Here is a 57,671-nt window from a genome sequence, read left to right as displayed (position 1 = left end):
ATCGCATACGGCAAGCATGCGGCGAATGCGCGTCTCTCCAGTGTAGGCATGCACGGCGACCTCGCAGAAATGCCCTGCGTAGGTGCCGACGTCGTAGCCTTGTTTGAAGTCGCCGAAGGCAATGCCGTCCTCCGCCGACAGTGTCCCCGCCTCCGCCAGCTTGATGGTCCGCCCATCCGCCTGGATGCGGCCATCGGCGAAGTTTGCGGTGTCGCCGTTGAAGCCCATTTTCTCGCCCACCTTGCGGCGCAGGCTGACGCACGCCGCGTACACGCCTGCGGTGGAGCTTGCCGCGCCCCACTGGCCGCCGGAACCGGCGGAGGCGGGATGACGAGAGTCGCCGAGGGTCACCTGGACCCGGTCCAGCGGCACGCCCATGGTCTCGGCTGCCGTCTGCGCGATGATCGTGTAGGAGCCCGTGCCGATGTCGGTCATGTCGGTTTCCACGATCACGCCGCCTTGGCCGTCGAGCCGCACCCGCGCCGCCGACTTCATCGTCGGTGCGCCGCGATACCCCGCGGACACGCCCATGCCGACCAGCCAGTGCCCTTCCCTTACCTGCGCCGGCCTGGCATTGCGCTTGTTCCAGTTGAAGCGCTTGGCGCCTTCGCGCAGGCAGCGCACCAGGTTGCGGTCGGAGAACTTCTTGGACGGGTCGCCGGGTACGACCTCCGGCTCGTTGAGGATGCGGAACGCGATCGGGTCGAGGCCCAGCTTCTCGGCCATCTCGTCCATCGCCACTTCCAGCGCCATGTGGCCTGGCGCTTCGCCCGGCGCGCGCATTGCATTGCCTTCGGGCATGTCGAGCGTGGCGATGTAGTTGGCCACCAGGCGGTTGGCGCCCGCATAGAGCTTGGGCGTCTGCAGGGTGCCGTTCTCGCCGTCCTCGCCGTTGATGTTGCCCGACCAGTTCTCATGGGCGATGGCGGAGATCCTGCCGTCTTTCGCGCAACCGATCCGGACGCGTTGAATGGTTGCGTGCCGGTGGGTGGTGTTGTTGGCCATCAAAGGCCGTTGCAGCGCGATCTTCACCGGTCGCCCGACCTGCTTGGCCGCCAACGCGGCCAGCACCGCGTCGGCACGGATGAACAGCTTGCCGCCGAAGCCGCCGCCGATATAGGGCGAGTCCACGCGCACCTTGGCAGGATCGATGCCGAGGATCGCCGCCATGCCCTGCCTGGCCCAGTCGATCATCTGGTTCGCCGTCCACAGCGTGAGCGTGTCGCCCTCCCAGGCGGCGATGGTGGCGTGCGGCTCCATCATCGAATGACTTTCGTCGGAGGTGTGGTAGGTCTCGTCGAGTTTGACCGCGGCGCTCGCGTAGGCGGTGTCGAAATCGCCCAGCGCCTGCCGGTCGGGCTTGCCATCGCGCCCCTTTGCTAGCGGCGCGGACGGCGCCAGTGCGGGAAAATCGAAGCGGCCCTTGCCGCGCTCATAGCGGGTGCGGATCAATGCCGCGGCGGCGCGGGCCTGCTCGAAGGTCTCTGCCACCACGCAGGCGATGGCCTGGTGGTAGTGGGCCACGTCGGGGCCGCCGAACAGCGGTGCATTGTTCCAGTTCGATTTGCCGACCGGCTTGGTCTCCGGTGCGGTGATGACCGCCAGCACGCCCGGGGCGGCGCGTGCGCGGGAGGCATCCATAGAAATGATGCGCCCCTTGCCGATGCCCGCGCCGACGATATAGCCGTAGGCCTGGTTCGGTGCCACGTCATGGCGCTCATACGCATAGGGGGCGGTGCCGGTGGTCTTGCGTGGGCCGTCGATGCGCGGCGTCGACTTGCCGACGACCTTAGCCTTGTCGAACAGGTTGTCACCGGCGGGGGCGTTGAATTCAAGGGGCATCAGTGCTCTCCTTCCACCAGCACGGCTGCGAGGGTGCGCTCGGCAAGAGCGATCTTGAACGCGTTCTCCCGCGTCGGACGGGCGCCGGCGAACACCTGCCGGGCCGCGGCCTTTACGCCGTCGCGCAGCAGGGGTTCGGCTGCCTCGATGCGCCACGGCTTCGGCGCAACTCCACCGAAGGCGAACCGCGCCGAGCCGTCTTGCTGCACGACCGCGGCGACCGACACCAGTGCGAACGCATAGGACGCGCGGTCACGTACCTTGTGGTACACGTGCCGACCGCCCAGGGGTTCCGGCAGCGTGACGTGGGTGATCAGCTCACCGCGCTGCAGCACGTTGTCCTGCTGCGGCCTGTCGCCGGGGGAACGATGGAAATCGGCGATCGGGATGCTGCGCGTACTACCGTCACCCCTGACGGTCTGGATCGAGGCGTCCAGCACCCGCAGGGCCACCGCCATGTCGCCCGGATAGGTCGCGATGCAGCTGTCCGAGGTGCCGATCACGCCCATCTGCCGGGAGAACCCTTCGAGCGCGCCGCAGCCTGATCCGGGCAGGCGCTTGTTGCAGGGAAGATGGGGGTCGTAGAAGTACGGGCAGCGCGTGCGCTGCAGCAGATTTCCGCCGGTGGTGGCTTTGTTGCGCAGCTGCCCGGAGGCGCCTGCCACGATCGCGCGGGTCAGCACCGCGTAGTCGCGGCGCACGCGTTCATGCGAGGCCAGTGCGGTATTGGTGACCAGCGTGCCGATGCGCAGGCCGCCCTCGTCGGTGGGTTCGATCCTGTCCAGGCCGATGTCCTGCACGTCGACCAGGTGCGTTGGCGTCTCGACCTCCAGCTTCATCAGGTCGAGCAGGTTGGTCCCTCCGGCCAGGAACTTCGCACCCTCGGTACCGGCCACGGCTTTGGCGGCCTCGGCCGGGGACTTCGCGCGTTCGTAACTGAAGGCCCTCATGAGCGCCTCCCTGCAGAGGTCACGCCAGCGACCTCTTGCATTGCCTCGGCAATGTTGGAATAGGCGCCGCATCGGCAGAGGTTGCCACTCATGCGTTCGCGCATTTCCATGCTGGTGGCCTGGGGCAGTGCGCTGACGTCCGCCTGCACATGGCTGGGGACACCCCGCTTGATCTCGTCCAGTACCGCTACCGCCGAACAGATCTGCCCCGGCGTGCAATACCCGCACTGGTAACCGTCATGCTTGATGAAGGCGGCCTGCATCGGATGCAGGTCATCGGGGGTTCCGAGGCCTTCGATGGTGGTGATGGCATCGCCCTGGTGCTGCACCGCCAGGCTGAGGCAGGCATTGATGCGCTCACCGTTGACCAGCACGGTACAGGCACCGCATTGACCGTGGTCGCAGCCCTTTTTGGTCCCGGTCAGCTCCAGATGTTCGCGCAGGGCATCGAGCAGCGTGGTCCGCGTGTCGAGCTCAAGCTCCCGGCGCGCGCCGTTGACGGTCAACGCCACCGTGCTGATGACCGGCGGCCTGGGCGGCGGGGATGCCGCCAGCTCGGCGGCGAGCGATGACGCCCCCGGTGCGGCGGACATCGCCACGGTCGTGGCGCCGCCGGCGATCACCTGGCGACGCGTCAACTTCATTCCTTCATCCCAACTTGGCACAGTGACCTCCTGGCGTTCGGGGAAACCCCGTGGCTGGATGGACGCGCTCACACTACTCAGAGGGCACTATGCCCGTCTTCGGGGTACAGATTTGTGAAGCCGGTCGGAGGCATGCCGGCATCAACGGCCGAGCGTACTGGCCGGTCATCTTCAATGCCGTCTCTGGCAAGCGTGCGCCACAGACACTGATCTGCGCCACTGATCTGCCCCATCAGCGGAAGCCACGAGGGGATACTGAATCCCGATTGGAGATTCGTTTACGCCCGTCAACACCCGCCGCAGCTGGGTTGAGCTCAAACAGGGATTGAAACGTGGAGTCGCCTCGACGCTGCTCGGATCTGATGCATCCGAGTCTTAACGCGCCAACCTGCTGTGGATAGTCCAGATGCGGAATGGACTGCATCTGCCATGCGTAGGGCGGAAGTTTCAGTATTCGTCCTTGCAGTGGAGGAAATGTCTTCAGCTGCCGGCTTGAACCGGGACGGCTCTAGTTTGGCCATGGAGATCGTGGCGCCGCGGTAGAGCTACGGTTCGATGAATCAGTGCCTCAGCTTTCCGCCAGATCTCTGCAACGAACACGATCACTCGGAAACTCCACCGTCAGGCCCATTTCGGCAGACAGCTGCTCTATCGCGTGCGCGGAAACTGACCTGCAGCGGCACTTCGCAGATGCGAAGCAAGAACTGGGTGGGCACCGTCAGGGGCCAGCACCACATTGCTGCCGTGGGCTGGCAACGGCTTTGCCCCCAGGGGGTGTGCCCCGTTCGGGCATCCTTCCTGGCTATCCACCTCGACCGCCAGCCGGAGACGATTGACGTGAAGGGGATCTCACATCAAAGAGCGGACACTGCAATCTCGCGGCTCTTCTCCGGTGCACAATCCTTTGCTCCCGTGTCCAGCCCCCCAAATGGCACGACCATGCACCCTCCCAACGCCTTCAGGGTCCATTCGATCCTGCCCCAGCTTGCACTCGATGGCGCAATCATCCGACTGGATCAGGTGCGTTCAACCTGTAGAAGCTGTGGGCTGAGGTCGTCAATGACCAGGGGCGCAGGCTTTGAAACAGATCAGAAGGGAACCACCCTCACCTGCCCTGCATGCGGGGCCACAGGTCTGATGGACGAAATGGAGATCTGGCACCACTGGCTCGAGCAGTGCCGTCGTCAACAACTCTTGGCGCGCTCCAAGCAGATGATCCATTCGATATCGAGGACTAGAAGCGAGTGATGGACATGCCCGAAGGGCTGGATTGCCTCCGCCGCCGCGAAGGCTCCACTGAGGTCTGTCGCGGCTGCCTGAAAGTGATCGCGTGTAGGGCGCAAGGCTGTTGCTGCCGATCGCGCGCGGGCAGATACCCGAGGCATGGATTCAGCTGCTGCCTGATTTCGCCGGATGTTCCGTCATTGCGCATGACCACGTTTGGGCCCGGAGGCATCGGCACCGCGCCGCGTCCAGCGTACGCAAAGTCTTTCGGCCGGCTGGGCTGGCCCTACGCCATGATCTCAGAGCGGCGGCGAACCCACCGGGAGATTGATCCTCCAGTCCCGGAAACGGCGCGCCTCAGCCGTCGGCTGGATGTCTCCCGGCCAAACTTCCCATCGTAAAGGCGAATCCCGCCTCTTCCAGAAGCGCCCTCATGCGCAGTTCCACGCGACGAGGTGAGCGCAGCCCATTGGGCGCGTAAAGGGCATACACGTAGCCAGCACCGTCAATGATCTCGCGGCGTACTGCGCACTCAGTCGATTCACTGGCTTCGCACCAGACAGACATCAGCCTGGCGGGGCTGATCGACTGTCCGTTCCGAAGACGGAAGAACAACCAGCGCACGCCTGGCGGTTGGGCTCGATCTACTCTAGCCATTGCGAGCCCCGGATCCGCCTCGACAGATCGCTGAGAACTTCAGGATCCAGGCGAGGGCGGTCATCTCTCGATGAGCGTGGCAGATCTATGCGCTCACCACCTCTCACCAGAGCGGGGAGATCGGACTGAAGGTCAATCCACCACCCGGCAGGAAGGCCGAGCCCCGTACCCGTTCGGTCGTAGATGCATATCGGGAAGTTCATAGCGTTGCTCCTGGATTTATCGAGCATACGCTTGCGCAATGTCAGGTCCGAATGCGACTACTCCAAGGCTGACGCATCGACTCTCTTTGCACAGATGAACACGCGTGCCTCGTCTCGCTGAACTTTCAGGAACGACTCAAGCCAGCAAAGAGCAGCGCCTCGATTGGCAATCACTCTTCCCAACTCTTCAGTCAAACACCGCGCACATTCCATTCCACCAGGACTCTCGCCATGGCAAGCCCGGCACTGAGCCATCGTCGTCGTGCTGACCGGGCGCGATTGGCACATGATCTGAGACATCAAGGTCACAGCCTGATTGTGAGACGACATTCCAGCCTTCCTGTCGATGCCGAAGCAGCCGCGCTGGGCGCGGCCACCTCTGGGGCATCAACGCTGACTGTCGCGATCAACACCCGCCTTTGGGTTCTGGCCAGAGCTTGGCTGTCCAGTCTCTGTTTCGCTTGGCTGCTGCTGTTGCTGCCCTTGCTGTCCGGCCAGATCCTCACCGCCGAGATCCTTGCCGTCCGCGTGGCCCTGCTGGCCGGGCTTCTTCTCGACACTCGAGTTGCGGCCATCATTCTGGTTCTGGGAAGTGTTGTTCATGTCTTGCTCCGATGCAGCCATCTGCTGCGACCCCACAGTGGGCTTCAGCGCGTTACGCAGCCGTGCCCGATTGGATCGAGTATGAACAAGCGCCATGAACAGGCCGCTGTCCTGAAGGGTGTACAGTGCATGTCCAACAGGAGCAAACCATGGAACGCACGAGGAACAAGGATTTCGTTGACGTCGAGCGTGAGCTCACCCATTGGGGGTTGGCATTCAACTCTGGCGCCCTGCCTGCTGTCAGCTTTCGCCATGAAGTTGACCCCGTCATCCGGCTCGCGTGTGACATCTACATCAGAGATCCGCGAGGAATGCGCGAGGCATGGCTGGGCGCCCTCCAAGTCAGGCTTGCGGCTCGATCCAGTCTCCGCGGGCACCCCGGCGCAGCGGAGATCGCGACCCTATGCTGGTCACGACTCTCCTGCCCTTAGCAACGCCCCTCCTGCCCAGCTGCATCATTCCCTTCCCGCATCAGCTGATCATTCAGCACGTGGACGATGGACATGACAGCATCTGCAAGCGCCCGAGAGTCGCTGATCGAACCGTAGAAGTAGATCTTCGAGCCTTCAACCCGGACTTGCGCAAGCGAAAGCTGAGTCGCCAGCGCCTCACACTTCATCAGGAACAGTTCAATCCAGCGAGCACCGGGGGCAAGGTCCAGCAATGCAATGATGGCCTCGTCGGTAGATGAGTCGACATGCTCCTGTAGCCGTGGCACGTCGAAACCTATGATTCTTGGAAGCATGGAGGCGCTCAACGATCTGTCCTCTCGCTCAGGGGCAATCTCAGTATTGCCCACGGTACACAGATCTACAATCAAGCGTTCGAGAAGGAACTTTCCGACCAACCCCAGCAAGGAGGCACGATCCACGCTGGATGCGCGAGAGCTTCCGTTGACAGAGCTATTGTCCGGCCAACAGGTGCCTGACGGTCTGCCTTCGCCCTCGCGCAGCGCACGAAGTGCTACGACGTGAGCTACCACAGCTTGCTTGAGCGAAAGTCCACCGCGGCCTACCTCCTGGATAGTGCATGCCGCGGCATCAAGCAGGGCCAGCCCCGGCGCTCAGGCAACATCCGCGCTTGGCATCCGGAACGTGAACACTGTTCCGGCACTTTCACTTGACACCACATCGAGTATCCCGCCATGAGACTTGGCAATCTCCGATGCGATGTAGATGCCCAGACCAAGACCTGGCCTGGGAAGCTCGCCCTTCTCACGCGAGAACGGGTTGAAAATGGTGCTGAGCCTGTCGGGCGCAATGCAGCCTGCGTTGTGCACATCCAGCGTGAGGCGATTGGATGCAGCGTGCACCCTCAGCGTGACAGGAAGCGACCGCTCGCCATGCTGCACTGCGTTCGTCAGCAGGTTGGCCAGCAGCTGCGACAGCCTGCCGGGATCGCAGACCACGCTGCCCTCGATCCGCATCTGCACATCGATGTCCTCGCGACCGGTGGCGATCGCCACTTCCGCTGCAACTCGTTCAAGGTCAGCTTGCAGCGTATCGCTTTCCCGGAGCGAGATCGGGATGCCTCCACCCAATCGGCCCCTGGCAAAATCAAGTACATCGTTTATGAGCCCATCCATCCGGTTCACGCCAGATGCGATGTGCGCAAGCATCTGCTGCTGACGCGCGGACGTCGCCTCATCCTCAAGTGCATCTGCTGCTACGCTGATTGCCTGGAGGGGGCTGCGAAGATCATGGCCCAGTACCGCGATGAACTGATCGCGCAAGTCGGAATCCCGCTGCGCGTCCGAAAGCGCCGTCTCCGCTTCCTGTAGGCGGTCCTCCTTGTCCAGATAGTTGCCGACGAGCTCGGCAAGCAGCTCCATGGACCGTCGGACATGGGCTTCATCGAAGTTGCCCGGCGAAGAATCGATGGCGCACAGGGTGCCGAAGAATCTGCCGTCCGGCCGATGAATCGGAACCGACGCGTAACTCTCAAGCCCGTAGATCCGAGGCGTGTGGTGCTTGGAGTACAGCGGGTGGGTACTGGCGCGTGCGAAAACCACGGAGGTTGATGACTGCCTGATCTCGTCACAGATGGTGGTTTCCAGGACCAGCTGCCCGCCTGGAACAAGCCCGAACCCGAGCGTGTCCAGGGTGGCGCAGGCCGTCCAGGTCGTCTCTGTAACCCTGGCAATCGCCGTGAATCTCGAGCCCGTGATATGGGCTACGGTTTCGAGGATGCGCGGCACTGCCTCGATACGACCGATCTCAGCGACGTCATTGAGAAGGTGGGGATCAGTCAGCGTATGCATATGTTGGCAGGCGGGCACAGTGATGCATCATCCCATGAAACCGCCATCGCAAGCCGGCTCCGTTCAGAAGGGGGCGTCCAAAGCGGGCAAACGGGCGATGAGCCCGCAGCCGCGAGCATGCGCCTGCTTCATTGACAAGTGAATGGCCGCAATCCCTAATCGGGCGGCAGATCGCCGTCCGCCTATCGACCCCTTCATCATGTCCAGAGTATCCACCACTGATTTCGCAGCGCACGCGAGCGTCGACAGCCTTCACCAGGCAGTTGTAGCCGTTACTGCCGCTTCGGTGGCGCGGGACTGGGAAAATGAGCGCCACCAGCACCGCAAGGCACAGCTGATCTATTCGGTTCGCGGCGTCTTGACCTGTGAGGTGGAAGATGGCGTCTGGATCGTTCCTCCGCAGTGCGCAGTCTGGATACCGGGCGACCTTCCCCACTCGGCAAGGGGAGCGGGACACACAGAATGCTACTGCCTGTTTGTCGAGCCGGAGGCCGCACCGGACCTCCCAACGTTCTGCTGTACCGTTGCGGTTTCGCCATTGCTGCGCGAACTGCTGTTGAAGGCGGCTGATTTTCCTGAGCAGTATGCAGCTGGAGGCAAGGAGGAGCGCCTCATTGCCACATTGCTCGACCAGCTGGCAGAGGCCCCGGTTGAAGATCTGCATCTGCCGATGCCGCGCGATGCAAGACTCCGTCGCCTGGCCGAGTGCCTGCTGGTCGACCCGACCGACAAGACCCCGAAGGGCGTATGGGCGAGCCGCGTCGGCATGAGCGAGCGCAGCATGAGCCGCCTCCTGCAGGACGAGATCGGCATGGGCTTTGGGCGTTGGCGCCGGCAGCTGCACGTCATCCTTGCGCTCCAACGTCTGGCCCAAGGTGAAAGCGTTCAAACGATCGCACTGGATCTGGGGTACGGCAGTGCAAGCGGCTTTGTAACCATGTTTCGCAAGGCGATGGGAAAGCCACCTGGGCGCTACCTTTCAGAACGCTCCATGCTGGCGCCGCAGATCGCGCCGCCCACAATCACCTTGCCCGGCCATCTGCCGGGCTGAACGGGCTGGCCAGCTCCCGCCCCCCCCTGGCCTGCTCCACCTCCGGCCCGGTTCGACCCCGCTCCTTCGTTGCAGCCGACTCTCGCCTGCCGCCTGCCGCCTGCCGACCTGGCCTGACTGAACAATAGTCTGGCCTGGGTTCGCCAGTGTTCCACTGGATTTCGTTGTTAAATGTGCCGCCCAAACGCGAATGACTATTATTTATGACTGGCCAGCAGAGCGCCGATGCTCCCCATTACCCGATCAACGTGCTTGCCGGTGCGGATGGGAATTCTGATCTGGAGTACAGGCGCGGGCGCCCGAGGGACGCCCGATACGCTGGCCTGGCCGTGGCAGTTGCATGGGCCCTGCTGGGCGCGCCGACCGCATTTGCAGGCGAATCCGTTCCGTCGGATCGCGCGGACGAATGGACAGCGCCGGAAGAGACCGCGTTACCCACGGTTACAGTGCTGGCTCACAAGGACAAGGCGGCCACAGAGGGCACAGGATCCTATACGACGCGGGAGTCCTCTGCCGCCACGCGCATGCCGCTGTCGCTCCAGCAGACGCCGCAGGCACTGACTGTACTGACGCGTCAGCGCATGGATGACCAGCACCTGGACTCGGTGCAGGCAGCGCTGGAGAGCACGTCCGGAATCGCCACGTACCAGTCGGACAGTGAGCGTACCAGCTTCTATGCGCGAGGCTTCCTGATCAATAACATCCAGTACAACGGCATACCCACGGTGGTCGGCAGCACCGTCAATGGAAGTGGCATCGGCGCTGTTGATACAGCCTTCTACGACCGCGTGGAAGTCGTGCGTGGTGCATCGGGCCTGCTGACAGGTACCGGCAACCCTTCAGCCGCGATCAATCTTGTGCGCAAACGACCGACACGTGATTTCTCGGCGAGCGCTTCGCTGGGGGCTGGCAGCTGGGAGACCTATCGGAGCGTCGGCGACATCTCCACACCGCTGACCGCGGACGGGCGGATCCGGTCGCGACTGGTGGGGACATACCAGGACGGACATAGCTACCTTGATGGTTACAGGCCGCAGAGGAAGTCACTGTACGGCGTCATCGAGGCCGATCTGACCGCCGACACGACCTTCCGCCTGGGGTACGAATACCAGGACATCACGCCGAAGGGATCGACCTGGGGAGGCCTCCCACTTTGGTTCAGCGATGGTACGCAAGCGGAGTATCCGCGCTCCAGGAACTACGCGCAGGACTGGAGCTATTGGGACAACACCCTCAAGACGGCCTTCGCCGAAATCGAGCATCTCTTCGGAAACGGCTGGAAGTTCCAGGCCACCGCGAATCAATATCGGACCGAGAGTGCCGCCGAGCTCCTTGGCCTGATCGGCCGACCTGATCGTGCCACAGGCCTGGGCGTGTTCCCCAACGGGGCCTATCCGGTAGCGCTGGCGTCCGAGGGGCGCAGTCGCCAGAACACGTTCGACGTCATGGCCGGCGGCCCCTTCCAGCTGTTTGGCCGACAGCACGATCTGGTCGTCGGCGCCACCCGCTCGCGGCGCAACGCATATCAGGTGGACGTCGCCCCCTTCTATGCAGGCATCTGGCCGGTGAACGTGTATGAGTTGAGCCCCTCATTCCGCAGGCCTGACTTCGATGCGATGTCCACAACGCCGACGCGAACCCGAATCAAGCAAGGTGGCGTCTACAGCGCGGCGCGACTCTCGCTGGCTGAACCATTGAAGCTGATCGTCGGGGGTCGCCTCAGTACCTATGAAATCGACGATGCGGCCGGTGGAGCACCGGTGCACTACAGAAAAAGTGGCGAGTTCACCCCGTACGCCGGCCTGATCTACGACATCAACGCGACGTACTCGGTCTACGCCAGCCACACAGGAGTGTTCAACCCACAGACCGAGTATCGGGACAGCAACGGTAACGTGCTGACCCCTTCAAAAGGCAGAACAAGCGAAATCGGGCTGAAGGCAGGGCTTCTTGACGGGCGCTTGACTGCATCGATTGCCCTCTTCCACACCGAACTGGACAACGCCGCGCAATCGGTCGCCGGCACCTACACACCCAGCGGAGCGCAGGCTTACCGCGGCGCCGACGGGACCAGGTCTCGCGGTGTCGAGCTGGATCTTCAGGGAGAGCTGTCCCGTGGATGGAACGTCTACGCGGGTGTCGCGCACTTCACTGCGAAGGACGGTGCCCACGAGCGCTTGAACACGCAGTTGCCCCGCACCACAGCGCAGCTTTTCACGACCTATCGGTTGCCGGGCCAATGGGACCGCTTGACGCTGGGCGGCGGCTTCAAATGGCAAAGCCGCTTCTACAACGCGCCCAACACAGGAACCAGTTCCCTGGGTGGAGAACAGGGATCCTATGCACTTCTCTCGGTAATGGGTCGCTACTCCATCACGGACAAATCCAGTGTGGCTATCAACGTCAACAACGTCCTGGACAGGAAGTACGCGCTTCAGAAGGGAGATTTCGACACCGTCGGCTATGGCGCGCCGCGCAATGTGATGGTGACGCTGGACTACAGATACTGATTCATCACTGTACCCGACAAGATCCATAGAGGCTCATCAGAGAACAATCCGCCATGCCCACTCAGCCCTCCTCGCCCACCGCCCCACCCCGGCCCGGAAGTGTTCCAGACAAAGTTGCATTGCTGTGGCTGACAACTGCCGCTGGCGCCATTCTCTTTGTCACCTTCCAGCTGTTCTTCTACGTCAACGACTTCGCCAGGGCCAAAGGAGCGGCACCGGCGATCACGTTTGATAACGATGCGCTCTGGGCATTTCCCGCCTATTACGGGTGCTGGATAGTGACAGGGCTTCTCGCACTGTCAAATACCCGAAGATCCCGGTGGATTGCGCTGATACTGGGGAGCGCACTTGTGCTGCTGAATACGCTCGGCGGCGTCTTCGACGGTTTCAGGGACGGTTGGCACGTCACCTTTTCCGCAATCTTCTTCATCACGCTGCCGGGCCTGTTCGCTGCAGCGACCACCTGGCGACACATCAAACTGAAGGAAGCCGCCCATGTCGATGAACAGCAGTGATTTTCCCCTGGTCTGGATGGACCTCGCGCAAGGCCCCGAACACGAACATCAGGATGACTTCGACGCGTTCGAGGAAAATCTGCGCCGGGGGGAGCCCTTCGTACTTCTCACTGATACGGCGCCATCGGAGGAGCATGACCACTCGCCAGCGGAGAAGAAACGCATGGCGCTGTGGATGAAGCAGCACAAGGCCGAGCTTCGCAGGCTGGTTCTGGCGATGGTCCTGGTCGAGCCCAATCCGGCCAAGCGCGTCGCCTACAAGGCGTTCTCGGTACCCTTTTCCAAGTTCTGGGGCTACCCTCTCCACATTGTCACCTCACGCGAGAAGGCAATAGAAGTTGCGAGGAATCTGCTGTCTCAATCAAACGAGACGCCCTGAGCCGCCTTCGTTGGGCGCTTTACCTGCGGCGCCTCAGCGCTCCTGACAGCATGCCTCCGAGTTCTTCAATGGAAGGTCCTGCTGAGCGCGCGAGGCCGATCAGAAATAGAAACCGAGGTTCAGATTCAACCGAGAATGCCAGCGCGAAGGGCCTCCCTCGCTGATGCCGATGCCGTCGCCGCCGGCAAACCACATGTTGCGTCCGGCGATCCAATCGACATAGGTGAGCATGACGCCCTTCTGCAGGCTGCAACCGGTCACGTTCTGCCACGAGTTGCGTAGGCCCGCGCGGTGCCCGACCGGGCGGGTCATGCTGAGGTTGTTATAGCAGGTGATGTCATCCAGCCAGCCCTTCTGGCCGAACGAATAGGCGATGTTGGCGCTTGGCACATCCGCCTGCACTGCAACCTGGAAGGGGGATTGGAACGCCGACATCGCGATGCGATCTCCGGGCACGTCATACCGGTACCGCGCCCACTGCAACTGCGCGGTCCAGCCATCGCGCGTCCACTGTGCATGCAGAGCTGCACCCTGGTGACCGTAATGGCGTCGTGTCTGTGTGTTCTGCACTTTGCCGGCGAACGCGGATGCGCCCAGCAGCAGGTCCCCGCCAGCCCAGTCGCGCGCATTCTCCACGCGTGCATGCAGCCGTTGCCGCTCGCGATACGGCAACGCCTCGGTCTGCGCGACATCGAAGGAGTAGCGATCGTAGCGAGCACCCGATCCGTATTCGTCTCCGGAGAACCAGCCCAGATGCCAGGTTGTGCTGCCGCTGCGGTGAATCACTACAAGGCCCGGATCGTAATCATCCTCGATGCCCAGGTAGTAGCCGGAGCCGAACCAGAAACTCTGCGAAACGGTAGGGAGCAGCCCGAATGGGACTTGCTGGATACCTGCCTTCAGCTGGGTAGCATCGGAGAACTGCCAGCCCGCGTAGGCGTGATGCACAGCGTCGAAACCATCGTACCAGCGGTATTGGGCAGAGAAGGAAAACGGCCCGGTCCCAGCGTCGAGGTCTGCACGCAGCAGTTCAAGCTGGAGGCGGCTGGTCGCGCCGTAGTCGAGCCAGCCGTAGTTGAACCTTACCGCGCCGCCCGGCTCGAAGTAAGCGCCGCCGTTTCGATCGCGTTCCGATGCCTCCGCTGTCAGCGAAGCGCTGACGAGCACGGCAGCGGCAATAGAGGAAATGGCTTTCACGATGGGGTTACTTGCCTCCCTGTTCCGCATGTGAAAGCGCGCAAGTGTAATGTCGCGGGCAGTGAAGAAGGCGTTGGTCGATGGTCGGCGCGGTGCAGGCCCGCGCCTTCAGGAAACGGCAGAGCCCCCGGCCAGCGGCGGCACGCCATCATCAGGCAGCGGCAACGATCCTCACGTCAACGATTGACGTTGACCACGACGCGTCCGCGGATGCGTCCTGCCATCAGGGCTTCGGCAGTGGCTACAACCTCTCCCAGGCCGATGTGCTGGGAGATGGCGTCGAGCTTGGCCATATCCAGGTCCTTGGCAAGCCGTTCCCACGCCACGAGCCGCTCTGCGGTGGGCCGCGTGACGCTGTTGATTCCCAGCAGGCTCACGCCGCGCAGGATGAAGGGCGCCACCGTGGCAGGAAAGTCCATGCCCTGAGCCAGCCCGCACGCGGCCACGGCGCCATCTTCCTTGATGGCGGCACACACATTTGCAAGTGTGTGGCTGCCCACCGAGTCAATGGCGGCACTCCACCGCTCCCGCTGAAGTGGCTTGCCTGGCTGGGACAGCACATTGCGATCAATAACCTCGCTGGCACCCAGGGACTTCAGGTAGTCGGTCTCGTCCAGCCGTCCGGTGGACGCCACGACGTTGTAGCCACGATCGGCCAGCAATGTCACAGCGAAGCTGCCTACGCCTCCGCTCGCTCCGGTAACCAGCACTTCACCGGCATCCGGAGAAAGGCCATGGCGCTCCAGCGCGATCAGACTCAGCATGGCGGTATAGCCGGCCGTTCCGATAGCCATGGCTTGCTCGGGTTGCATGCCCTTTGGAAGCGGGATCAGCCAGTCGGCGTTGACGCGTGCCAGCTGCGAAAGCCCTCCCCAGTGCCGCTCACCCACGCCCCAGCCATTGAGAAGCACCTGGTCGCCCGGTTGATAGCGCCGGTCCGCCGACTCGAGCACAGTGCCGGCCAGGTCGATGCCGGGCACCATCGGAAAGGACCGCACCACCGCACCGCCCTGGCCGGTGATTGCCATCGCGTCCTTGTAGTTCAGTGTGCTGTGCGAAACCTGGACGGTGACGTCGCCCTCCGGCAGGGCCGATTCAGGCACCTGCCTGACGTCGACCTGCAATTCGTTTCCCGTCTTGTCTATGTATACGGCGTTGAACATGGCCTTCCTCCTGGGGCAGCGGCAAGGTTGCCGCATGATTTGGACTGATCGGCTACAAGCCGGCAAAGGAACATGGCCTCAGCGGGGCAAGCCCGCCAGGAACGCATTGGCGAAGATCGTGAGCGGCCCAACGCTGCGCTCAAGCCGTGCACGTTGGACAGCTCCCTCCCATCCGATCCAGAAGGCGGTGGCGATCTCGGAGCAGCGCGCGTCGGACGAGAGGTCAGCGCGCGCCCGGGCCAGTTCAAGGCACGCGGCCAGCCGGGATTCCCATCCGTTGAATACCTCGATCAATCGGGCACGGTAGGCCTGCGGCAGTGTCGAGATCTCCTGGCCAAGGTTGCCGACCAGGCAACCTCGCCGGAAGTCGAATCGTTCCAGGCCACTGCAGGCGTCGGCGACAAATCCCAGGATCCGCTCAAGCGGATCGCGTTCTTCGTCCAGCAGATGCCGGTCGAGCTTGCGGCAGAAATACTCGTCGTAGGCCTCGAGCACAGCCAAGCCGTAGGCCTCTTTGCTGTCGAAGTAGTGGTAGAACGAGCCCTTGGGGACGCCCAGCTGCCTGACGATTGCGTCGATGCCCGTTGCAGAGAAGCTTCGCTCCGTCAACAACGCGATCCCAGTGCGCACCAGCTCGCGCCGGGTGTCATCAAAGCCGCGATCCGCCCTCGGCGGGCGCCCCCGGCGGCGTGTAGTCGTAGTGACAGCAGGAGTCATGCCACACACTTTAGACCGACCGTCTTCTAAATTCAAACGGGCAGGTCTGAACCCTCCAGAGTTGCCAGGCTTCGCCATTCTCAGAGCTGGAACCAGCACCCTGCCGATCATGATTGGGATCATGCGTTCGGCATGTCGGCCGGAGCGAGCACGAGCAACAGCGCTGATGCGAACAGAAGCGCGCCCATCACCCTGTCAATCCAGTTGCGTGCCGCGGTTGTGTCCAGATGGCGCATCATTGAAACGCCAATCGCGCACCAGAGTGCGAGACAAAGTGCGGAGATCACCGTAAACGCTGCCGCCAGCACAAGGGAGGTCCGCAGGGGCTCGGCGCCATTGCCGACGACGGCAGTCACCGTCAGCACCAGCACCCAGCTTTTGGGATTGACGAACTGAAAGCAGAACAGCGCCACCACGCTGCCGTGCCGGACACTGGTCGGCGTGGGCACGTGCTTCTCAGGTGGCCGGAGTGTTTCCAGGACCAGGCGGGCGCCCATCCAGCACAGGTACGCCCCGCCAGCAAGGGTCATCAGGGCGTACAGGTGCGGCACGGTTTGGAATGCGGTGCTTGCTCCGGCCGCCACCAGCGCCCACATGCCCAATCCTCCGGCAACGATGGCGGCGATCGCTGGCAGCGCGCTCACGAATCCGGTTCGCGCGGCGATGCGCATGACCAGCAGGTTGTTGGGACCTGGCGTGATGGTGGCAACGGCGATGACACCTGCGCCGATCAGGAGAGCGCTCATCGCACCGCCTCTCCGCACTGAAGCGTCATGGGATCGACCTCAATCGCTTGCCCGGAGGCAAGCGTCACCCGCGCCGGTCCGAAGCGCTCGCGACCGTGCGCAGCCGACCAGTCCGCATCGGGTGCGGCGGCAATGATGCCGAACGGGTTGACGCTTCGATCGTGCCAGTAATACCCGTTGCGGATCACGTCGAGATCGACCGTAGCCGCGACACCGCGCCAGGAGTACAGGTCTCGCGCGTAGGCCCACAAGTGCGGGTAGTCGATCAGTCTCCGACGTGCACATTTGAAGTGGCCGTGATAGACGGCGTCGAACCGGACCAATGTCGGGAACAGGCGCCAGTCCGTCTCGGTGATGATCAGGCCAAACAGATAGCGTGCATTCGCAAGACGCCGCTCCAACTGATCCAGCATGGCGAACACACTATCGACAGCTTCTTCGTAGGCGTCCTGCCGTTGCGCGAAACCGGCGCGATAGACGCCATTGAACAGCCCGGCCTGGAGCGCGGCGTTGAGGGCATCGATCCGGCCGCGGAAGGCGGGCGGGACGAGCGTGAACGCCCCCGCGACGTTCGCATCGGCCGCATCGAACGCGCGCATGATGTGCGACGACTCATTGCTGACGATCCTGCAGGCCTGACTGTCCCACAGCACCGGCACTGTTGCCCGGCCGGTGTAACGGGGTGCCGACAGACGGTAAATCTCGTGCAGGTGCCGGACCCGCGAGCCGCATCCCGGGACGACCCAGGAGGCACCGCCGGCCACCGCGTAGCCCTGCCTTCGCTCACCACCCGCGATCTGCACCGGCACTGCATGCTCCAGGCGCTTGAGGGCACGCAGCAGCAGGGTGCGATGCGACCACGGACAACTGGACGACGCAATGAGCCAGTAGCGACCCGGTTGTGCACGCAGTCGGCCCGCAATGCCATCCAGACCCTGCCGGAACATGCTTTCCGGTCTCACAAAGCGACCATCGATCATTGTCGAATCGGCATCGACCCAGCGGCCATCGACCAGCATTCCCATGTTCATCCTCTCCGATCTGGACTCGATGCAACATCGTGTGATGGCAAGCTGGTCCAAGGAACGCCGCTTCTGGTCTATTATTGAGTCCACCATGAAGATGCCCCTCAACGGACTTCGGGCGTTCGCCACCGTGTATGCCCACGGAGGGATTCGCTCGGCCGCGCGCGAGCTCGGCATCGTCCACTCGTCGGTGAGCCGCCATCTCGCGGAGCTGGAGCTCTGGCTGGGTGTACGGCTGGTCGGCGACGCTGCAGGCCGGCGAGGAATCACATTTACACCGCAAGGCGAGGCATTGGGCCGAGCCACGCTGTCGAGCTTCCGCGATATCGAGCGCGCAATCACCGCAGTGCAGGAAGCACGCTCCGGGCGATCGGTGACCGTATCGACCACACCTTCATTTGCGGCACGCTGGCTGCTTCCGCGCCTTCCGCGACTCGAGCAGGCGCATCCTCATCTTGAGGTGTCGGTGGTTGTAGACCAGAAGATCGACAACCTGCAGACCGGCGACATCGACCTGGCCATACGCATGGGCCGTGGGCCCTGGCCCGATGCCAGGTGCGAGCCGCTGATGGACGAAGTCCTGTATCCGGTCATGAGCCCGGCGCTGTTCGAAGCTTCCGGCCAACCGGCGCAGCCGGCCGACCTGCTCGGGACGCGGCTGGTGCATGATCGTGATCCACATGCATCGTGGGAGGCATGGCGGCAGCTGTACGGTCCGGCCTCGATGGATGTGACTGCCGGCCCGCGCTTCTCATCGTCAGACCTCGTGCTTCGGGCTGCTGTGCAGGGCCAGGGCGTCGCGCTGGCGCGCCATCGCTTTGCATTCGATGACATCGCCTCGGGCGCGCTGGTAAGGCCATTCAAAGATGCCGCTGTAGCGCTCGGCCCGGCCTACTGGATTGCGCTTCCACTGCACCGCGATGTGCGCAGCGGCGCATCGACGGTGATCGCATGGCTGAAAGAACAGGCGGCGTTTAGCGATACGGTGATCTGAGTGCCCAGCACCTTCAGATCCCTTCTGCCGCGTGTCGTGATTGCCCTGAATTCCAGGCTCCGGGACTCGAGCCATCACCACCACGACAGCCCACGCCTGAAATCAGGCCAAACCCTTGCACGATGGACGCCTCCCTGCCCCGGCCAGCTATGCAACAATGCCGAAAGCGTCGAGGGCGTTGTCGGCATCAGCCCCAAGCCCTTGGCTTCCCGCATGACCGGGAGTAATTCTTGGCCCGCCACCGAAAACGGGTGGCCGGGCTTCGAAACCCCGGTTCTACGCTGAAGTACACGCTTGCCAGCCGGCATCACCCATCAGGTGGTGCCGGCTGGCAATCCGTCGGCCGGCTATGGCGGGCGGTGCGCGGAGGCCTTGTGCCTGCCGGTTTAGCGTAGACCGGGTTTCGAACCTCGCACCGTCCGCCACCTTCATCGGTGGCGGCTTCCGTTTATCTGTTCGGAGCCCTGCCATGACCAACGCCTACCCCCCTTCTCCGCACCCGATCCGCCTGCATCCCGCCAACGAGCCCACACCGGATCCCAACGCCTTTGCTTCACTGCTGCACAGCATCGGCGCAGGTGCCGCGTCCAACGGCCGGCCCTGGCCGGAAGGCCATCTTCCGCCAGGGCGACGCATGGCACTGTCCGACGCCGACTGTTCTCTCAATGGCCTGCGCGTGGTGATGGAAATTCTGCTTGCCGCAGAGCGCGCCCGCAAGAATGGAGAGCCTGACCAGTACGTCGGCGACCGTGTGCTGGAAGGGCTGGTCATGGCCGGCCTCGGGCTGACCACACACGCCAGTGAACGCCTGTTGCCGGAAGGCTGATGCCTCGTCCCGCGGGCGCTGGCGCTCGCGGGACACACAGCCACTCCCGTTGACCGCAGCGTCCGTAGATGTGGGCCCGCCCTGACCGGCGGGCGGCACTTACTAACGTGACGCGTCACACCCAACCACGCACCGTTAACAGCCGCGCACTATCCTCGAAGCCCCTGAACCTTCACGAGGCGAGTCCATGACCAAGCTCCACACCGTGCTGATTACCGGCTGCCTGCTGGCCCTGAGTCCGCTGGCCTCGGCCGAAACCGTGAACCTGACCAACAGCGCCGAAGGCGCCAACCGCGATGCCGGCATTGCTGCGGTCAAGAAGAAGCTGCAGGACGCCTGCACCGATCGCAAGGGCTCGCCGGATACCGACTCGTTCGAGGTGGTCTTCGAGAAGACCAGCGACAACCCCAACGTGCCCAAGCCGTACTACGTGGACGGAAAGATGAAGTGCGAGCTGCCGGGTTGAACCCGGCGACCGCTATCGACCGGCGTCGTCCCCGGACATGACGCGGTCGATCCAGCCGGCGTAGCGTGAGATGCGCACGTTGAACACCACCTGGCCATAGAAGCCGGCCTCAAGGGCGTGCTCAGGAACGGCGGTGATCCAGGAGCCGAGGCCGACCAGCTGCCAGTGGCCCTGCACATTGATGACCAGCGGGCCGCCGCTGTCGCCGTTGCCGAGCACGCCTTCAAGCGGCAGGGCGCGCGGCGGCGGATCGAAGCGGTACCAGAGATAGCGGTCGTTGCCGCCGGTGATGGCGTTGAACGCACGCCGCAGGGTGGTGCGATGCGACCCTCCGGGGATCAACCCCTCGGCGCCATTCCCGGTGGCGCCCTTCCCTATCAAGGTGGCCACCTGCGCAACCTCGCCCGCGCCCCGATAAAGCGCGACGGGCTCGACAGCGGCGACGGGCGTGGCCAGCCGGATCAGCGCGATGTCATCCGATGCCGCCAGGAACGCGTGGATCTTCCCTGCACTGCCTGTTGCCAGGGCCTCTTCGCCCAGCGCGGCCGGCATCGGCCTGAAGCCGGGGTGCAGATACACACGCTCGACGGCGTAGTTGCGCCCACCGACGGTGACTTCGGCACCCATGCCGTCCATCGGTGCCGCGTGCGCGGCGGTGACCACCCAGCGCGGAGCGATCAGTACGCCGTGCCCCTCTCCCGGCAGGTCGGCCAGGGCCGGGAAGGCAGATCCATCGACGCGGTAACGGGCATCGTCCACGTCGTCACGGATGACGATGGCCCCGGCAGCAAACGGGACCGTTACAAGCATCAGGAAGAGCCAACGTTTCATGTATTTCTGCATCCCCGTGTTCAAGTGCCCACGCTAGCCCAAATGCACCTGCCTGGTGAGCGGCATGCGACCAGAGCCCGCGCCGGCCGACGAAGGCCGGCAAAGCGGGCGCGGAATCAGGGCTGCGCTGGCCTGCCAAGGGATTCGATCTGCGCCCCGCCCAGCTCCACCACCCGATCGGCGTCGGTGACGACACTGCGCCGATGGGTGATGGCCAGCACGGTCACCTCGCTTGCCAGCGCCCGGATATGACCCATGACTTCGCGTTCGGTGGCCTCATCCAGGGCCGAGCTCGCTTCGTCCAGCAACAGGATCGCCGGCTCGCCATACAGTGCGCGTGCGATGGCGATCCGCTGCCGCTCACCGCCGGAGAGCTTCAGGCCACGCTCGCCGACGGTGGTCTCGAAGCGCTCGGGCAGTGCCTCGATCAAGGCGAGGATGGCAGCCTTGCGTGCGGCGTGCCGCAGCCGCTCGTCATCGCGCGGGCGCCCCAGCAGGATGTTATCGGCCACGCTCTCGTTGAGCAGCATCACGTCCTGCGGAACGACCGCGACGGCCGCGTGCCACGTCGCGCGATCAATCCGGGCCAGGTCGGTACCGTCCACCCGTATCCGGCCGTGCTGGGGCTCGATGGATTTCAGCGCCAGCTTGAACAGTGTCGACTTGCCGGTACCGGTCTCTCCCATCAGGAAGGTGATGCCGCCGCGTCCGGCGTGGAAGGTCGCATCGGTGACGCCGCGACCATTGTCATAGCGATGGCTCACTGCGTCGAACTGGAGCAGGCCGCTGCGGGCGGAGAACCGTTCGGCATGGGCCACCTGCGGTTCCTCGGGCGCGGCCCACAGGGTAGAGAGCGGCGCCAGCATGCTCCACGAGCGCGCGACGTCGTCGATGGAGCGCGCGATCATCTCCAGCGGCAGGTTGAGCTGGAGCAGCAGCAGATTGAACAGGACGATGTCGCCCACGCTCAGCTGCCCGTTCTGGTAGCCCGGCAGCAGCAGGCTGAAGGTGACGATGAACTCGATGGCCAGGCCGATGCCCAGCAGGGCGATGAAGCCTACGCGCTGCAGCACGTAGGCACGCCAGCTGTCGCGCACACTCTGCGCCTTCTGCTCGAAGCGCTGCACCATCCAGCCGCTGCCGCCGAACTGCCTGAGCGTTTCCATGGCATTCATGGCATTGCCGACGAAGCGGGCGTTCTGCTGGCCGGCGTCGACGGCCGCTTCGCGGTGGATGCGTGCACGTCGGGTAGCGAGGGCAGATAGCGCTACGGCCACCGTGCCGTAGCCCAGCACGATGGCGACGATCTGCATGTTGATCAGCGCTCCCAGGGTGACCAGGGTCAACACGATCTGCAGGGCACTGGGAATGAAGGCCACCAGGCCCAGCTGCACGACGATCTTGAGCGCCCCCCGCCCCTTTTCGCCGGCCACCTGCAGTTCCGCTGCGTTGTACTCCACGAAGAAACTGTTGGTCTTCTTCAGCAGGCGCGCGAAGTAGCGGGTACTGGTGATGAAGCCCAGATTCTCGCCGCTGAGGAATGACAGGTACTGCACCGTGTTCTGCAGCACGCTGCCCACCCCGAGCAGCACCGCGTAGAGAACGAACCACCCGGCCAGGACCGCTGCGCCCTGCTCGGGGAGGCGGTCGATCAATCGCGAGAACAGATAGGGCGCGGCAACGGTGGCCAGGCTTGAGAGCAGCACGGTGCCGGCGATGAGCACCAGCAGCGTGCGATCGGCTTTCCAGTAGGCCGTCAGTACTTCGCTGACAGGCGCGGGCACAGCGAACGGCTTCATCACTCTCGGTCCCCGGCGTCTCGGCGGTCCACAGGGCAACGCAGTCCCTGTACAGTTGAATGATATGATATAACATCGCTCTCAAATGCACGTGACCGTGTTGCAGGCCGATATCGGATGAGAGTGATGGACCGGGGAATGGAACAGGTATTCATGGGCGGTAGGCGCGCGTTGCTGGCCGCGAGCATCGCTGCCGCGCTGCAGATCGGAGCGCCGGCCCAAGCACAGAACGCGGGCACCGACGACGATGCACCCACGGCCACCCTGGACAAGGTGCTGGTCATTGGCAGCAACATCCGCGATGCCGTCGGCGGTGGTGCGTCGCCGGTCATCGTGATCGACCGGGAGGCCATCGACCGCACTGGCGTGGCCTCCCTGCAGCAGCTGTTCGAGAAGCTGCCGCAGAACTTCGGTGGCGGCGCCAATGGTGCCAATGTGGCCAATCTCGGTGTTGACCGTGATACCGGCAACAACTTCGGCCAGGGCACCGCGATCAACCTGCGTGGCCTGGGTACGGGGACTACGCTGACCCTGGTCAACGGCCATCGCGTGACCTCATCGAACCGCTACCAGTATGTCGATGTATCGCTGATTCCACTCAGTGCGGTCGAACGCGTGGAGATCCTCACCGATGGTGCCTCTGCCATCTACGGCACCGATGCCGTCGGTGGCGTCGTCAACATCATCCTGCGCCAGGACTTCACCGGCTATGAGTCGTCGCTGCGGTACGGCACGGTCACCACCGGCAACATGGACGAGTACCAGGTGTCGCAGTCCGCGGGGTGGGCGTGGGACCGCGGCCGTGTGCTGGCAAGTTACGAGTTCCTGAAGCAGGGCAACCTGCCCGCCACCGACAAGGATTTCTCCCGAAACGTCACGGTCAGGCCCTACGATCTCTATCCCGGATCGAAGCGGCACAGCCTGTATGTCGATGGCGTGCAGGAGCTCAGCGATGTGCTGACGCTGAATCTCACCGGCTCGTTCGGCAAGCGCGAGATGGACACCACCATCTCCGGCACGGCCGACGAAACCCGGTTGTTCCCGCACACGCAGCAGTTCGATGTGTTCGCAGGCCTGACCCTGGAGCTCCCGCGCCAGTGGCAGGCGCGCCTGGACGCTGGATTCGGCAGGAACGAGGTGTCCTACGAGCGCACGACCATTACCGGCAGCACCGTCAGCACGGCGCCACCGACGGATACGAACTCTGAATCGCGCTACCTGGACGTGGTGGCCGACGGCGAGGTGTTCAGCCTGCCCGCCGGCCCGGTACGCGCAGCGGTCGGCGTCGGTTACCGCCGCGATGGCTATGAGCTGCTCGATCACCGTGGGCTGGAAAAGCCGCTCGATCTGCAGCGCACGATCAGGTCCGCCTTTGCCGAACTCAACATCCCACTGCTCAAGGAGATGCCCGGCGTTCGCAGCCTGTCGCTGACCGCGGCGGCGCGCTACGACGACTACAGCGACTTCGGCTCCACCTTGAATCCCAAGCTGGGGCTGCTGTGGGAAGCCACCGAGGGACTCTCCTTCCGTACCAGCTACGGCCGCTCCTACCGCGCGCCGGTCTACCAGGACATGCAGCTGAACAACACCGTGGTCGTGGCGAACGTGCCGAACCCGAACGCGGCCAACGGCAGCACCGTCCTGATGATGCTCTCCAACGGCAATCCCGATCTCGGCCCCGAGCGTGCGAAAACCTGGACCGGCGGGTTCTCGTTCGCGCCGCCCTCCGTTCCCGGCCTCACGGTTGATGCCAACTACTATCACATCGACTATGCGGACCGGATCGGCAGCGGCTTCGGCGGCAGCTTCCCGTCCCTGTTCCTGCAGTCCACGGCCCCCTACGCGGACATCCTGACCGTCGATCCATCGCAGCAGCAGATCCAGCAGGCGCGCCAACTGGGCGTGTCGGGCCTGGGGCTGTTCGTCTCACGTGTGGGGCCGTATGCACTCCCTGCCGGTCTGGATGAGACCAGCAGCCAGGTGATCCTGGACAACCGCTTCCGCAACAACACATACACCTCGCAGCGCGGCGTCGATCTCAACGCGTCCTATCGCGTCGATGTGGGCCAGACGCGGATCGCGATGAACCTGGCCGGGCAGTACATCCTCGAATCGACGCGGCGCGTGACCAGCACATCGCCCGAGCTGGACGCGGTCAACGCGGTGTACTACCCGGTCGACCTCAAGCTGCGCGGCGGCCTGACCCTGGACCGGGGCCAGGCCGCAGGCGGCGTCTTCGTGAACTACGTGGACAGCTACCGCGATCCGGCCAACATCGCCCACCCACACGTCAGCTCCTGGACGACCGTCGACCTGAACCTCAAGTACCACTTCGGCGCCCCGGCCGGCGACCACGAAGGCACGTCGCTCGCCCTCAACGTGCAGAATCTGCTCGACCGGGATCCGCCCTTCATCATCAACAGCATCAACACCGGCTACGACCCCACCAATGCGACCGCGCTGGGGCGCTTCCTGTCGGTGACCCTCACGCATCGCTGGTAAGCCGGATGAGCCCGCCCTCCCCCGCCCGCTTCCGGCCTGCGTCGACGCTTCGGCAAGCTGCCGGTGTCGCGGCAACCCAGCTGACCTTGATGTGGCGTGAGCGGCGCCTGCCGTGGCTCGCCCTGGTCCTGCTGCTGCTTGCGGGCGCATCCGTTGCCACGGGTGCCGCGCGCCTGTCCCTGCAGGCGCAGGAGCGCCAGGCCATAGCAGCGGAGGAAGCGCGGCTGTGGGACGGCCAGGGCGTGATCGATCCCCATGCCGCGGCGCATGTGGGACGCGCCATTCCCGCACCGGTGCGACCCCTGGCCGCGCTCGATCCGGGACTGACCGATGTACTGGGCACCTCGGTGTTCATCGAAGGTCACGCACAGAACCCGGCCAGGCATCGCGCGATGGCCGCGGGCACCGCCCTCAGCCGGTTCGACGGTTTCTCTGCCGCCTGGGCGCTGCAGGTAGTAGCGCCGCTGCTCATCATCCTTGCCGGCTTCGCCACGCTGTCCGGTGACGTCGCCCGCGAAACCCTTCGCCAGGAACTCGGCACCGGGGCGTCGCCTGCGGTGCTGATCATCGGCCGATTGATTGCTCTGGCAAGTGCTTCCCTGCTGCTGGTGCTTGCCATGCTGGCGGCGACGGTTCCCGCTGTGGCGGGACAGAACGCCGGCTGGATGGACATCGCCGCGCTGCTGGCCATGTGCGCGGCCTACGGACTCTATCTGCTGGTGTTCTGTGCCCTCACGGTCGGTGTCTCGGCGTTGTCCAGCTCGGCGCGGACCTCGCTGGTGGTGCTGCTGGGGTTCTGGGTGGTGGCCACCGTGCTTGTGCCACGAATGGCGCCAGCGGTGGCCGAATCGCTGGATCCCACGCCCACCGCGCCGGCGTTCAGGGCCGCCGTGACGGAAGAGGCGGAGAACGGTGTGGATGGCCATGACCCTGCGGACAAGCGGCTGGACGCCCTGCGACACGCGCTGATGGCGCGCTACCAGGTCGACACGGTGGAAGAGCTTCCCGTCAACTTCCGGGGCGTGGCCCTGGAGTTCGCAGAGAGGAACTCGACGGACACCTACAACCGCCATTTCGAGCGGATCCATGCGACCTATCGGCAGCAGCAAGCAACACAGCGCGCATTCGCCTTCGTTTCTCCGGCCATCGCGCTGCAGTCATGGTCACGCGCATTCGCCCGCACCGATTTCGCGGCGCACCTGGCCTTCCTGCAGAGCGTGGAAGACTACCGCTACCGCCTGATCCAGGCACTCAATGCGGAAGTGAAGCAGCACAAGGCGCCGCAGGGGGAGAAGCACCGCGCCGACATCGCGACCCTCACCCGGTCCGTAGCCTACACGCCGGGGCTACAGTGCCTGGCCGGCACTGCCGCGGCACAGGCGGCGAACCTGGCCATTCTGCTGGGCTGGGTGCTGCTGGCGCTTGGACTGGTGTTCTTCTCGGCCCGGCGCCTGGGGACGACCCCATGAGCAGTCTTTCAGTTGCCGGCCATGAGGTGCGCAGGCTGCTGCGCGATCGGGCGCTGCCCACCCTGCTGACGCTGCTGCTGGCGCTGGCCGCCTACGCCGCGTGGAATGGCAGGGCGTGGGTCGAACAGCGTAACGCCGCCATCGGCGTGATCCAGCTCGAAGAGCAGCACACCCATGACCGCAGCCGGGTGTTCGTCGGCAAGGCGCCCTCGGTGTTGCCGCGCGTCCAACCCGTGCTGCCGCCGGCTGCGATGGCGTCAGTATCGATCGGGCAGGCGGAGGCCTATCCCTATACGGCCGATGTGGTGGCGCTGGGCGATCGCACCCAGCTTTTCAGGAACGTGTGGGCCGACATCGGCAATCCGGCAGCGCGGGCCGCAGGCCGGTTCGATCTGGCGTTCGTCATCGTCTTTCTGCTGCCCTTGGTCATCCTGGCAGCCAGTTATGACCTCTGGGCCCGCGAGCGCGAGCGTGGCATCGCTGCGCTGGTACTGTCGCAGCCGGTCGCGGCGGGACGGCTGATTGCGGTAAAGGCGCTGGCCCGGGGCGCAGTGGTGCTGCTGCCTGCGGGAGTGATCCTGGTCGGCGCGGCGGCGTGGTCCGGTGCGGAGAGCCTTGCCGGCCTCGGCCTGCTCTCGCTGGTCATCCTCGCCTATGGCGGCTTCTGGCTGGCGGTAGCGGTACTGATCGGCTGTTTCGCCCGGCGCACCACGGAGGCGGCCATTGCGGCCGGCGGAGTGTGGTTGCTGATCGTGGTGATGGCCCCGTCGTTGACCCTCGCCGCAGTGAATCTGGCCGTTCCGCCGCCATCACAGATGCAGCTCGCGACCGACGTGAAGGCGCGGCTGGCCGCAACGGCCAGGCAACAAACACTCCATCGCCGCAGTGCTTCAACGGCTGTACGTTCTTCGACACCGGTGATTCCGGACGACGTGCGCGAGGCCTATGCCGACCTGCTGGCGACCGATCTCGACCTTGCGCCGCTGATCGAATCGCATGAGCGGGCGCAGGATGCACGCCGCCGGGTGCTGGACAACGTGCGGTTGCTGATGCCCGCGGTCGCAGTACAGGACGCGCTGGACCGCATCGCCGGCTCGGACGCGGATCGCGCGCTCGCCTTCCAGGACCAGGTCCATGCGTTCTGGCAGGCCCGTCGGTTGCTGCACAAGGCGTACCTGGATCGCGACGCGCCGCAGACACTTGCCGAATATGAAGCCCTGCCCCGCTTCCGGTTCGTGGAGCCGGCCGGCGTGGGCCGGCGTGGAGTGCGTGCCGATCTCGCGGCGTTGCTCGCCGCCACCCTGATTCTGCTGATCGCCGCCGGATCGATGCGTCGCCGGTTGGCGACCCCTTGAGGAGCCCACATGCTTTCTGCAAAGAACCTGGTCAAGGAACACGGCACCCACCGGGCACTCGACGATGTCAGCTTCGAGGTGGGACCCGGCGAGATCTTCTGCCTGCTCGGAGCCAACGGTGCGGGAAAATCGACCACGATCAAGCTCTTTCTGGGCTTCCTCACCCCTACCTCCGGATCCGCGGAAGTCGATGGACTCAGCGCGCACCGGCACCCGCAGGAGGTGCGACGCAGGCTGCTGTACATCCCCGAGACCGTGGCGCTGTACGACGAGCTGTCCGGTCTTGAGAACCTGGACTACTTCGCGCGTCTGGCCGGCGTGGACGACCGCTCACCCGCCCGGCTGCGGGATGCACTGAGTACAGCGGGCCTGGCGCCGGATGTCTTCGGACGACGCGTGGGCCTCTACTCCAAGGGCATGCGGCAGAAGGTCGGCATTGCCCTGGCCATCGTCAAGGACGCCAAGGTGCTGCTGCTTGACGAGCCGACGTCCGGCCTCGACCCCACTGCGTCGGCCGAGTTCCATGACCTGATCGTGCGACAGCGTGATCGTGGCACCGCCATCCTGATGGCCACGCACGATCTGTTCCGCGCCCGCGAGGTCGCCACCACGATCGGCCTCATGCAGGCCGGGCGGCTGCGCAGGACATTGGATGCCACCACCATCACCGCCAACGATCTTGAGAGCCTGTACCTTGAGGAGATGAGCCGGAGCGCCTAGGCGACTCCGGCTCCCTGCCCTGCGGGCCGCTCTGCCCAGCGCCTGAGCCAGGCTTCGATGTTGACCTGCGGGCCGAAGATGCCGAGCACCTGCGACGAATGATCCAGGCCGACCCGGCGGATGCCAGCGTCGGCCGAGGCGCTGTCGATGTACCCACGCCGGGCCAGTAGCCCATCGACAAGCAGGCTGCGGATGAACGCCTGATGGCCCTGGGTGACCGCGACCGAATGATCGTCGAGGTAGGACTTCACCTTCCGCGACAGTAGAGCGTCCGGCAGCAGCCCCTGCAAGGCACGCCGTGCGATCGTCCGGTCCTCCGCGTCCGCCATGAGCAGACGCAGCGGCATGCGCGCGAACAGTTCGACCAGCGGTTGTGCGCTGATCGGAGAGACACCGTGCCAGCGACCCGCGCCCTCGAACGGATCAAGGACGCTGGTCGGAAACACCATCCGGCTGATGTGCGCAAGCTTGTACGGTGACACCTCATGGCCTTCGTTGCGCGCATGGCGCAGCCAGGCCGGTGGCGTGACGTCCTGCTCGGTCGCGTCGACCTTCACCCATTCGCAGGGGTTGCCCCAGCGACCGTTGATGCTGGCCGGCCGCCTGAGCAGCCCATGGATCACCGCATCCTTGAGGACGCCATAAAGCGAATCGCCCGACTGTGCGGTTTCAAAGGCGACCCGGAAGAAGTGGCGGTCGATGCCGCGCCGCCAGGCATGGTCGATCGCCGCAGCGTTGCCCTTGAAGCGCAGGAAGACCGCGTCGCCGCCGACGCCGGTGAACTGCACGGTATCTGCGTCAAAGGTGACATCACGGCGATGCAGAAGGTAGCCCGAGCAATGTGCCGGCCGCGCCGTCCGCGGGAAGGTCATGATCTCTTCCAGCGCGCAGTGGGGTTGCCGCCGGTACTCGACGAACCCGCAGCGCCGGCCCGACGACTCACTGGCACCGGCCACCGCCATGCGGGCGAACATCCGCTCATCGGCACCGATGCCGTCGTCATAGTGGTGGACACAGTCCACTTCCGGCATGGAAGGTGCGTGCAGCAGGCCGGCGAGGATGATGGAGGAATCCAGCCCACCCGACAGCTGCAGCTGGATACGCCGGTGCCGGCTGGCCAGGGCACCGATGCAGCCCAGCAGCGTGGAGCGCGCGAGCTGCACCGCCTCCTGCAGGTCTTCGATCGGTTCGTCGCGGGCCAGGCGCACGATGTCCCACTGGCACTGCCGGCTGACCGGCTCGCCATCGCGGATCGAAACGGCCTCCCCGGCCTCGATGGCGGTGACCTCCCTGAAGCCGGTCTGCAACCCGTCACGGAACGGAAACAGCAGCGAGTAGGACAGGAAGGGCCAGTCGATGCTGAAATCGCGCAGGCCCAGTGCAAGGCAGTCTTCCATGCTGGAGAAGACCACCGTCAGCTGATCCGCCGTCGTCATGTAACAGGGAATTTCAGCGGTGGGATCACGCAGGACGAACCAGCTCGATGACTGCGGCTGGTAGCCGAACGCTACATAGCGGCCCCAGTAGTGCTGCACGAGGGTTTTTCCCTGCGTGCCGCAGGCCGCATCGGCGGCGGCCGCATCCAGTGGCACGCGCGCGGGCACGGTATCCCGGCCGAAATTCCTGTCGAACAGCGCGCCGAGCACGACCAGCGAGCCGCAGCGGCTGCAGTCCAGGTAGCCCGGGTTGTCACTCTGGACATAGATCGCGGCGCCGTGGTCGTTCATCACGCAGGTGACGCCGGCGTGCATGGCCTCGATGCGCTGCATCGCCTGCTGCGCCCGGGCGGTTGCGGAGTCGCAGGAGGTGTTCCAGAGCACGGCGATGTATCGATACATGCGTGAGGCGCCTCTACAGCACCAGGATGGGAACCATCCGGCGCAGGTTGAAGGGGATATCGGTCAGGACCTGATCGCCGTGCTGCAGCCAGCAGTGCGCCGCGAAGGGCTGGGTCCTGACCGCGAACACCCAGTCCGCGACGATTCCATGCCTGGACAGGAATTCGCGCATCGCCAGGCAGTAGAGAAAGCACTCGTCCGTCTTCCTGAAGGCCAACGGCCGCAGCCAGTCGAACACCCGGACGCGCAGGGCCAGCTCCTGCACGCCTACGTCCGTGCGCTGTGATCCCTGCGCACGCCTGCGCGCCGAGGACACTGTGTGGCTGAAAGGAAGGAACGTCCTGCTGCATCCGGCACGCATGCACGCAGCCATGAATCTGCGGACGTCACGTGCGGTGATGCGGGGACAACCGCGAGGTTCACCGTCGCGTATCCAGTGGCGTGGCAGCGCGATCGAAGCACTGGTCGCGGCTTTGCCTCGCTGCGGATCGTCGGTGATCAGCCCGCGTTGCAGCAGCGACTGCAACAGACCCGGCATCCGCCGGCCGTCTGCCGGCAACGGCCAATCCAGCACCAGCCCGCCCAGGCTGGCGGCACGATGGCGGTCGAGCGACAGGTATTTTCCCGTCGCCTGGTCCAGGATCACCATTGCATCGCCGGTGACACAGACATGGGCCTGCTTCGACAGGAAATAGCGCGCCGCAGGCTGTTCCATTACGTGATCTCTTCAGTCCAGGCGGAGAAGCGGTGCATGCGCAGGGCATGCACCGCAGGTCATGCATGCCGCAGTGGATCAGGGCGAGGTGGTCGGGAACACGCCATCCCACAAGGTGCCGTGGTTGTGTGCCTTGGTTTCCGAAACCACCGAGCCCAGCTCGATCAGATCACCGCCCACACCCTGGTCTTCAGGGTTCTGCTGTCCTGCCACTACACCCAGCTCAATCAGCTCGTTCATGAACATCTCCTCTTGTCAGTGGATGTATCCGGGCGTCGTGCCACGGATACGGAGCAGCCAAGCCACCATCGCTGCGCGTGTTGCAGAGCGATTGCCGTCAAGGCATGCAAATGTTACGATATAACATATTATTTCAGTGTGACGACTGTCGCTGTCCGGCAACGTCGACACGCGTTCTCGAAGGGGAAATGGATGAGCGACCCGATCAGTGACGATGGCCTTGAGCCCACCCTTCTGCTCAAAGGACCGTTCCCGCTGCCGAGGTTCATCCGCTTCATCAGGGAGCGATGCCCGCCCGGATGCTTCGATGAGGCGATGCTGGTGGAGGAATGGAAGAACGCCCGCGCCGACGCGCTGCGCCAGCTGAAGGAAGAGGCCAACGACGCCGACGCGGTCGAGGTGCATGCACTTCTTGCGGAGATGGCGGCGCTGGCCGACCACGCGCCACGCCAACCGTCGATGCACCGCATGACGAACAACGTGCCGCGCGCATGGCAGATGGTCGAGATCGACCGGCTGGTGGTCTTCCAGGAGTGCATCAATCTGCGCCATGTCGGCGAGCTTGCCGCGGCCTTCCCCGCCTCCCCCACGGCACAGGACATCATGGAGCTGGTTGCACGCAACGGGCGGCACGCTCACCCGCCGGTCCGCGCGTCCCGGTCCGAAGGCAGCTACACCTTTGCGTCCAGCTCCAACGACCTGCGCTTTCTGGACGTGGCGACGATCGACCCGTCCGCCATCGCCGGCTACGAACCCTTCGGTGCAGCCAGCCACGCGCTGGTCATCTATCTGGGCTTCAGCGACAACCTCGTCAGTGCCACCCGGATCGGCAACCGCCTCATCCTGACCAATGGCTCCCATCGCCTGTACCTGCTGCGCCAGCTTGGGCTCCGCCATGTACCGTGCCTGGTGACTGACGCCTCCGACAGCGACTTCAGTGACGTGCTGTTGCCGGCAGCAGTCAAGCAGGACCGTGCGTTCTATCTGGGCTCGGCACGGCCGCCGTCGTTCAGGGACTACTTCGATCCACGCCTGACCCGCATCGTGCCGGTGATCCGCAAGAACTATGCGCTGCGGGCCACGCTGGACCTGCAGAGGATCACGGTGCCGGCGGTGTAGCGCAAAGCATCGGAACAATCCGGCACCTCCCACCTCCAGCCCTGCGGCGGCGTTTCATCACAGCCGCGCGGCCGCCCTGGCGCCAGACAAGGCTGCTGGAGAAGCGTGAGAGCATTCGACCGCCGACGCAATCACTTCACCCCGACTCCGCGCCCGGACGGCGCATCCAACAGCGGCATGCCGTCCTGGCTCCAATGCACCGGCTGGATGCGCGGCGAGCGCCTGGCGGTGCAGCCCATGTCCGGCCCCGGGTTGGCGTGGTAGATGATCCACGGCGCGCCGTCGGCCATCTGGAAGAAACCGTTGTGCCCCGGCGCGTACACGTTGCCAGCAGGATGCTTGGCAAGGATCGGCTGCTTTACCTTGTGCCACGCGCTTGCATCCAGCGGATCGGCGCCCGCCTTGGCGTGCAGCAGTCCAATCGCGTAGTCATCCGACCAGCACGCACTGCCCGAATAGGTCAGGAACAGATCGCCGCGTGGGCCCTGCAGGAACTCCGGCCCCTCCAGGATCTGCCGCCCGCCCTGTCGCTCCCACGCCTGGTCGGGCCGCGCAATGATGGTTTCGCTGCCCCGCAGGGTCCAGGGGTTGGCCATGGCCACGATGGCCAGCACGCTGTCCGGTCCCACGTAGGGTGAATACACGAAGTAGCGCTTGCCGCCGGTTACGAAAGTGGTGCCGTCGATGCCGGGGTGTGCCGTGGCCAGCCGTCCGCGATCGGTCCATGTACCCCGGGTCGGATCGGCATTGCTGTTCTCCAGCACGAACACCCCCCGATGGGCGTCTTCCTGGCCTTCGGGTGCATCGCCCGCTGCCGCCGTGTAGTAGATGTACCAGCGCCCATCAATGCGATGCAGTTCCGGCGCCCAGATCGACTTGGCATTCGCCCCCGTTGCCGGCGGACGCCACACCGTGACTTCGCGTGCGTCAGCCAGGTGCGCAAGGTCGCGGGTGGCGCGGATGGCGAGGCGATCACCGTGCGTGCCCATGTAATAGAACACGTCCCCATCGCGGGTGATCCACGGGTCCGGCCCGGAGTCCAGCAGCGGATTGTCCACCGCCGGCGTTGCGGCGGACGCGTTCGTCGATACCTGAAGCAGCGCTGCAAGCGCCATGGAAAGCGTGCCGTTCATTGCGTTCCCCTCCCGACTGGAACTGCGCCGGCAGGCTTGCCAGCGAGCGGCAACCAAACCATATAATCAGACAATAGGCAACACCACCGCCGCCAAGGAACCACCATGCAGCAGGACCACCCCGACAGCATCATCGGCATCAACTGGGGCAGCAGCAATCTGCGCGCCTATCTGATCAGCCCCAACGGTGAGCGGCTTGATGCCCATGAAATGCCTGCGGGCGTGGCCACGCTGGACCGTGACGACATGGTGGTGGCCGCCAACACGATCCGCGCACGCTGGCCGGCTGCACGCCACGCCTATGCGGCCGGCATGATCGGGTCGAATGTCGGCTGGATCGATGCCGGCTACGTGGAGTGCCCTGCAGGTGTTGCCTCGATCGCGCAGCAGCTGGTGCCGACCCGTATCGGCGAGCTCTCCGTGAGCATCGTGCCCGGCATGGCCTGCGTGCGCCCCGTGGATGGCATGCCGGACGTGCTCCGCGGTGAGGAGACCGAGCTGCTGGGGCTGCTGCGCGGCGGCGATGTCGGCCCCGATGCCATCGTGGCGCTGCCGGGTACGCATACCAAGTGGATCCAGCTGATCGACGGCCAGGTGCAGAGCTTCATGACCTCGATGTCCGGCGAACTGTTCGATCGACTGGCCAGTGGCGGCCTGCTTGCCTCGGTGCTGGACGGACCGGGTGAGCCAGGACCGGCCTTCGCCGAGGGTGTGCATGCAGGCGCCGACCGCCGACTGGGCCTGGGTGCGCTGCTCTTCGGTGTGCGGGCACGGATGATCCGCGGCACCCTGCCGCGCACGGCGACCAGCGCTTACCTGCGCGGACTGCTGGCCGGTGCGGAGATTGCAGACGCATTGGCGCTGTTCCCCGGGCTGAGGTCGGCGTCGGTGCCACTGGTGGGCTCCGGACCGGTCACCCGGCTGTACCAGGCGGCGCTGTCGGAAATCGGCATCGCCACGCACGCGGTGGCGTCCGCCGACGCCGTGGTGCGCGGCTTCTCCGCACTGCACGCGATGACCGCGACTGCGCGTTGACCCCAGCCGAACGCGGCGGTCCGATCACGTGCTGCGTCGCAACGTGCGTATTGTCTGATTATATGTTTTTGTACGCATCACGACATCGAGAGGGGTCTTGAGCAATGCGTGCTGGCAAGGGGAAGACGGCAGGGCTGATCGGCGTACTGGCACTGTCTGCAGTGGGCGCAGGTCAGGCACAGGAACGCGCTGTGGTAGGCCGGACGGCCGATGGCACCGTGGTGGAGTCCATCCTGCTGCGTGACGGCACCGGCATGCAGGCCACGGTACTGACGCTGGGCGCTGCACTGCATTCACTGGAAGTGCCGGACCGTGATGGCGCATACGCCGATGTACTGCTTGGCGACGCGACGCTCAAGGCGACGCTCGACAATCCGCAGTACTTCGGCACCATCGTCGGCCGCTTCGCCAATCGCATCGCCAAGGGTCGCTTCACCCTGGATGGCAGGACCTATCAGGTACCGGTCAACAATGGGCCGAACAGCCTGCACGGCGGCACCCGCGGCTTCGACAAGGTGGTGTGGAAGATCGTCGACGCCGCCGCCGATCACGCCACCCTGCAGCATGTCAGCCCTGACGGCGACCAGGGTTATCCGGGCACGCTCACGGTCACGGCAACCTACGCATTGAAGGGCAATGGCCGGCTGGAGGTGGAGTACCGCGCCACGACCGATGCACCGACCATCGTCAACCTCAGCAACCACGCATACTGGAATCTGTCCGGCGAGGGTTCCGGCTCGGCGATGGATCACGAATTGACCATTCCGGCCAGCGCCTATACGCCGGTGGATGCGAGCCTGATTCCCACGGGCGTGCTGCAGCCGGTGCAAGGCACCGCCTTCGACTTCCGCACGGCCAAGCCGATCGGGCGCGACCTGCGCCAGGGCAATGAGCCGCAGCTGCTGCATGGTCGCGGCTACGACCACAACTGGGTCATCAGCAGATCGCCCACGCGCGAGCCGCGCGAAGTCGCCCGCGTGCACGACCCGCGCTCGGGCCGCGTGATGACCGTGCTGTCCACGCAGCCTGGACTGCAGTTCTATTCGGGCAACTTCCTCGACGGCAGCACCGTGGGCAAGAGTGGCCGGGTCTATCGCCAGGGCGACGCCATCGCGCTGGAACCGCAGCTGTTCCCGGACACACCGAACCAGCCGTCGTTCGGCTCGGCGCGGCTGGCCCCCGGCGAGACCTATGTGAACCGCATCGTCTACGACTTCTCGACCGACCGCACACCGCCCGCCCGCTGATCCCGCGCAGCTGGCACGCCGGTCGCCCACGGCACCGGCAATCCGACGCAGTACGCACCGCCCGCCTCCTGGCTCACGCCAGGACGGGCAGCTCATGAACCAAGGAGATGCATCTCATGCGAAAGTGGCTTACCCCTTTGCTGGCAACGCTGCTCGCCGTCGCACCGATGGCGCATGCGACCGACGCCGCACGCTGGACCCCGGCCGAAGCCGACGCGTGGTATTCCAGACAGCAGTGGCTGGTGGGCGCGAACTACACCACCTCCAACGCCATCAACCAGCTGGAGATGTTCCAGGCCGAGACCTTCGATCCGGCAGCCATCGACCGCGAACTCCGCTGGGCGCACGAGCAGTTCGGCATGAACACCATGCGCGTCTACCTGCATGACCTGCTGTGGCAGCAGGACCCGCAGGGCCTGCTGAAGCGCATCGACACCTTCCTGTCCATCGCCGAGAAGAACGGCATCCGCCCGATGCTCGTGCTGTTCGACAGCTGCTGGGACCCGGATCCGGTGCTCGGCCCGCAGCGTCGTCCGATTCCCGGCGTGCACAACTCCGGCTGGGTGCAGAGCCCGAGCCGCCACATGCTGGTGGACCGCGCCAATGACGCGCACTTCCAGGCCTATGTGGAGGGCGTGATCGGTCACTTCGCCAATGACACGCGCGTGCTGGCCTGGGACCTGTGGAACGAGCCGGACAACCCCGGGGGTGGCAACTACATGGACAAGCAGCTGCCGGGCGAGCAGGAACGCATCGCCGAACTGCTGCCGAAGATCTTCGACTGGGCACGCGCGAAGAAGCCGGTGCAGCCGCTCACCAGCGGCGTGTGGATCGGCGATGACTGGTCGCCGGGCGCCGCATCGCTCACCGCGATCCAGCGCACGCAGCTGGAGCAGTCGGATGTGATCACCTTCCACAACTACGAGCAGCCGGAGGCATTCGTTGCCCGCATTGCACAGCTGCGCAAGTACGGCCGCCCGCTGATCTGCACCGAATGGTTGGCACGCGGCGCAGGCTCGAACGTGGACACGATCCTTCCGATCGCCCGCCGCGAGAACATCGGCATGATCAACTGGGGGTTCGTGGACGGCGCGATCCAGACCCGCTTCCCGTGGGACAGCTGGCAGCGCCCCTACACGATGGAAGCCCCCACCGTGTGGTTCCACGATCTGCTGAAGGCCGACGGCACGCCCTACCGGGCACGCGAAGCCGAGCTGTTCCGCAGGCTGGCCAAGACCCCGCGCACCTCCGTTCCCGCTTTCTGACCCTACTGGCGCCCGCCTTCGCATGAAGGCGGGCCACTCAACCGCGACTGCTTTCCGGAATCCGGAGATACCGCCATGACCGCTCGTTCTTCCCGCACCGTGCTTTCCCTGGCCATCCTTTCGGCCCTCGCCCTGCCCTGTCTGGTGCAGGCGCAGGAGGCCGGCTCGCAGGAGGCCGTCAACCTGGACACGGTCACCGTGACCGCGCTGCGCCAAAGCCTGCAGACCGCCCAGTCGATCAAGCAGGAGGCGGAGATGGTCGTCGATTCGATCGTTGCCGAAGACATCGGCAAGCTGCCCGACAACAGCGTGGCCGACGCCCTGCAGCGCGTTACCGGCGTGCAGGTGGCGCAGGGCAACCAGGGCGAGACCACCGGGGTGGTGATCCGCGGCCTGCCCAACGTGATCAGCACCCTCAACGGCCGTGAGATCTTCAGCAGCTCCGGCCGCGGCTACGCCTTCCAGAACCTGCCGGCCACCGCCATCAAGAGCCTGAACGTCTACAAGAGCAGCGAGGCGAGCCTGCCACTGGGCGGCATCGCGGGCCTGGTGGACATCCAGCTGCGCCGCCCGCTGGATTTCGATGGTGCGGAGATCGCCGGCACCGTGACCGGTACGCACAGCAAGTACGGTGGCGACATCGATCCCTCCGCCAGCCTGCTGCTGAGCAACCGCTGGGACACCGATGCCGGCGAAATCGGCGCCATGGTCAACTTCGGCTATGTCGGCAAGCGCTATGCGTACGATGCGGTGTGGGGTGACTTCCCGAAGGTCCTGGAGAATCCGGATGGCACGCCGGCGCGTACCGATGACGGCAACCTGATCGCCGCCCCCAATGGCTGGGGCACCAACTACAACCATGGCGACCGCAAGCGCAGTGCGTTCAACTATGCCCTGCAGTGGAAACCCAGCGAACGCACCGAGGTCTATGTCGAGGGCCTCTATGATTTCGTGCGAGACGATTATGACCAGGCGTTCCTGTTCAGTTTCCCGGTCGGGGTGGTGCCGCCGACGGGGCTGCAGGTCGGCGACAACTGCTATGCCAACCGCCTGGACGGGCCGCTCTCCGGCCAGACCATCTGCGACGCCACCGCAGGTACATGGACCGGCGACAGCTATGCCGCCAGCAGCACCCAGGCGCACAAGCAGCGCGGCCAGGACATCCAGAACGCGCTGGGCTTCAAGTGGCGCGGCGACCAGCTGCGGCTGTCCACCGAAGTGGCCCGTACGTCCGGCTACTACCGCGATGAGAACTTCATCATCGACACCTTCCTGGCCGGGCCGATCACCACCGTATGGGACGGCACCTCGGGCAAGCACCAGAACTGGCACCTGGCCGGCAACCCGGCCATGGATCCGTCGCGCTTCTACCTCAATGGCCTGTTCCAGACCTGGGGCGAGTCGCGCGGCGAGGAAAACAGCTGGCGCGGCGACGGAACGTTCGAGTTCCTCGACGGCCCGATCGCCAACCTCCAGTTCGGCCTGCGCTATGCCGACCGTACCGCCAGCGCCAAGGGCAGCGTGGAAATCAGCACGCCGCCGCCAGGCGGTGCCGGTACGGGCAACATCACCGCCTCGCCCAACCCGGCCAACCAGGTGGTGGGGCTGTTCCCGGCCAGCAGCTTCTTCTGCAGCAAGCGCGGCAACTCCGCACTGAGCCAGTCGTTCCTGACGCCCTGCTACGACTACCTGATCGACAACGCCGACGCGCTGCGCCGTTACTACGGTCTGCCGGACGGACTGGCGGCGGAGAATCCCGGCCGCTTCTTCGATATCGAAGAACGCAAGAGCGCCGGCTACCTGCAGGCGAAGTACGACTTCGATCTGGGCGGCCTGCGCGTGGATGGCCTGGTAGGCGTGCGTGCGGAGAAGATCAAGCGTGAACTCAACGCCTTCTCGTTCGACGCGGGCACGGGTGTCTACAGTGCCATCACCCGCAGCACGCAGGACACCAATGCCCTGCCCAACGCGAGCCTGAACCTGCACTTCAACGATGCCTGGCAGCTGCGCGTGCTGGCGGCCAAGACACTGAGCTATCCGGACTTCGGTGCCTTGAACCCGTCGATCTCGCTGAACCCCGGCACCGTCAACCGGGCGGGCGTGGCCAGCAGTGGCAACCCCGACCTGAGCCCGATCAAGTCGACCAACTACGACATGTCGCTGGAGTGGTACTTCTCCCCGGTGGGCTACGTCAGTGCGGGCGTGTTCTATCGTGACATCGATGGCTACATCCAGAACTACATCACCAATGTGGTCATCGCCGGAGAGGACTACGAGCTGTCATCCCCGCAGAGCGCCGGCAGCGGCCATCTGCAGGGTGTCGAGCTGGCCTACCAGCAGACCTTCGACTTCCTGCCCGGCGCCTGGAGCGGCCTGGGTGCGCAGTTCAACTACACCTACATCGAAGGCGATACCAAGTCTCCGGAGTTCCTTGGCGGACCCGTGATCTCGCGGCCGCTGCAGAACGTCTCGAAGAACAACTACAACGCCGTGCTGTTCTACGAGAACTTCGGCCTGAGTGCGCGCCTGGCCTACGGCTACCGCAGCCGGTACATCGATTTCTTCACCCAGCCCACGGTCGCCGGAACGGAGGACCAGGTCGAGCCGGCCAGCTCGCTGGACTTCTCGATCAGCTACGACGTGACCCCGCGCGCCACGGTGGTGTTCTCGGCCACCAACCTGCTGGGCAACAACCTGCACCAGTACTGGGGCAGCGGCAACACGCGGCCGCGCGACATCCGTTACCAGGACAAGACCCTGGGCATGGGCTTCCGGTTCAAGCTCTGATGAGGACGCTCCCCCACATGCCTCACACCCTGCACCCGTCCTTTTGTCGGATAATAGGAGTGACCGCAGCCTGCGGTGCACCAAGCCAAAGGGATGCCTGTGAAACCGATCGAGGTACGCAACCTCTACGACCAAGTGGCCCAGGAGATCGGGCAGCGGATCATCAGCGGCGCACTTCAGCCGGGCGAATTCCTGCCCAGGGAAGAGCTGCTGTCACAGACCTTGTCCGTCAGCCGCTCCGCCCTGCGCGAGGGCCTGAAGGTGCTGGGCTCCAAAGGGCTGATCGAAACCCGGCAGAAAACCGGTTCGCGGGTGCGCGACCCGCGTCACTGGAAGCAGCTGGACAGCGACATCCTGGCGTGGCGCTGCGCGCTGATGCCCACCCAGGACTTCGTGGAAAAGCTGGTGGAGATGCGCGAGGTGATCGAACCGGCGGCCGCGGCTTCCGCAGCCGAGCGGCGTTCGCCCGCGCAGCTGGCCAGGATCAAGAGCGCGTACCAGGCCATGGCCGATGCACCGGACCAGGATGCGTGGGCCAAGGCCGACCTGATGTTCCACGAGAGCGTGCTGGAAGCCACCAACAACGAACTGCTGGCATCCCTGTTCTCGGTCATCGACGCGGCGCTGGGCACCTTCTTCCTGCTCTCGGCGCAGACCGCGCAGGACTTCAAGTACTCGCTGCCGCGCCACTTCGACGTGTACGACGCCATCCGGCAGAAGCAGCCGGACGCGGCGCGCGCCGCCATGCTGGACATGATTGCCGACTCCCGCGCCAATCTGAAGGGCGCGCGGCTGTCCAGAAAACCCCCACGCTGAAGGAAACACCATGAGCACCGCCTGGATGCAACCCCTCCCCTTGGTTGCCATCCTGCGCGGGCTCACCCCGCAGGAAGCGCCCGCCATCGGCGCGGCGCTGGCCGAGGCCGGCTTCCACATCCTGGAAGTCCCGCTGAACTCGCCGCAGCCGCTGCAGAGCATCGAACTGCTCGCAAAGCAGCTCGGCGATCGCTGCCTGATCGGTGCCGGCACCGTCCTGTCCACCACGCAGGTGCAGGACGTGAACAATGCCGGTGGCCGGCTGGTGGTGATGCCGCACGCGGACGTGGAGGTCATCGCCGCCGCCCACGCCAGCGGCATGGTCTGCACGCCTGGCGTGGCGACGCCCACGGAAGCCTTCGCTGCCCTGCGGGCCGGTGCGGATGCACTGAAACTGTTTCCCGCCGAACAACTGCCCCCCCCGGTGCTGAAGGCGTGGTCCAGCGTGCTTCCCGCCGGCACGCCGCTGCTGCCCGTCGGCGGCATCACCCCGCAGCGCATGGCCGCCTACCGCCAGGCAGGTGCCGCCGGCTTCGGTATCGGCTCCGCCCTGTATGCCCCCAAGACCCCCGCGGACGACGTCGCACGCCGCGCGCGTGCGTTCATCGACGCCTGGAACAGAACGAACACGGACTCCCCCGCATGAAGATCACTGCCATCACGACCTACCTGGTGCCCCCGCGCTGGCTGTTCGTCCGCATCGATACGGACGCCGGCATCTGCGGCTGGGGCGAGCCCATCGTCGAAGGACGCGCACACACCGTGGCGGCGGCCGTGGAAGAGCTGTCCGACTATCTGGTCGGCAAGGACCCCCGGCACATCGAAGACCACTGGAACGTGCTCTATCGTGGCGGCTTCTACCGTGGTGGTCCGATCCTGATGAGCGCACTGGCGGGCATCGACCAGGCGCTGTGGGACATCCATGGCAAGGCACTGGGCGTGCCCGTGCATGCCCTGCTGGGCGGCCCCGTGCGCGACCGCATCCGCGTGTACTCATGGATCGGCGGCGATCGGCCGGCCGACACCGCCCGTGCCGCCCGCGACGCCGTGGCACGCGGTTTCACTGCGGTGAAGATGAACGCCACCGAGGAAGTGCAGTTCGTCGATAGCCATGACAAGGTCACGCGGGTACTGGAGAACGTGCAGGCCGTGCGCGATGCGGTGGGCCGCGATGTGGGAGTGGCCGTGGACTTCCATGGCCGCGTGCACAAGCCGATGGCCAAGGTGCTGATGCGCGAGCTGGCGCCCTTCGGGCTGATGTTCATCGAAGAGCCGGTGCTTTCCGAGCACCTGGAAGCCATCCCGGAACTGGCCGCCCTTTCGCCTGCGCCGATCGCGCTGGGCGAACGCCTGTACTCCCGCTTCGACTTCAAGCGCGTACTGCAGACCGGTGGCGTGGACATCCTGCAACCGGATCCATCGCACTCGGGTGGCATCACGGAAACCCGCAAGATCGCGGCCATGGCCGAAGCCTACGACGTCGCCATCGCTCTGCACTGCCCGCTCGGCCCGATCGCGCTGGCGGCCAACCTGCAGCTGGATGCGGTCTGCTACAACGCCTTCATCCAGGAACAGAGCCTGGGCATCCACTACAACGCCAGCAACGATCTGCTGGACTACCTGGTGGACCGCGCGCCCTTCGAGTACAGGGAAGGCTTCGTCAGGATTCCCGACGGCCCGGGGCTGGGCATCGAGATCAACCAGGCTTACGTTGACGAGCGAACCGCCGAAGGCCACCGCTGGCGCAACCCCATCTGGCGCCATGCCGATGGCAGCGTGGCCGAGTGGTGAGCGCCATGACCGATCGGGCACGTTATCCCAGCCTTGAGAACCGCGCGGTGCTGATCACCGGTGGTGCCACCGGCATCGGCGCCGCCTTCGTCGAGCACTTCGCGCGGCAGGGTGCGAAGGTCGTCTTTCTCGACATCGACGACAGCGGCGCCCAAGCACTGCTGGAAAGCCTGGGCGACATTGCGACTGCCCCGCGCTATCTGCATTGCGACATCACCGATATCGAGGCACTCCGGTCCGCCATCGCCCAAGCGCGGATCCTGGCTGGACCGTTCTCGGTGCTGGTCAACAATGCCGCCAACGATGCTCGTCATGCCCTGGCCGACACCGGCATCGCGGACTTTGAACGCAGCATGGCGGTGAACCTGCGCCACCAGTACTTCGCCATCCAGGCGCTGGTGCCGGACATGCGCGCCCTCGGCGGCGGTTCGATCATCTGCCTGGGTTCGACGGGCTGGATGATCAAGAACAGCGGGTATCCGCTGTACGCGGTGGCCAAATCCGCGGTCCACGGCCTGGTCAACGGCCTGGCCCGGGAACTTGGGCAGGACCGCATCCGCATCAATGCGCTTGTACCGGGCTGGGTGATCACCGAGAAGCAGCAGCGGCTGTGGCTGGACGCGGAGGGCGAAGCACAGCTGCGTCGTGCGCAATGCCTGCCGGGCTATCTGCGCGCGGATGACCTGGCGCGCGCCGCCCTGTTCCTGGCCGCCGATGACAGCCGCATGTGTACCGGCCAGGACTTCATCATCGACGGAGGCTGGGTGTGAGCGGGTCCGCCACTGTCGCGGTGCCGGCCGCAAACACCCTGGGCGAAGGCGTGCTGTGGTGTGATCGCGAATCGGTGGTGTACTGGACCGACATCGCGCAGGCGCAGCTGTGGCGCTATCGCCCCGGTGACGGCGCGCTCACCCGCTGGCCGATGCCGGAGCGGCTGGCCGCACTGGCATTGTGCGAAGCCGAAGGCTGGCTGCTGCTGGCGTTGGCGTCGCGGCTGGCATTCTTCCATCCGGCGCGCGGCGAGCTGCGTGACGTGCTTGTGCTGCCCGACACAGGGGCGCGTGTGCGCGCCAATGATGGCGCCTGTGACCGCCAGGGCCGTTTCGTGTTCGGCATGCTGCATGAGCCCACGAACGGTCCGAAGCAGGCCGTCGCACCCTTCTACAGGCTCACCGCCGAGCTCGTGCTCGAGACGCTTCCGCTACCGACTGTGGCGATTGCCAACAGCGTAGCGTTCAGTCCGGACGGCCGCACGATGTACTTCTGCGACTCGCTGCAGAAGCAGATCCTGCGTTGCGATTACGGCGACAGCCCGGGAGCGGTAGCTGTGTTCGCCGATCTGCGGGCCCAGGATGGCGAGCCCGATGGCAGTGTGGTCGATGCCGAAGGCGGACTCTGGAATGCCCGCTGGGGCGGTTCGCGCGTGGTGCGCTACCGGCCCGATGGCCGGCAGGACCGCACGCTTTCCGTCCCGGTCGCGCAGCCCACCCGCCCGGTCTTTGGCGGCAGCATGCTGCGAACGATGTTCATCACCAGCGCACACGACGGCCTGGACGCGACGGCGCGCGCGCGCGACTCCTTCGCCGGCCACCTGTTCGCCACCGACGCCGGCATCGCCGGCGTTCCCGAGCCCCGGTTCGCCGGCAACCCCAATGACGTGCCGCCGTGCCCACAGCGCGGACCCATCGCGGAGCTTCCATGAGCCTTTCCCCCCTGGATATCAGCATCGTGCTGGCCTATCTGGCCGGCATCTTCATCCTCGCGCAGTGGGTTTCCCGCGAGAAGGCCGGCCGGCAGAAGTCGGCCCAGGACTACTTCCTGGCCAGCCGCAGCCTGCCGTGGTGGGCGATCGGTGCCTCGCTCATCGCGGCCAACATCTCGGCCGAACAGATCATCGGCATGTCCGGCTCGGGCTATGCCATCGGCCTGGCCATCGCATCCTATGAATGGATGGCGGCGATCACGCTGCTGATCGTCGGCAAATGGTTCCTGCCGATCTTCCTGCGCAACGGCATCACCACCATGCCGCAGTTCCTGCAGGAGCGCTACGGCAACCGCATCCGCACGCTGATGGCCGTGTTCTGGCTGGGCCTGTACGTATTCGTCAATCTCACCTCGATCCTGTGGCTGGGTTCGATCGCCATTGCCGGCGTGGCAGGCCTCAACCAGGACGTGGCGCTGGTGCTGCTGGGCGCCTTCGCACTGGCCTATCAGCTGTATGGCGGCCTGAAGGCGGTCGCGCTGACCGACATCGTGCAGGTCTCGCTGCTGGTTCTGGGTGGACTGCTGGTCACCTTCATCACGCTGGGCCAGATCGGCAACGGCAGCGTCACCGACGGCTTCATGCAGCTGTGGCAGCAGCATCCCGAACGCTTTGAAATGATCCTCAGCAAGGACAACCCGTTCTACAAGGATCTGCCCGGGCTGTCGGTGTTGCTGGGCGGCATGTGGATCGCCAATCTCAGCTACTGGGGTTTCAACCAGTACATCATCCAGCGCGCACTGGCCGCCAAGGATCTGCGTGAGGCGCAGAAGGGCGTGGTATTCGCTGCGTTCCTGAAACTGCTCATTCCGGCCATCGTGGTGCTGCCCGGCATCGCCGCGGTCATGCTCGCCCCCGGCCTGGAACGCCCGGACGCGGCCTACCCGACGATGCTGGCGCTGCTTCCCAGCGGCATCCTGGGCCTGGTGTTCGCCGCGCTGGTGGCCGCCATCGTTGCGTCGCTGGCATCGAAGATCAATTCCGTCGCCACCATCTTCACGCTCGACTTCTATGCCAAGCGCGCGCCCGATGCCTCGGAAGCCAGGCTGGTGCGTGTCGGCCGGTTCGCGGCGTCCGTCTCGATCATCGTGGCGGTGCTGACCGCGCGCCCACTGCTGGGCGGGTTCGACCAGGGCTTCCAGTACATCCAGGAGTTCACCGGCTTCTTCACCCCCGGCATCGTGGTGATCTTCCTGCTGGGCCTGTTCTGGAAGCGTGCGAACGAAGCCGGTGCGCTGGCTGCGGCGGTCGGCTCCTTCGTACTGTCGCTGGCCCTGAAGCTGCTGTGGCCCTCGCTGCCCTTCATGGACCGCATGGGCGTGGTGTTCCTGGTCACGCTGCTGCTGGGCGTAGGCGTCGCGCTGGGCACCCGCGCCAGTGGCGATCGTGATCGTATCCGCACCGACGATGTGAGCTATGCCACCGCCCCATCGTTCAACATCGCTTCGCTGGCGGTGCTGGCGATCCTGGTGGCCCTCTACGCAACCTACTGGTGACCTCGATGCGCCTGACTGTCCGACACGCATTCGTTCCGCGCAGTGGTGTGCGCTGCCTGGCCCTGCTGGCCCTGACCGGGTTCGCCTCTGTGCTGCACGCAGCGGAGATCACATGGACTGGCACCGCCACCGTGGCCGCCCGCAACGCGGGCTGGGGGCGATTGGCGCAGCTGCCGGATGGCCGCTGGCTGGCAGTGACCACGCGCTTCAATGAAGGGCAGCCGACCACCCTGCAGCTCTCGATCAGCAGTGACCGGGCCCGCAGCTGGGCGCCCTGGTCCGACGTGGCCGAGCCCGGCCGGATGATCGACAACGGCGAACTGCTGGTGCTGCCGGAGGGGCGTGTGCTGCTGGCGATGCGTTCGCTGGTCGAAGGCGTCTCCTACCGGCTGCATCTCTATGCCAGCGACGACCTTGGAGCACACTGGACCTTCCTGAGCACCCTCGCCGGCAACGAGGCACCGAACGGGCGCAAGGACCGCGGCGTGTGGGAGCCGGTGTTGACGCGCCTGGACGACGGCACGCTGTCGGTGGTGTATGCCGATGAAACCCGTGCCGACGAGCATCCGTCCTACAACCAGGTCGTTTCACAGCGCCTGTCCAACGATGGCGGGCGCACCTGGGGACCTGCGATGACGATTGCCGAACAGCCCGGCGGTGGGCAGCTCCGGCCCGGCATGCCCGTCATGGCACGCCGCCCCGTCGGTGGCTACCTGATGGTGTTCGAGACCTGCGGCGATGATCCGCAATGCCCGGTGTCGTACAAGGTCTCGACGGACGGGCGGACCTGGCCGGCCGGCCTCGGTACGCCGCTCGCCGACCAGCGCTGCGGCCCCCACGTCATGACCAGTACGCGCGGGGTGATGTTCGTGACCTCGTGCCTGAACGAAGTCAGCTGGAGCGAGGACAGCGGATCGAGCTGGCGCACGGTGACGCCTCCCGCATGGCCGCTGGGTTTCCGCCATTCCTGGCCCGCCGTGGTCGAGCTCGGCCCTGCGGAGATCGGCGTCGTGAACGTGGTGGACGGCGCAGTGCAGATCCGTTTCGGGAGCTACTAGGGGCGCCCATCACTTCTGCTTGAACACACTCCTGCGCCCGATGACCACATCCTTGCCCGTCGTCGGCCTGGCCAGGCCCGGAATCAGGAAATCGGTCGCGCTGCGACCGTGCCGGGTCTTGTCCGCAAGCCAGCGCGGCATGCGCCCGCGACCGGTCCAGGTATTCCGCCGGTTCTCGGGGTCGCGATATTTGGGTGCGACCTTGCCTGTCTTCCGGCGCCTGCGGGAAGCGCCGCCCGCAGGCACGGACACCGCGCTGGCGCCGGCGAACAGTTCCTCGATTGAATAACCGCATTCTGCGGCGGCGGCGACCAGTTCACGCCTGACGACGGCCGCGGAACGTCGCTGTGCGAGCAGCTGCAGCCGCCGCTCGGCGGCCGCGATGAGTGCCTTCAGCTGCCGCTCGTCCAGCGCCTTGATATCGATATGCATGGCACGCAGCGTGGTGGGGGCGCCGTGACCTGTCAAGGGATGCTCCGCGGGTGCCGCACCCGGATCGCCGACCGGGCTCAGAACGAGACCTGCGCCCGTACGCCGACAGTATTGCCGGAATCCGGCCCCTGGGCATTGCCCACCTTGTTGTCGGTCTTCCAGTGAACGTAGTTCAGCATCAGGCGTGACCAGTTGTTGAGGTACCAGTTGAGCCCGAGCGTCCATGCCGTGCCCTCGCCGCCGCGCGCAGCATCAAGGAAGTCGTAGCGGTCATAGCGGGCCGCCAGCTCGAAGGCGCCGATGCCGCCTTCCTGCACGGGGCGAAGTACGCGCGTGGTACCCCATACGCCGGATCGGCTGCTGAATCCGGGACGCTCGCCGGTGATCAGCCAACCTGCGTAGACCGATGTGGCCTGCTGGTCGACCGGGTCGACCGTGCGCGACTCGATGGTGCGCGTGGTGTGTTCGGCAAAGGCCCACACCGGGCCGTACACCCCGCCCAGTTCCAGGCCCCAGGCGCGGTTGTCGGTGACGTTGGCGATGGAACTGGCCGATACGCGCACGTTGCTGTTCCAGCCCAGTGCGATCGGCGAGGTCTTGTTGATGCTGCCGATGTCCTGGCCGAGATCCTCGTACCAGTACCAGCCGCCCAGGTGCAGGAAGCCGGCCTGGCCACGCAGCGGGTTCCAGTGCGCGCGCAGCAGATACGCAATCGTGTCGCTGGCCGTGCTGTCATTGCCGATATCATCGCCGGTCACCGCGACGCTGGCATGCCAGCCATCGCCGATCACCTTGGTGGTGACGCCCAGTCCGTAGTACCCGCTCTGCTGGGCGCCCACCGAGGCCACGGCATTGCGCTGCATGAAAGGCGTGTTCACTCCACTGGTGCCACCGTCGAGGCCACGGTCCTTGAGCTTGTTGCCCACGTAGATCTCTGTCGGCAGCCCTCCCATCCGCGTGTCCCAGGACAGGTAGGTGTCCTTCAGTGATACCTCGTTGCCAGCAAAGTCCGCATCGATCTTGTAGCCCAGCGGTCCCATCTGTCCCTCTGCACCCAGGCGGCCGCTGGCCAGATCGGTGCCGGTGACGTTGCGCGCGTCGAATCCGGATCCGTGGGTGGTGCTGAAATCCACCAGCACGCGGCCACGGGGATGGAAAGTGAACTGGCCATCACTGCTGCGCAGCTCGGGCCCACCCTTGCGCCAGCGCACATTGCCATCGCCTCCCCCACCAGTCGCGGCAAGCTGGGCCACCTGTGCCTGCAGAATGGCCAGGTCGTCCTGCCGGGTGTCGGCGATTGCGGCGGCTACCTGCGCGTCAACGTTGGCGTCGCTGCCGGGCACTGCGGCAGCGCCCTGCGTTCCCCCTTCCAGCGCAGCCAGGCGTGCGCTCAGCTGCTGCAGCAGGGTTGCCTGTTCGCGCAGCTGTCTGGCCTGCTCCTGCACCTGTGCACGCAACCCGGCTTCGGTATCGCTGGCCGCGGCCAGCACGGAGGGTGACGCCAGCAACAGGCCGCCGCCGGCAGCCGCGGCGAGCGCGGCACGCTTCAGTGAATTCATGGAGTTCTCCCGAATGAAGTACGGTGCGCGGCTCAGTCGCCCGCGCCATCGTCGTCCAGCGCAGGCTGGGGCTGTGGTGCAGCGGCCGGCATCGCCTGGCCACCGTTCGGGGGCAGCCGCGCAGGCGCTGGCCCGAGGTAGCCGTGGCTGCGTGCCCAGTTGGCGAAGAGCCGCGGCCACTGCGCCACCAATGTGCCGGGCCGGCCCAGCCCCCAGCTGTGGCCTCCGGCCTCGAACAGATGCAGCTCCACCGGAATACCCGCTGCATGCGCGGCCTGGTACATCGCCACGCTGTGGCCGACATCCACGATGCGGTCATCCACGGCCTGGGCCAGGAACACCGGCGGCATGTCCTTGCGGATGTGTTCTTCGACCGAATACGCCTGCTGGGCGCCGTCCTGGCTCGCCAGCTCCCGCTTCGACCGGGTCTGGTCCAGCGGCGCACGCATTGAAACGACCGGATAGATCATGCCGAGGAAATCCGGCCGCGCCGACAGCTGGTCGGCCGCATCCACCGGCGCATACAACGGGGCATCGAAGCGCGTGGCGACGATCCCGGCCAGGTTGCCTCCAGCGGAAAAGCCCAACGCGCCGATGCGCTCCGGATCGACCCCCAGGCTGGGAGCCTGTGCGCGCATCAGCCGCATGGCGCGCTGGCCATCCTGGAAGGGCGAGACAGGTGCCCATCCATCGGCAGGCAGCCGGTAGTAGACAACCGCAGCCGTGACCCCCAGCGACTGCAGCCACTGCGCCGTCGGCTTGGCGGCGCTGCCGATCTGGATCCGGAAGTAGCCGCCACCGCCGAAGATCACCACCGCGGAGCCGTTCGGCTTCAGCGGGCGATAGATTTCCATGCGCGCATCGCTGATGCCCGAGACCGCGCCCTTCGCGCTGCCTTCGATCCCGATCCGTTCTGGTCCACGCGCGCGTTGCTGCCAGTGGTTCTGCGGCCACAGCGGAACCACCTCGGGTGCAGGCACCGACGATGCCGCCGGCGCCGCACCCGCAAGCAAGGGATTCAGCAGCAACACAAGCACTGCCAGCCTGCGCAGTCTCCCCATGTACAGACTCATCTCACGCCCCTCCCTTCGGCCTTAACGGGACGAAGTGTGCGTCGAGCCGCGCTGGGCTCCTATAGCCGGATGGGACTAGCTGTGCCGCGTATTTCTGTGTGCACTGCAACATCATCCTGCGCCCCGCCGATGCCCGTGGCGGGCGCAGCCAACGCAGGCATCGACTTCGCCAGGCGAATGATCTCCGTTGGAAACGTGGCGTAATCGTCGACCGGGAAGGCATGGCTTTCCCTGCGCTGGACCAGCCGGACCGCGACGATGCGCTGCTCCGGTACGACCACCAGGTGCTGGCCAAGATATCCATTGGCGGCGTAGGCGCTGACCGGACCACGCTGAGATTGGAAAAGATCGGCGATCTTCAGCCCGCGGCCGGTGATCTCGGTGGCGTACAACGGCTGCCAATCGTCGCCCAGCTGCTGGCTGAGATGCGCCATCAGCGCGGACTTGCTGGCAAAGGTGCTGCCTTCCGCCGCCAGCAGCGCATGCTGAAGCCGGTCAGATACGCCGCGCTCCCGGAGCGTGCGCTGCGCATCATTCCGCAGCGTGTATCGCTCCCATTCCGGCAGCCGCCACCACAGTAGTCCGACGTCCGCAGACTGCGCACTCTCGACGGTCATCAAGGAGATCGCGTGTTCGCTCATCAGGCGCGTTCCGTCCTTGGCCACGCCGCCATCGAGCATCAGCTGACCAATGGCGGCCAGGTCCCGGGCTGACAGGGAGAGCCCGGCCATGCCCAAGGGCGTGCCCGCTTCATCCTTCATCCAGTCGTAGCGCGTGATCCCCAGGGGCCTGAAAAGGCGCGCCTCCAGATAGGCATCCACGGGCTGGCCGGCCAGGCGGGCAATGATGCCCGGCAGAAGATTGGTGGCCTTGTTGTTGTAGGAGAACGCGCTGCCGGGCACGGACGTGATTTCCGCTGCGAGCGCGAGCTGCACGAGATCCGGCGCAGATTCCAGCTCGACCCCCGCGTTGGGAACGTTCTGCAGGCCGGAGGTATGCTCCAGCAACATCCTTACCGTGATGTCCCGCTTCTGGCCCTGGCGCCATTCCGGATAGATCGCACTGACCGGTTCGTCCAGCGACGCAAGCTTCCCGTCATCGAGCAGCAGGCCGATCGCCAGCGCCATGATCGACTTGGTGGCCGACATGAGGTGAATCGGCTCGCTGGTCGAGGCCACATCCAGCAGTGGAACACCGTCCTTCTGGATCAGCACAGCGTCGGAATGGGCAGCACGCCCGTTACGCTCGATATCCGCCAGCACCTCGGCAGGCGACTGCCTGGCCTCGGCGAAAGGACAGTACAGCGTGAACGCCAGCAATACGGACGCCACGTGTCGGATGGCAGACAAGGCAATGCTCCTTCCTGGGACATGCGGTCAGAGTGGCGATGGAGGCAGACCGCCTGCAGTGCCTGAAGTCATGGCTTCAGCACGACCTGCCTACCGCGCCGCGGTACTGCCGGGAACGCACGCCGGCGTCCAACCACTGGCGCTGAACAGCGCCTCTGCGGTTTCGGGCCTTACATCCAGCAGCTCGGCAATGGCCTTCTGCCTGTCGTCGGCGCGGTTGACGTACGCCCGCACGATGCGCTGCCCGACCCAGTAACCCAGATCGCCGCGGCGGGTGTCGTCGCCAGGGCCGTTGTACAGCCACCGCGACAGGTCGGTGCTGTCGCGCTGCGCGACGAATTCCCGTTCCAGGGCGCATTCGCGCCCTGCGGTCCAGCGCTGCAGATGGCTGTTGGCGGGCTGCCCGGAGATCAGTTCACCCACATACTCTGCACCGCCCTCCAGCAGCGTCTGGTACAGCAGCGTAGGCGCCGGCACTTCAACCGCGGCACCGTGCTGTTGCACGTGTACATACTCGTGCGCGATCAGGTGCACGAAGCGTTCCGTCACATCGGCCTGCATCCAGTCCGCGTTGCAGAGTGTCTCCAGGCCGATCACCACGCCGTCCGGCGTGGTCACGCCACCGGTGGTGCCCCGTCCGACGAGGAGGGTGACCGGAGGAAAACGGGCCGACGGCACGATCTCGCCGAGATTCCGCAGCGCACGGGTCACTCCGCTGCGGATGCCCGGCAGTGCCGCAGCACACGTGCGCGCCTTCACATACAGCGCCGGCTTCTGCTGGATTGCATCGGCAAGCCGCTGCATCGAGCCGATACGCAGTTCGCTGAACTGATGCAGCGCATCGCTGCCCGGCTCCAGATAGCGGCGCTGCAGCAACAATGCATCCGGCCTGCCACCGCTGGCGTCCATCACCGCGAAGAAGCGTGTCACATCATCGGTTCGCACGATGGGCGCGCGCGCCCGAGTCTCCGCCTGTGCGGCTGTCGCCAGCAAGGCTATTGCCAGCCCACCGGCGATCCATCTGCAGATGACCGATGCCATCGACCGCCGCGTCCGGCGTCTACTGCGCACCGGCTTCCGGGGCCAGCGTATGCACCACCCTGCCCTGTGCATCGAGGAACTCGATGGCACCATGGCCTTCGGCAGTGACGGTCAGGCGCAGGCGGGTCCGGTCCTGCTTGTCATTCAAGGCGATGGCCGGCGTGCCGTCGGCGCCCACCACCATCTGGATACGCGTCGGAACCTGCACCCCCGGTACCAGCTTGTCGCCCAGTGCGGCATCGCGGATCGGCGGCGGTGCCTGGTTGATCGAGAAGCGGACCTCGCCATCGGGCGATACCCGCCAGCCGATCGCATCCATGGCCGGGTGATCCAGCGCCAGCACGGCCATCCCGCCCTCGATGTCAGCGGTGCCGAACCCGCCGCGCTCACTGCCCTTGTCGTCGTACAGCACCATGCCCGCGACGTTGAACGCGCGCTTGTACTGGATGCCATCGATGATCGGTGCCGGCGTCTGCCCCGACAGCGTCATGCGGATCACGCCCTTGTCATCCACGATGTCGATGCGGCGGGCTGTGATCCGCTCGCTGTCAGGACGTTCGACGCGAGTCTGCGGCGAGCGGTCGACAATCAGCCGCTGCAACTGCTCGGCCGACGGGCGCTTGGTGCTCTCGTCTGACTCGGCCCAGGCATTGCCGGTCAGCATCGCGGCCAGTGCAAGGGCAAGGCATCCAATCGGTTTCATGCGAGTGTGGTTCATGGCGTGCGCTCCCCGCGCAACTGGTGAATCCAGCTCTGGAACCCCTCCAGGAAGCGGTGCAACCGCTTGCGGGTGGCGTCATCGAAGTCATTCGTTGCGGTGTCGAGTGCCGATGCCGCCTCGGCAATGTACAGCTGCGGCGAGGTCATGACGAGTGCCCCCATCGCGGCCAGCGCGTGGCGCAGCTGCGATTGCGCCAGCCGTGTGCCCCACCGCCCCGGGGTGGCGCCCATGATGGCGACCGGCTTGCCGGACAGCACCTCACCCAGCGCGGCATCGTTGCGCGACAGCCAGTCCAGGGTGTTCTTCAACACGCCCGGCAGGGACTGGTTGTATTCGGGCGTGGCGATCAGCACGCCGTCGGCCGCAGCAACCGCAGCACGCAGGCGCATCACGCCGTCCGGACCACCCGCAGCGTCTGCTTCCAGGTCTTCGTTGAACAGCGGAATGTCAGCGATGCTGTCATGGACGGTCAGCGACAGGCCGGCCGGCGCCGAGCCTGTTGCAGCGTCGATCAGGTGCCGGTTGTAACTGTTCCGGCGCAGGCTGCCGGCGAAAGCGAGTACGCGCAGGGGGGCGGAATTGTCAGGCATCAGAGGTTCCCAGGAAGGACCGGATGGAGAGCACTCGTCCGAATGCTCTGCCGATGATGCCAGACACCACACGTCGCAGCGCTATGGATCTGCGTCGAACACCACGGTGACGCTGCCCTGATACGTGGTGCCCGGGTGGTCCAGCATCTTCCGTACCGGCTCGCCGTTCACGGCGAACCGAAGCGTCGACGAACGCCCGATGATGACGGCATCTGCGGTGAATACAGGCGGAGGCTGGTTCACCCGCACCGGCAGATCCACCACCTGGCGGCCGCTCGCGCGATCACGGAAACCCGGCAATGTCAGGCTGACATCCAACGGAACGTCATCGGCATCAACGCTCGTATTGCGGATCCCGCAGCGCCCGTCTGCCTGCAGGTGCTCGCACTGCATCGAGACACTGAACTGGCCGGAACTGCTGATGTGGAACGGAACTTCCTGCTGCAGCCGCGCCGGTGCGATGCCATGGTCGGTCCACTGGCTCCACCCGCCTCTGGGCGCCAGCACCGCGTGATCCATGCCAGGGGCCACATCCAACCGGAACGCGTGGCGCACCTCCAGGCGGAAATGCACGTTCACCAGGCTGTCGGACAGGGATACCCGGTGCCCGAGGTCGAAGTCACTGCCCTGCCCGGTTCCCCCGAACGAGAAGCGGGTCGAACCGGTGTAGATGCCACTGCGCATCTCCAGCGGCGCCGGGGTTTCCAGCGCATAGACGAAATCCAGTGCTGGAATGGCATAGTTGTTGGTGTTCACCCAGTGCAGGCCGCAGGCGACGGCGCCCTGTCCATCGTCGCGGCGCAGGAGCATGCGCATGACAGTATAGGCACTTGATCCTGTCACCCCATACGAGCAGTTGTTCGGTCCGCCGCTGGAGTAGAACCCGCTCGACGCCCCGTCCCTCTCCTCGTCGGTGAACCGCATCGCCGCCCCGATCACCCGCAGGGTAAGGTCGAAGCTGCTGGCGCCATCCTCGGACGTGACGGTCACGATGCGCGGTGCCGGCATCGCGATATAGAAGCCGTCCGGGCCGTAGTCCGCATTGCGGATCACCTCCTTGCTGCCACGGACGGTCGTATCGATGCTCCACCAGTTGTTGGCGATGCAGGTCGCCATATGCGCATTGGCACAGACCCCGCTCCACGGCGTGGTGTTGACGAATCCCCGTTGGTTGGGGTTTGTCAGGTCAGGCTTGAACTCGGCCGTGATGTACACGTCGCCCGCCTGCGCGGCCAGGGCGGGCAGCAGCATCGACACGCCGAGCGTGAGCCGGCGAAGGAAGCGGCACAGCAGATGGAACATCATGGCGCTTCTCCAGCATGGCCGGCCGCAGCCTGTGCGGCCACGGCCGAAGGTGGACATCTGAGGATGCCAGCCATCCACATCTCCCCACGCGGGCGGGTTGTGCGGCCATCCAGCTCGAAACTGCACGTGCTGATGTCCGGATGACGCACCACCAGCGTCGGCATCCGGCTGTTCATCTCCAGGGCGAAGAAGCCATCGGCCTCGGCGACACTGCGCCCGGCATGATTGACCACGTGCGCACCCGCGAGCGGCCGCCCCTGCGAGTCCTGCAGATGGCCCATCACGGTGATCGTGCTGACGACATCGACCTGGTTGTAGGCGATGCCGCCCTTGTTGAGGTGATAGGGCAGCACCGACGGCTGGATCGCGGCGGCCGGCGCATGGTGATCATCGAAGTCGAGCTGGATCGACCCGGGCCTGTAGGCGGACACCGGCAGCAGATTGCGGCCGGGGCGCAGGATATGGGAACCGCCACGGCTGTCGTGGGCACGGATCGTGGCGCCGGCCAGATCCGAACGCACATCGATGATCATGCCGGTGTCAACCATGCTGGCCTGGCCGTCGCCTGCGATCGCCAGGGAGCCTCCGCCCACGGCAAGCGTGCTCTCCAGATTGACGCCCCCGCTCACACCACCGTCCAGCGAAGAGCGCTGCAGATGGAGATCCCCGCGCAGTGCAGCCGACTCGAAGTGGGCGTTGCCGCCCAGGCCGATGCCGGTGCTGTCCACGGTGACCTGCCCGGCGACACTGTGCACGATGCTGTCTGCGAAGCGCTGTTGTACGCCTGCGCTGGCGTAGACGTCACGGCCACCCCGGGCCCCGGTCCGTGAGCCAAGGCTGCCACTGTAGCGGCGCCCATCCTGGCCGAGCGCGATGTTCAAGGTGAACTCCACGCCACGATTGCGTCGCAGGCCCGAGCTGATGCTGCCGGGGCGATCGAAGACCGAGGCCCGCCAGTTGGCGTCACTGCCGAACAGCGTCTGCCGACGGCTGAATGAAAGGTCGAAGCCGGTGCCGCGGCTGATGCCCTGGCTGTGTGAGATCCGGGCCGAGAGCTGGCCATGCCGGCCGAACCCGTGATTGACCCCGACTGCGGAGGTGCGCAACCAGCCCTCGCGCACGGGCGCGCTGGTGTACCCGGGAAACGGCGGAGGCTCGATGAGGTCGCCCTGCGCCTGCCAGCTCCGCGTATGTGAAGCGATCACGCTGCCATTGCGGTAGCGCAGCAGGCCCTGCAGGTCCACGCCCTTGCCGGTCCGGTTGGAGGTATAGGCATTCGTGTAGAGATTGGCCCAGTCATTGACCTGCCAGTCGACTGAACCGGCAAGCGAGCGCTCGTCCCCGATGGATTGCACGGCAACGCCGAGCACCGCACGCGGATGCGCAAGATAGTTGACCACGCCGCCCACGGCAGGCCGGCCCGCGCCGGGATCATCGAAGCTGTCCAGCAGGCTGTCCTGCACGCCGGCAAAGGCACTGTAGCGCCAACGCCGGCTGGGATCGCGCCACTGGGTGGGTTTGTGGATGATGGATGTCGTGCGTGACGTCTCGCGTCCGTCCTCCATCACACGCAGTTCCACTTCATAGATGCCGCCAGGCAGACGTCGCGTCTCCACCTGCTGAAGCCCCGGACGGACCGCCTGGGTCAGGATCAGGCTGCCGTCACGGTAGACCTCGACGCTGCCCTCGCGGTTGGCAGTCACGTATACCGGGTACAGGCTGGGCGAACGACTGTCCACCAGCAGCGTATCGGACGAACCGGCCATCACCCCGAAGGTGGTGAAACGGGTACGTCCTGCGCCACGGGGCTGCCGTGTAACGCCGTCGAAATTCGGGAGGAACCATCCTGCACGCAGGAAATGGTCCTTGAACTCACGCTGCGCGTGCAGTGACTGCAGGACATGGCGGACGCGACGATCATCCTCGCCGCTGCGGTCCGCCTGGTAGCTGGCGTCCAGTGTCCAGTTGCCGACGCTGCCCTGTGCGGCGAGCGCGTAGCGACCGGCAGCCCGCTGGCCCTCCCCGCCATAGGCATTCAACTGGTGGCGCAGGATCAGGCCACTGCTGCCGGAATCAGGCAGCGACAGGTGGCGCTGCACCGCCAACGCCTGGCCGGCCGCTTCGGAGGCGATCGAAAGCAGGGAGCTCTCGAGGCTGTAGTGCAGGCCGGCGAGCCCATCGCGGCACGGCTTGGTGCACGGGCCGAGGGCATGAGGGGAGCCCAGCACGGCCAGCCAACGCTCGCGCTCGCTCTCGGGCTGGGTGCTGCCGTGCGCGTCGGTGAACTCCAGCAACGATACCGCGTTGTCGCGGGTAAGCACGGCGCGCGCGTCACCCAGGTACTCGCCGTCCCGTTCTACCCGGACCACCAGCGGCACATCGAAGAAGTGATCGCGGAAGTCATCCGGCAGGGCATCGGACTGCTCCAGCAGATTCAGTGTGTCCAGCGCGCCCTCGGCAGCCAGCACGGCAGGCGCGGTGCAGAACAGCGCGAGGGTAATGGCGAGAGGGAGGGTGCGCGGAGACATGATGGCTTCTTGTTGAGTCAGAATGAGGCGCGGGCCCCCGCGCCCCGGGGGGGCGGGCGCGCCCCGGCCTGACCGGGCGGGGGGGACGGCGCACCGGGTTTAGAACAAAAAGAAACAGAGGCG

General features: G+C 65.4%; 50 protein-coding genes (1 of these 50 running past the window's edge). 23 read left to right on the top strand and 27 right to left on the bottom strand.

Features of this window, described 5'->3' with window-relative positions; genetic code table 11:
• The 7 genes from paoC to ACVOJ1_RS07875 all read right to left on the bottom strand — a co-directional run.
• Positions 1-1,842, bottom strand: the 5' portion of a protein-coding gene (paoC, locus tag ACVOJ1_RS07905) for an aldehyde oxidoreductase molybdenum-binding subunit PaoC (RefSeq protein ID WP_346480277.1). 363 nt of this gene lie to the left of the window's left edge; only the first 1,842 of its 2,205 coding nucleotides appear in the window; the start codon lies at positions 1,840-1,842; its stop codon lies off the left edge, out of view.
• A complete protein-coding gene (locus ACVOJ1_RS07900; RefSeq protein WP_053515781.1) occupies positions 1,842-2,792 on the bottom strand; it encodes an FAD binding domain-containing protein in 951 nt (316 codons plus the stop codon). Before ACVOJ1_RS07900 ends, paoC begins: the two co-directional genes overlap by 1 nt.
• Positions 2,789-3,436: an aldehyde dehydrogenase iron-sulfur subunit PaoA gene (paoA, locus tag ACVOJ1_RS07895; protein ID WP_065182255.1), complete on the bottom strand. Its 648-nt coding sequence runs from the start codon at positions 3,434-3,436 to the stop codon at positions 2,789-2,791. Before paoA ends, ACVOJ1_RS07900 begins: the two co-directional genes overlap by 4 nt.
• 1,581 nt (positions 3,437-5,017) lie before the next feature.
• The gene (locus tag ACVOJ1_RS07890; RefSeq protein ID WP_227255271.1) at positions 5,018-5,317 is read right to left on the bottom strand and encodes a hypothetical protein; all 300 of its coding nucleotides are present in this window, start codon (positions 5,315-5,317) and stop codon (positions 5,018-5,020) included.
• 590 nt (positions 5,318-5,907) lie between these two features.
• A complete protein-coding gene (locus ACVOJ1_RS07885; protein WP_065182350.1) occupies positions 5,908-6,123 on the bottom strand; it encodes a hypothetical protein in 216 nt (71 codons plus the stop codon).
• 427 nt (positions 6,124-6,550) lie between these two features.
• The gene (locus tag ACVOJ1_RS07880) at positions 6,551-6,880 is read right to left on the bottom strand and encodes a hypothetical protein (protein WP_253118483.1); all 330 of its coding nucleotides are present in this window, start codon (positions 6,878-6,880) and stop codon (positions 6,551-6,553) included.
• 306 nt (positions 6,881-7,186) lie between these two features.
• Complete coding sequence (locus ACVOJ1_RS07875) at positions 7,187-8,383, bottom strand: GAF domain-containing sensor histidine kinase (protein WP_346480276.1); 1,197 nt, start codon at positions 8,381-8,383, stop codon at positions 7,187-7,189.
• Positions 8,384-8,582: 199 nt separating this feature from the next.
• Here ACVOJ1_RS07875 and ACVOJ1_RS07870 point away from each other — a divergent pair, with 199 nt between their 5' ends.
• From ACVOJ1_RS07870 to ACVOJ1_RS07855, 4 genes are all read left to right on the top strand, one after another.
• Positions 8,583-9,434: an AraC family transcriptional regulator gene (locus tag ACVOJ1_RS07870; protein WP_111187015.1), complete on the top strand. Its 852-nt coding sequence runs from the start codon at positions 8,583-8,585 to the stop codon at positions 9,432-9,434.
• A gap of 203 nt (positions 9,435-9,637) precedes the next feature.
• Complete coding sequence (locus ACVOJ1_RS07865; RefSeq protein WP_346480275.1) at positions 9,638-11,944, top strand: TonB-dependent siderophore receptor; 2,307 nt, start codon at positions 9,638-9,640, stop codon at positions 11,942-11,944.
• A gap of 119 nt (positions 11,945-12,063) precedes the next feature.
• Positions 12,064-12,459 carry a hypothetical protein gene (locus ACVOJ1_RS07860; protein WP_346480274.1) on the top strand — a complete coding sequence of 132 codons (396 nt, stop codon included), beginning with the start codon at positions 12,064-12,066 and terminating at the stop codon, positions 12,457-12,459.
• On the top strand, positions 12,440-12,838 hold the full coding sequence (locus tag ACVOJ1_RS07855) for a hypothetical protein (RefSeq protein WP_111186954.1): 399 nt from the start codon (positions 12,440-12,442) through the stop codon (positions 12,836-12,838). The genes ACVOJ1_RS07860 and ACVOJ1_RS07855 overlap by 20 nt, the downstream gene beginning before the upstream one ends.
• 99 nt (positions 12,839-12,937) lie before the next feature.
• Here ACVOJ1_RS07855 and ACVOJ1_RS07850 read toward each other — a convergent pair whose 3' ends face one another.
• From ACVOJ1_RS07850 to ACVOJ1_RS07830, 5 genes are all read right to left on the bottom strand, one after another.
• Positions 12,938-14,035 (bottom strand): hypothetical protein, encoded by a 1,098-nt coding sequence (locus ACVOJ1_RS07850; RefSeq protein ID WP_346480273.1) that lies wholly within the window; start codon positions 14,033-14,035, stop codon positions 12,938-12,940.
• Between the two features lie 176 nt (positions 14,036-14,211).
• The gene (gene acuI, locus ACVOJ1_RS07845; RefSeq protein WP_346480272.1) at positions 14,212-15,198 is read right to left on the bottom strand and encodes an acrylyl-CoA reductase (NADPH); all 987 of its coding nucleotides are present in this window, start codon (positions 15,196-15,198) and stop codon (positions 14,212-14,214) included.
• A 78-nt stretch (positions 15,199-15,276) separates the two neighbouring features.
• Positions 15,277-15,915, bottom strand: a complete 639-nt coding sequence (gene acuR / locus ACVOJ1_RS07840; RefSeq protein ID WP_277380682.1) for an acrylate utilization transcriptional regulator AcuR — start codon at positions 15,913-15,915, stop codon at positions 15,277-15,279.
• A 119-nt stretch (positions 15,916-16,034) separates the two neighbouring features.
• Complete coding sequence (locus ACVOJ1_RS07835) at positions 16,035-16,661, bottom strand: LysE family translocator (RefSeq protein ID WP_346480271.1); 627 nt, start codon at positions 16,659-16,661, stop codon at positions 16,035-16,037.
• On the bottom strand, positions 16,658-17,686 hold the full coding sequence (locus ACVOJ1_RS07830; protein WP_346480270.1) for a glutathione S-transferase family protein: 1,029 nt from the start codon (positions 17,684-17,686) through the stop codon (positions 16,658-16,660). The genes ACVOJ1_RS07835 and ACVOJ1_RS07830 overlap by 4 nt, the downstream gene beginning before the upstream one ends.
• On the opposite strand from ACVOJ1_RS07830, the gene ACVOJ1_RS07825 reads away from it, so the two are divergent.
• From ACVOJ1_RS07825 to ACVOJ1_RS07815, 3 genes are all read left to right on the top strand, one after another.
• Positions 17,685-18,680 carry a LysR substrate-binding domain-containing protein gene (locus tag ACVOJ1_RS07825; RefSeq protein ID WP_231107777.1) on the top strand — a complete coding sequence of 332 codons (996 nt, stop codon included), beginning with the start codon at positions 17,685-17,687 and terminating at the stop codon, positions 18,678-18,680. The genes ACVOJ1_RS07830 and ACVOJ1_RS07825 overlap by 2 nt on opposite strands.
• A 469-nt stretch (positions 18,681-19,149) precedes the next feature.
• Complete coding sequence (locus ACVOJ1_RS07820) at positions 19,150-19,506, top strand: hypothetical protein (RefSeq protein ID WP_253118492.1); 357 nt, start codon at positions 19,150-19,152, stop codon at positions 19,504-19,506.
• A 187-nt stretch (positions 19,507-19,693) separates the two neighbouring features.
• On the top strand, positions 19,694-19,972 hold the full coding sequence (locus tag ACVOJ1_RS07815; RefSeq protein ID WP_053515798.1) for a hypothetical protein: 279 nt from the start codon (positions 19,694-19,696) through the stop codon (positions 19,970-19,972).
• 12 nt (positions 19,973-19,984) lie between these two features.
• Here ACVOJ1_RS07815 and ACVOJ1_RS07810 read toward each other — a convergent pair whose 3' ends face one another.
• Together ACVOJ1_RS07810 and ACVOJ1_RS07805 are read right to left on the bottom strand one after the other, a co-directional pair.
• Positions 19,985-20,803 carry a S1 family peptidase gene (locus tag ACVOJ1_RS07810; protein WP_346480269.1) on the bottom strand — a complete coding sequence of 273 codons (819 nt, stop codon included), beginning with the start codon at positions 20,801-20,803 and terminating at the stop codon, positions 19,985-19,987.
• 116 nt (positions 20,804-20,919) lie between these two features.
• Positions 20,920-22,602, bottom strand: coding sequence for an ABC transporter ATP-binding protein (locus tag ACVOJ1_RS07805; protein WP_253118493.1), 1,683 nt, complete (start codon positions 22,600-22,602; stop codon positions 20,920-20,922).
• 138 nt (positions 22,603-22,740) lie between these two features.
• Here ACVOJ1_RS07805 and ACVOJ1_RS07800 point away from each other — a divergent pair, with 138 nt between their 5' ends.
• The 4 genes from ACVOJ1_RS07800 to ACVOJ1_RS07785 are packed head-to-tail and all read left to right on the top strand — an operon-like array spanning position 22,741 to position 28,648.
• A complete protein-coding gene (locus ACVOJ1_RS07800; RefSeq protein WP_346480268.1) occupies positions 22,741-25,104 on the top strand; it encodes a TonB-dependent receptor plug domain-containing protein in 2,364 nt (787 codons plus the stop codon).
• Between the two features lie 5 nt (positions 25,105-25,109).
• A complete protein-coding gene (locus tag ACVOJ1_RS07795) occupies positions 25,110-26,573 on the top strand; it encodes a DUF3526 domain-containing protein (protein WP_346480267.1) in 1,464 nt (487 codons plus the stop codon).
• A complete protein-coding gene (locus ACVOJ1_RS07790) occupies positions 26,570-27,928 on the top strand; it encodes an ABC transporter permease subunit (protein ID WP_346480266.1) in 1,359 nt (452 codons plus the stop codon). The genes ACVOJ1_RS07795 and ACVOJ1_RS07790 overlap by 4 nt, the downstream gene beginning before the upstream one ends.
• Positions 27,929-27,937: 9 nt before the next feature.
• Entirely contained in the window at positions 27,938-28,648 is a 711-nt protein-coding gene (locus tag ACVOJ1_RS07785) for an ABC transporter ATP-binding protein (protein WP_346475160.1), read from the top strand.
• Here ACVOJ1_RS07785 and ACVOJ1_RS07780 read toward each other — a convergent pair.
• The 3 genes from ACVOJ1_RS07780 to ACVOJ1_RS07770 all read right to left on the bottom strand — a co-directional run bounded on the left by ACVOJ1_RS07780 (position 28,645) and on the right by ACVOJ1_RS07770 (position 31,441).
• The gene (locus tag ACVOJ1_RS07780; RefSeq protein ID WP_346480265.1) at positions 28,645-30,486 is read right to left on the bottom strand and encodes an asparagine synthase-related protein; all 1,842 of its coding nucleotides are present in this window, start codon (positions 30,484-30,486) and stop codon (positions 28,645-28,647) included. The two genes, ACVOJ1_RS07785 and ACVOJ1_RS07780, sit on opposite strands and share 4 nt — an antisense overlap.
• Before the next feature lie 13 nt (positions 30,487-30,499).
• The gene (locus ACVOJ1_RS07775; protein WP_346480264.1) at positions 30,500-31,201 is read right to left on the bottom strand and encodes a lasso peptide biosynthesis B2 protein; all 702 of its coding nucleotides are present in this window, start codon (positions 31,199-31,201) and stop codon (positions 30,500-30,502) included.
• A 78-nt stretch (positions 31,202-31,279) separates the two neighbouring features.
• On the bottom strand, positions 31,280-31,441 hold the full coding sequence (locus ACVOJ1_RS07770) for a hypothetical protein (protein WP_180875215.1): 162 nt from the start codon (positions 31,439-31,441) through the stop codon (positions 31,280-31,282).
• A 192-nt stretch (positions 31,442-31,633) separates the two neighbouring features.
• Between ACVOJ1_RS07770 and ACVOJ1_RS07765 the strand changes: the two genes are divergently transcribed.
• A complete protein-coding gene (locus ACVOJ1_RS07765; RefSeq protein ID WP_346480263.1) occupies positions 31,634-32,560 on the top strand; it encodes a ParB N-terminal domain-containing protein in 927 nt (308 codons plus the stop codon).
• A gap of 131 nt (positions 32,561-32,691) precedes the next feature.
• On the opposite strand, the gene ACVOJ1_RS07760 is transcribed toward ACVOJ1_RS07765, so the two are convergent.
• Positions 32,692-33,693 (bottom strand): glycoside hydrolase family 43 protein, encoded by a 1,002-nt coding sequence (locus ACVOJ1_RS07760; RefSeq protein WP_346480262.1) that lies wholly within the window; start codon positions 33,691-33,693, stop codon positions 32,692-32,694.
• A gap of 105 nt (positions 33,694-33,798) precedes the next feature.
• Between ACVOJ1_RS07760 and ACVOJ1_RS07755 the strand changes: the two genes are divergently transcribed.
• From ACVOJ1_RS07755 to ACVOJ1_RS07705, 11 genes are all read left to right on the top strand, one after another.
• On the top strand, positions 33,799-34,728 hold the full coding sequence (locus tag ACVOJ1_RS07755; protein WP_197600007.1) for a 2-dehydro-3-deoxygalactonokinase: 930 nt from the start codon (positions 33,799-33,801) through the stop codon (positions 34,726-34,728).
• Positions 34,729-34,832: 104 nt separating this feature from the next.
• Entirely contained in the window at positions 34,833-35,975 is a 1,143-nt protein-coding gene (locus tag ACVOJ1_RS07750) for an aldose epimerase family protein (protein WP_065182275.1), read from the top strand.
• A 116-nt stretch (positions 35,976-36,091) separates the two neighbouring features.
• On the top strand, positions 36,092-37,240 hold the full coding sequence (locus ACVOJ1_RS07745; protein WP_053515931.1) for a cellulase family glycosylhydrolase: 1,149 nt from the start codon (positions 36,092-36,094) through the stop codon (positions 37,238-37,240).
• Between the two features lie 75 nt (positions 37,241-37,315).
• Complete coding sequence (locus ACVOJ1_RS07740; RefSeq protein ID WP_253118502.1) at positions 37,316-40,027, top strand: TonB-dependent receptor; 2,712 nt, start codon at positions 37,316-37,318, stop codon at positions 40,025-40,027.
• Between the two features lie 93 nt (positions 40,028-40,120).
• The gene (locus ACVOJ1_RS07735; RefSeq protein ID WP_053515824.1) at positions 40,121-40,843 is read left to right on the top strand and encodes a FadR/GntR family transcriptional regulator; all 723 of its coding nucleotides are present in this window, start codon (positions 40,121-40,123) and stop codon (positions 40,841-40,843) included.
• 10 nt (positions 40,844-40,853) lie between these two features.
• Positions 40,854-41,489: a 2-dehydro-3-deoxy-6-phosphogalactonate aldolase gene (locus tag ACVOJ1_RS07730; protein ID WP_346480261.1), complete on the top strand. Its 636-nt coding sequence runs from the start codon at positions 40,854-40,856 to the stop codon at positions 41,487-41,489.
• Positions 41,486-42,634: a galactonate dehydratase gene (dgoD, locus tag ACVOJ1_RS07725; protein WP_065175640.1), complete on the top strand. Its 1,149-nt coding sequence runs from the start codon at positions 41,486-41,488 to the stop codon at positions 42,632-42,634. Before ACVOJ1_RS07730 ends, dgoD begins: the two co-directional genes overlap by 4 nt.
• 5 nt (positions 42,635-42,639) lie before the next feature.
• On the top strand, positions 42,640-43,404 hold the full coding sequence (locus ACVOJ1_RS07720) for an SDR family NAD(P)-dependent oxidoreductase (protein WP_346480260.1): 765 nt from the start codon (positions 42,640-42,642) through the stop codon (positions 43,402-43,404).
• Complete coding sequence (locus ACVOJ1_RS07715; protein ID WP_346480259.1) at positions 43,401-44,336, top strand: SMP-30/gluconolactonase/LRE family protein; 936 nt, start codon at positions 43,401-43,403, stop codon at positions 44,334-44,336. Before ACVOJ1_RS07720 ends, ACVOJ1_RS07715 begins: the two co-directional genes overlap by 4 nt.
• Entirely contained in the window at positions 44,333-45,892 is a 1,560-nt protein-coding gene (locus ACVOJ1_RS07710; RefSeq protein WP_065182281.1) for a sodium/sugar symporter, read from the top strand. Before ACVOJ1_RS07715 ends, ACVOJ1_RS07710 begins: the two co-directional genes overlap by 4 nt.
• A 5-nt stretch (positions 45,893-45,897) precedes the next feature.
• Entirely contained in the window at positions 45,898-46,950 is a 1,053-nt protein-coding gene (locus ACVOJ1_RS07705) for a sialidase family protein (protein WP_346480258.1), read from the top strand.
• A 9-nt stretch (positions 46,951-46,959) separates the two neighbouring features.
• Here the strand turns inward: ACVOJ1_RS07705 and ACVOJ1_RS07700 are convergent, their stop codons facing one another.
• From ACVOJ1_RS07700 to ACVOJ1_RS07660, 9 genes are all read right to left on the bottom strand, one after another.
• On the bottom strand, positions 46,960-47,382 hold the full coding sequence (locus ACVOJ1_RS07700) for an H-NS histone family protein (protein ID WP_053515935.1): 423 nt from the start codon (positions 47,380-47,382) through the stop codon (positions 46,960-46,962).
• Between the two features lie 77 nt (positions 47,383-47,459).
• Positions 47,460-48,941: an OprO/OprP family phosphate-selective porin gene (locus tag ACVOJ1_RS07695; RefSeq protein WP_346480257.1), complete on the bottom strand. Its 1,482-nt coding sequence runs from the start codon at positions 48,939-48,941 to the stop codon at positions 47,460-47,462.
• A gap of 32 nt (positions 48,942-48,973) precedes the next feature.
• Positions 48,974-50,014 carry an alpha/beta hydrolase gene (locus ACVOJ1_RS07690; RefSeq protein ID WP_346480256.1) on the bottom strand — a complete coding sequence of 347 codons (1,041 nt, stop codon included), beginning with the start codon at positions 50,012-50,014 and terminating at the stop codon, positions 48,974-48,976.
• Between the two features lie 59 nt (positions 50,015-50,073).
• A complete protein-coding gene (locus ACVOJ1_RS07685; RefSeq protein WP_346480332.1) occupies positions 50,074-51,333 on the bottom strand; it encodes a serine hydrolase domain-containing protein in 1,260 nt (419 codons plus the stop codon).
• Between the two features lie 120 nt (positions 51,334-51,453).
• Positions 51,454-52,404, bottom strand: coding sequence for a DUF2268 domain-containing putative Zn-dependent protease (locus ACVOJ1_RS07680; protein WP_346480255.1), 951 nt, complete (start codon positions 52,402-52,404; stop codon positions 51,454-51,456).
• A gap of 19 nt (positions 52,405-52,423) precedes the next feature.
• On the bottom strand, positions 52,424-53,107 hold the full coding sequence (locus ACVOJ1_RS07675) for a hypothetical protein (RefSeq protein ID WP_346480254.1): 684 nt from the start codon (positions 53,105-53,107) through the stop codon (positions 52,424-52,426).
• 11 nt (positions 53,108-53,118) lie between these two features.
• On the bottom strand, positions 53,119-53,715 hold the full coding sequence (locus ACVOJ1_RS07670) for an NADPH-dependent FMN reductase (protein ID WP_065182292.1): 597 nt from the start codon (positions 53,713-53,715) through the stop codon (positions 53,119-53,121).
• Between the two features lie 81 nt (positions 53,716-53,796).
• Complete coding sequence (locus ACVOJ1_RS07665; protein ID WP_346480253.1) at positions 53,797-55,020, bottom strand: hypothetical protein; 1,224 nt, start codon at positions 55,018-55,020, stop codon at positions 53,797-53,799.
• Positions 55,017-57,548 (bottom strand): TcfC E-set like domain-containing protein, encoded by a 2,532-nt coding sequence (locus tag ACVOJ1_RS07660; protein WP_253118509.1) that lies wholly within the window; start codon positions 57,546-57,548, stop codon positions 55,017-55,019. The genes ACVOJ1_RS07665 and ACVOJ1_RS07660 overlap by 4 nt, the downstream gene beginning before the upstream one ends.
• Positions 57,549-57,671 lie beyond the last annotated feature (123 nt).

The organism is Stenotrophomonas sp. STEN225 (assembly GCF_056756445.1).
This window is presented reverse-complemented; position numbering and strand designations above follow the sequence as displayed.

Bases quoted from the DNA above. Each gene is read 5' to 3' on its own strand.
- ACVOJ1_RS07890 (WP_227255271.1), bottom strand. From the start codon at position 5,317: ATGGCTAGAGTAGATCGAGCCCAACCGCCAGGCGTGCGCTGGTTGTTC.
- ACVOJ1_RS07820 (WP_253118492.1), top strand. From the start codon at position 19,150: ATGACCAACGCCTACCCCCCTTCTCCGCACCCGATCCGCCTGCATCCC.
- ACVOJ1_RS07720 (WP_346480260.1), top strand. From the start codon at position 42,640: ATGACCGATCGGGCACGTTATCCCAGCCTTGAGAACCGCGCGGTGCTG.
- ACVOJ1_RS07740 (WP_253118502.1), top strand. From the start codon at position 37,316: ATGACCGCTCGTTCTTCCCGCACCGTGCTTTCCCTGGCCATCCTTTCG.
- acuI (WP_346480272.1), bottom strand. From the start codon at position 15,198: ATGTTCAACGCCGTATACATAGACAAGACGGGAAACGAATTGCAGGTC.
- ACVOJ1_RS07800 (WP_346480268.1), top strand. From the start codon at position 22,741: ATGGAACAGGTATTCATGGGCGGTAGGCGCGCGTTGCTGGCCGCGAGC.
- ACVOJ1_RS07865 (WP_346480275.1), top strand. From the start codon at position 9,638: ATGACTGGCCAGCAGAGCGCCGATGCTCCCCATTACCCGATCAACGTG.
- ACVOJ1_RS07755 (WP_197600007.1), top strand. From the start codon at position 33,799: ATGCAGCAGGACCACCCCGACAGCATCATCGGCATCAACTGGGGCAGC.
- ACVOJ1_RS07710 (WP_065182281.1), top strand. From the start codon at position 44,333: ATGAGCCTTTCCCCCCTGGATATCAGCATCGTGCTGGCCTATCTGGCC.
- ACVOJ1_RS07665 (WP_346480253.1), bottom strand. From the start codon at position 55,020: ATGATGTTCCATCTGCTGTGCCGCTTCCTTCGCCGGCTCACGCTCGGC.
- ACVOJ1_RS07875 (WP_346480276.1), bottom strand. From the start codon at position 8,383: ATGCATACGCTGACTGATCCCCACCTTCTCAATGACGTCGCTGAGATC.
- ACVOJ1_RS07900 (WP_053515781.1), bottom strand. From the start codon at position 2,792: ATGAGGGCCTTCAGTTACGAACGCGCGAAGTCCCCGGCCGAGGCCGCC.
- dgoD (WP_065175640.1), top strand. From the start codon at position 41,486: ATGAAGATCACTGCCATCACGACCTACCTGGTGCCCCCGCGCTGGCTG.
- ACVOJ1_RS07830 (WP_346480270.1), bottom strand. From the start codon at position 17,686: ATGGGAATGCTGGTCGATGGCCGCTGGGTCGATGCCGATTCGACAATG.
- acuR (WP_277380682.1), bottom strand. From the start codon at position 15,915: ATGACTCCTGCTGTCACTACGACTACACGCCGCCGGGGGCGCCCGCCG.
- ACVOJ1_RS07680 (WP_346480255.1), bottom strand. From the start codon at position 52,404: ATGGCATCGGTCATCTGCAGATGGATCGCCGGTGGGCTGGCAATAGCC.
- ACVOJ1_RS07705 (WP_346480258.1), top strand. From the start codon at position 45,898: ATGCGCCTGACTGTCCGACACGCATTCGTTCCGCGCAGTGGTGTGCGC.
- ACVOJ1_RS07835 (WP_346480271.1), bottom strand. From the start codon at position 16,661: ATGAGCGCTCTCCTGATCGGCGCAGGTGTCATCGCCGTTGCCACCATC.
- ACVOJ1_RS07855 (WP_111186954.1), top strand. From the start codon at position 12,440: ATGTCGATGAACAGCAGTGATTTTCCCCTGGTCTGGATGGACCTCGCG.
- ACVOJ1_RS07745 (WP_053515931.1), top strand. From the start codon at position 36,092: ATGCGAAAGTGGCTTACCCCTTTGCTGGCAACGCTGCTCGCCGTCGCA.
- ACVOJ1_RS07765 (WP_346480263.1), top strand. From the start codon at position 31,634: ATGAGCGACCCGATCAGTGACGATGGCCTTGAGCCCACCCTTCTGCTC.
- ACVOJ1_RS07805 (WP_253118493.1), bottom strand. From the start codon at position 22,602: ATGAAGCCGTTCGCTGTGCCCGCGCCTGTCAGCGAAGTACTGACGGCC.
- ACVOJ1_RS07810 (WP_346480269.1), bottom strand. From the start codon at position 20,803: ATGAAACGTTGGCTCTTCCTGATGCTTGTAACGGTCCCGTTTGCTGCC.
- paoA (WP_065182255.1), bottom strand. From the start codon at position 3,436: ATGAAGTTGACGCGTCGCCAGGTGATCGCCGGCGGCGCCACGACCGTG.
- ACVOJ1_RS07825 (WP_231107777.1), top strand. From the start codon at position 17,685: ATGTTCATCCTCTCCGATCTGGACTCGATGCAACATCGTGTGATGGCA.
- ACVOJ1_RS07660 (WP_253118509.1), bottom strand. From the start codon at position 57,548: ATGTCTCCGCGCACCCTCCCTCTCGCCATTACCCTCGCGCTGTTCTGC.
- ACVOJ1_RS07815 (WP_053515798.1), top strand. From the start codon at position 19,694: ATGACCAAGCTCCACACCGTGCTGATTACCGGCTGCCTGCTGGCCCTG.
- ACVOJ1_RS07760 (WP_346480262.1), bottom strand. From the start codon at position 33,693: ATGAACGGCACGCTTTCCATGGCGCTTGCAGCGCTGCTTCAGGTATCG.
- ACVOJ1_RS07780 (WP_346480265.1), bottom strand. From the start codon at position 30,486: ATGTATCGATACATCGCCGTGCTCTGGAACACCTCCTGCGACTCCGCA.
- ACVOJ1_RS07750 (WP_065182275.1), top strand. From the start codon at position 34,833: ATGCGTGCTGGCAAGGGGAAGACGGCAGGGCTGATCGGCGTACTGGCA.
- ACVOJ1_RS07795 (WP_346480267.1), top strand. From the start codon at position 25,110: ATGAGCCCGCCCTCCCCCGCCCGCTTCCGGCCTGCGTCGACGCTTCGG.
- ACVOJ1_RS07735 (WP_053515824.1), top strand. From the start codon at position 40,121: ATGCCTGTGAAACCGATCGAGGTACGCAACCTCTACGACCAAGTGGCC.
- ACVOJ1_RS07690 (WP_346480256.1), bottom strand. From the start codon at position 50,014: ATGAGTCTGTACATGGGGAGACTGCGCAGGCTGGCAGTGCTTGTGTTG.
- ACVOJ1_RS07885 (WP_065182350.1), bottom strand. From the start codon at position 6,123: ATGAACAACACTTCCCAGAACCAGAATGATGGCCGCAACTCGAGTGTC.
- ACVOJ1_RS07790 (WP_346480266.1), top strand. From the start codon at position 26,570: ATGAGCAGTCTTTCAGTTGCCGGCCATGAGGTGCGCAGGCTGCTGCGC.
- ACVOJ1_RS07675 (WP_346480254.1), bottom strand. From the start codon at position 53,107: ATGAAACCGATTGGATGCCTTGCCCTTGCACTGGCCGCGATGCTGACC.
- ACVOJ1_RS07700 (WP_053515935.1), bottom strand. From the start codon at position 47,382: ATGCATATCGATATCAAGGCGCTGGACGAGCGGCAGCTGAAGGCACTC.
- ACVOJ1_RS07770 (WP_180875215.1), bottom strand. From the start codon at position 31,441: ATGAACGAGCTGATTGAGCTGGGTGTAGTGGCAGGACAGCAGAACCCT.
- ACVOJ1_RS07775 (WP_346480264.1), bottom strand. From the start codon at position 31,201: ATGGAACAGCCTGCGGCGCGCTATTTCCTGTCGAAGCAGGCCCATGTC.
- ACVOJ1_RS07870 (WP_111187015.1), top strand. From the start codon at position 8,583: ATGTCCAGAGTATCCACCACTGATTTCGCAGCGCACGCGAGCGTCGAC.
- ACVOJ1_RS07670 (WP_065182292.1), bottom strand. From the start codon at position 53,715: ATGCCTGACAATTCCGCCCCCCTGCGCGTACTCGCTTTCGCCGGCAGC.
- ACVOJ1_RS07695 (WP_346480257.1), bottom strand. From the start codon at position 48,941: ATGAATTCACTGAAGCGTGCCGCGCTCGCCGCGGCTGCCGGCGGCGGC.
- ACVOJ1_RS07730 (WP_346480261.1), top strand. From the start codon at position 40,854: ATGAGCACCGCCTGGATGCAACCCCTCCCCTTGGTTGCCATCCTGCGC.
- ACVOJ1_RS07785 (WP_346475160.1), top strand. From the start codon at position 27,938: ATGCTTTCTGCAAAGAACCTGGTCAAGGAACACGGCACCCACCGGGCA.